Source organism: Mycobacterium sp. NS-7484 (assembly GCF_001953975.1).
Lineage (GTDB): Bacteria > Actinomycetota > Actinomycetes > Mycobacteriales > Mycobacteriaceae > Mycobacterium.
In genome coordinates this window covers 1-57,671 of sequence record NZ_MBEJ01000055.1, presented here as the reverse complement: position 1 = coordinate 57,671, position 57,671 = coordinate 1, and the positions used below count along the sequence as shown (strand labels likewise).

Genomic DNA, 57,671 nt, shown 5'->3' with positions numbered 1-57,671 from the left:
TTCACTCGGCGCAATCTCACGACCGTCAGGCGCTGTCAAGTACAAGTGGTCAGGTCTACAACATGCGGACTTGCCGCATCGCCGTCGCACTTGAAAGAGCCTTCCCGGCAAGGGCTTCTGTGAGTATCCATGGTCCACCATGAACGTCCAGCGATGCGGTGCCATCGCTGGTAACAGCCGTTGGGCGCCCTCGTCGGATTGCGGCCTGCAGGCGACAGCTGCAGAGGTCGGTGCGATCCAACACCCGTCACTGTCGCGCTGGCACAGCGTGGAAATAAACTCGATGTCGTCTTCAAGTACCAATCGGGACGCTGGCCGCGAATGCGCTTCTGCCGTTGTGGCAGATGTCGAAATCCATGACCTGACAACCGCCGCCGCCTCGCTTGGCGAGAGTTCTTGCTTTCCTGGCGAACTGGCATAGAGGTGTGCTGGATTGCAGCACTTCTTGCTGTCACAGCGGCGACGGACTTGGATCAGATGCGTAGGCACAGGGTGTCGAGAAAAGCCGTTTGCGACGCACCACGCCCATCGGTGAAGTCCAATTTTCGGCAAGTCGAGTGGTTTCCTGACATCGCCTTTTGCTCGACATCGAACAGCTGTTGCTGATGGCGCTAGCCAACAGTCGGCTTCAGTTCGTTTGCATATTTTTTCGATTTCGTCCAGATCGTCACTCACCTCCCGAACCCACAGTCCGCGGACGACATAGGGCGCGACTTTTTCGTCATCAACGCGTGTGGACATGTCCCATTTGATATCCCTGTACTCCTCAAGGACCTCGACTACGTCGTCGGAGTCATCTACGTCGTCATCGTCGAAGTCAGGATCAACCCAATCGGCAGTCCGGATATCGAGTTCGTCCAGCGTGTCCCACAGCCTCCGAAGAGTTCCCGGCATATCCGCGTAGAACACCGACTCGCGGATGCGATGGAACTCCCAACCGCACCGCTCGAGTTCACGTTGCCGTGCGAGATCGACTTCGTATTGTTCTGGGCCATGCCAGAAGTCGCCGTCGCATTCGATCGCCAGCCGACCTTTGGCGCCGGTAACCACCATGTCGATGCGGTAGCCCATCGCCTCGACCTGCGGCATGACGGTGTATCCCCGGTCGATGAGTCGGTTGAAGATCCGCTGCTCAAACAGCGAGTCGAACGGTGGAACCCGAATATCCTCGGGCACCGCCGTGCTCAGCACGTTGTCATCGTCGTTGCGCAACCGGGCGGCGGTGCCATAGCAGTAGTCGAGCAGTTGAAAGCGCATGCACTCGGAGTTGGTCAGCGCTTCGCGCGGCATCGAATGATAAACCCACATCTGATCTTTGGCCCGTGAGGCCGCGACGTTGAACCGCTGGACGTACTGCTGTTGGGTCAGCACGCCCATCCGCTTGCCTTCCTCAGGCGCCTTGACCATGGACAGGAACATCACGTCCCGCTCGGAGCCTTGGAAGTCCGACGCGTCTCCGCAGCGCAGCTCGCGAGCGGCCCACTCTTCCGGCGGCACCGCATCCATTAGCTTGCCCTCGATGAGCTTGGCCTGTTCCTTGCCCAGCAGCGAGATCACGCCGAAGGTGGCTCCGTCGTACTCCGGTTCCACCAAGCACTTTCGGATCTGATCCACGATCGCCTCGGCCTCAACCAGGTTCGTCTTGTTGGGCGCCTCGTACCCGTCGGGCAGGTACACCACCTTGATGGGTTCGAGCCGCTCGGCACCGAACTGGCGCACCGGAACCAACCGAATGCCTTCCGGCTCATACGCAATGTGGTTAGAGAAGCCGATGATCTCGGGCACACACCGACGGTGCTCAGTCAGCGTGATCCGGCCACCGAAGCGCATATTGGCCTCGTCGAAGTAGCTGCGCTTGGGGTCTAGCCAGGACTCTCGGTACGGGTCATCGCTGAGGTACATGTTGGCCAGGTCGCGCAGTTGCTGTTGATCCACACCCACCGCTGACGGCGACACCTGCTTGTCGTCACCGATCACCACCATCTTGGGAGCCAGGTACTGCAGGAACGACGCCTCCAGCCCGGCCTGCGATGCCTCATCGACGATCACCACGTCGTAAAGGTTGGGCTCGACGTGTACCTGCTCGGCGATGCGGTACAGCGGCATGATCCACACGGGTACGGATGGCCGGCACCGATCCATCGCTTCGGCAATCGCCACCCGTTGCTTGGCGGCGTACTTGCCGGTGCCCTTGCCCAGGCGGGATACCAACTGGGCGTATTGGGTGAGGTTCGCCCGGGCCGCCCCGGTCAGCCGGTCGGGGGCGACGGCATGGCCCCAAGCTCGCTCAGCGGCAAGGTGCTCGACCTCACTGCGGATCTGGTCCTCGATCGCATTCAGGCTGACCTTCAACGCGTTAGCGTCCTCGCTGTCCTGGGCGAGGATCCAACGTCCAGTCATTTCCCACTGCCAGGCCTGCTCGTAGGCACCCAACCGGGAATCCCATTCCGCTGCCGCCGGATCGGCGGCGATCGCACTCGCCAACATCGATGCAGAGCGGTCCAGCTCGTGTCGGATCCGGTCGCGGTCAGCGACCGCCCGGGCCACGTCGTAGAGATGATGCAGACGCGCGTGCGCGGCCGCGTAGCCATCGACGTCCCGGTCGCGGACTGCGGCCACCAACTCCATCGTGATCGGCGGCGGCGTGGGAAGTTGCGCCTGACTACGCAGATACTGGTACAGCCGTTCCACCGGCGTGGCCGCGACCCCCGCGTCGTCGGCCGCCGTGGCGGCCTCCACCAGGTCGGCGTAGCGGCGAATGTCTTCGAGCTTGTTCCAGTCCGGTACCGGCAGGTTGTTGGCTTGGAACCATTGCCGCTCGACCTCAAGCTGGTCGCCCAACGCCAGAACCTTGTCCAACTGGGCCACCTCCGTGACATGCCACTGGATCTTTTCGTCGAGGGTGTCCTCCTGGGGAATCAGAACATTGACCGGCCAGGCCTGATCCAACGCGGCCACGGTGCGGCTGGCGTCAACCCAATCAATAAAGGTGGCCAGCTGTTCCTTGGTGGTCGCGGGCAGGTCGTTGATCTTGACCGCCGCGAAAAACGGTTCGGCAAGCTTCACTGTCTTGGACGTGAAGGCACCGATCTTCGGCGATCCGTCCGGGCGGGTCTTGATGCCGCTGCCCGACTCAACATGGGCGAGCAGGGATTTCGCGACCTGCTGATGCACGCCGAAGTCGCCGTCGGCAACGACCACTGAGGTGGTGGGGCCGATTCGGCGAGTGAGGGCTGCGGCCGTTTCGGCCAATGACTTGACCTGCGTCGACCGTGCCACCCAGGTCTGGTGGCGACCGCTGCGCACGTCGTGCAGAGCGTCATTCATCCACGCTTCCTGCCGACGCTCGAGATTGCCGGCCTGCTCCGCCAGATTGGACACTCTGGCGCGCAACTCATCTCGCAGCGCTGTGGTCAGAGACCGGACAAAACCAAACGACTCGTGGCTGAGAAGTTCGCCGAACTGGTCCTTGCGGACTGCGGCCTGCTGTTCGGCGGCAACGAGGTTGGCGAAGTCTTCCGGCGTCGTCAGCGATGCCGCGTCGGGCAGCGTCGAGGTCGCTTCCGGTTCGTTCGCAGTCACGTCCTGGTCGCGTAGCACGGCGCGCCACCGCTGAATCTCCTCGGTCGACACCGTCGTCCCGGCGCCGGCCGGGTCGACCTCAAAAGCGCGGATCCACTCGTAGTCGGCCTCGTGCTGCAAATGGCCGTAGGCGATAGCCGCCAGCGTGCCCTGGGCAGGTCCGTCGGTGCGCGGTTCCACCTCCTGCCGGCGAACCTTGAGCAGACGGTCGCGCAGCGCGGCCCGCTGACGGCGCAGGTCATCGATCCTGCTGAGGTGCCGGGCGATCGAACGCTGGGAATCGGCGGGGTCGAAATCGTCTGCCCGCCGCGAGATGTTGTCGACCGCGGTGCGCAGGTCGGCCATGTCAGACCGCGATTGGCCGATGACTGCGACCGCCAGCGATTGAATCTCGCGCGGCAGCTTGCCGCGGACCTCCTTCAGTGCCCGGTCGGTGTGCGCAGTGATCAGCACGCGTTTGCCCTGGGCGAGCAAATGGGACACCAAAGCCGCTGCGGTGTGGGTCTTCCCGGTTCCAGGTGGACCCTGGACGACGGTCTGGGCACGGCTGTCGACCCGCTCGATAATCTGGCGCTGCTTGTCGTTCACCGGTAGCGGCAGGAAGTCTTCGTCATCGACGGTGACCACCGCACCCTGCACATCTGTGCTCAGTTCCGGCTCGGGTTGGCGGTTGGGGTCAACCAGCGGCAGGATGCCCTTCGGCACCTCCCCGGCCTGCTGGATCTGCGTAACGATCTGCTCGTAGATCTGCACCATGCCGCGGTTGGTGCGACGCCGCAGGATAATTGCTGGCGCGAATGCTCCGCGTGGGCTGGGGCCTGACGGCGCCTGTACGGCGTCTTCGTCATACTGCGCATCAGCGTCGAGACGATGAATCAGGCGACGGCAGATCTCGCCAATCGCTGGCTGGTCGAGCAGATGCCCGTCGTACTCGGCGGCCAGCACCTTGATTTCGTCGAGTTTGGCCGGACTGGAAATCAGTGCCGCGTCCAACATGTCAACCTCGATCGACACGGCATCGGGTGCGCTGACCTGCGTCACCGTCAGGCGGCCGGAGTTCTCATCGAAGCTAATCGCGATCGGCGCGGTGGCGACGTGACGCTGCACCTGATCATGGTTGTCGGGCCGCCAGGCCAGACAACCCACGCCGAGGACCAGCTCGAACTCTTCGCTGTGATCGGCGGCCTTCAAGTGGACCGCGAACAGGTCCTTGTAGACCTCGCGGACCGCGGCGTCGCGGCGTTCCCGGTCCGCCCACAGCCGCCAATCGGTCAGCCAGGCATCGAAGGCTTCGCTGACCCCGGGATGCTCGGCAATATCGATGCGGCGGTTCACCACCTTCGGCGCGCCGTCCTGGCGTTCCTCCGCAGGAACGGGCTCCTCACGGAAGATGGCCTCGCGAAGTGTCGGCTCCTTCTCCGTGTCATCGATCGCGCCATCGACCCAGACGATCAGCTCGTGCGGCAGCGGCGGCGGATCGAGCTTGGCCACCCGGTCCACGGTGAGGATCGGCGTATCGGGTGTGAGCTCGGCGACGCGATGCGCCGAATGGATGGCGTCATGGTCAGGCAGGTCGGCGAACCACATGGCGTTCTCGAACTTGTCTACCGTGCGGACTGGCTTGACCAACAGCTGCTGAGCGCGGCCGAGGAAGGTGAAGAGTTTGACCGCCCGGCTCACCAAACGCTCGTTCTCGGTTTCCTGCTCAGCAGCCATCGCGCGCCCTTCGTGTTAAAACCCGATCACAAGGGACGTGATTTGTGCTGACCGTCACTTGTGTCAATTAGCGATGATTATGACCTCCGGCTCCGACAACTCAGCACACACCCTCCGCTTCAATTCTCGTTTCCATCTCAGGCGTGCTGACTGCCCCCTCCGCGTGCCGGTATTACGCCGCTTACACCCGGCTGAACTGGATGGCTGGCGTCCGCACCGGACACATTCCTCCGCACGCCTGGTGGGCGCCACCGCATCTCAGTAGGGTACGGAAATCAAGATCACTTGCAGTACGCAAGAGTTCCCGTCAATGAGCCCGGCTCGAGCGGCCAGCCACCAGATAACATGACGCCGGCATTTTCGGACGAAAATGTGAATCTCAGCTACCAGATAAGTGGCCGGTAAGCGTGCCTCGCATCCCCGACACGGCGGGCGACATCCTGAGCGAGCGGCTACCGAGACCGTCGCCTCAGAGTGCGCGCGTATGCACCTTCTCGGTCACAACCCGGCCGACAGGCCTCAAGCGAAACACGAAAACCTTCCGGAGCGCTCCGTCCGTGCCGGGGGCTGTCCGGATCTCGTATGGCCGCTCCAGATCGACCTCGAATTCCCCAAGGTAGCGCTGGATGCGGGTCTGCGAACCGGGCTTATTTCCAATGGCGAGAAAGAGGCGCAGCGCATATCCGTCTGCGCGGTGGTCGGCGATGGCGCGGTTACCGCGGTCCATCTTCTGATCACCGGTCTTGCCCTCACCGGTGTAGTAGAAGACGCCGTCGCTGGCATCCCAACCGTCGAAGTCGTAACCGTTGTCGGCAGCCTTCGCCGGATCGGAGTACACGATCACGTTTGGCGTAGCACCCGAACGACTGATCCCCGCTTGCGGATTGCCGCCGTAGATGCGATGAATATCGCCCCTGATCAGCGTCTCGCCAGGCTGGACATTCCACGATGCCGACGTCATACGGGGAAGCTTATCCGGAACATCACAGCGCTTGAGGGCAAGCACAACTCTGCGCAGATCCCCTACGTTTGGCGCCTTCGAGCATCGCCCAGCGAGGAGCTGCACGATCGGCATCGTCTTTCACGCTCGGCAAGCCCCTCCGGATTGACCGATTTTCGGTCTACTAATCGCAGTTGCCGCAAACACCAGTGACGGACAATTGCATCCCGCAACGGCAGAACCCCGCTGTGCGTCGGACGTCGCGCGGCCGCTCAGCCCCATGGTGCACGCGGGTGACTGGGTGCTCGATGTACCACGTTCCCTTGCGTGAACTCGGCGCACGGCCAACCCCGCTGCCTGCGACGCGGACAATCTCCTCTTCAGAAATGAAACCATTCGTGAACCCGTAATGGATGTGGAGGTCGGGCCGGCCGTCGCTCCGCGTCGCGATGACGTACGGCTTGTCCGACCGCTCGACAGCGCGGTACTCGACAATGCCGATGGCAGTAGTGAACTGTCGGATGAATCCGTGATTTTCCACCGGAACGCGCGTCTTCGACAACGCACCAAGTAACGAGTCCAATGCTTCGTCATCGGTCACGGCACGACCCTAGCTTCATGACGCATGTGGGGTGAACCGCCCAGGCGGAATAGACGATCACCGGTTCGCACCTAAGGGCTTCGCTTCCCCTCTCCGGGATTCTCTTCAACTCCGACAAAGATGTCGGCGCCCGGGCGCCGCGCCTGACTCTTCGCTGGCTTCACCGAGTACTACGAAGTACTACGACACCGCCGCCCCCGTTTGGCCGTGAAATTCTCGGTACCACGCGGACACCGATATCGGTAGGACTGCTGGCAGCGTGAAGGCCGACTCGCCCGACTTACCGCGGCACCTGATTCCGAGTTGAAGGGAAATTTGAAAGCGTATTCGTTTTATCCGGATCCACATCCAGCTCTCCCGCCTTAAATGACCGGCGGTCCATTTACCGCGTCAATAGGTAAAATAATTGCTGATACACTCAAGAGATTTCACCGTAACTTCCGGGTGGCGATCACGCATCACGAATTCAACGTAATCGCCAACTTCGTTGAGGCTCATCGAGTGCGCGTGGCGTCAATTTGATTCAGCGACCAAGCGAGAGCACAGTACGAGCTTCATCGATGTGGGCGAGTAGGAGAGCTTTCCGCCATCCCCACCACACCTCCTCGCTCGCTTCGAGAGAAGGAGTCTGCAGTCCGTCGTCCGAGCTACTCAACATCAACATGTACTCCCAGCCCTTTGATCTGCTCGCCAATCCAAACTCATCGGCTGCCTCGATCGAAGCCAGCATGAAGTCAACACCACCTTCACGCGCTGACCAACAAACCTGCAATTTGCAATCGGGAGCTCGGTAGTAAACCGCCCAAGCTGGCCTTTCACCATATGTTATGGAGTCGTCGACCCTATCCAGGGTAAAACCTAGATTTGCAATTGTGGATCCCAGATATTTTTCAACGTCACCAACGCTCACGATCACTTCCCTCCCTGATAGACCCACGAATTGCCCACCCGTTGGTACCCAAACTTTGCGGCATTGTCATTCAAAAAATTGATCTCCATCGCTGAAAAAGTTTCCCGCCGTACCCGAGCAACTTCGTCGACGCTGCTGAATCCCTCTGGTAACACGTATTCAATCCGCGCCACGTGATTCTCCATCTGGGTGCGGAGGAACTGCTCGTTGACCTGCCACCCCAAGACCTTTGACTGCGCGTCGCTGAGCCCTTGCTCCATCGCGTTCCACGCATCGCCTCCCGTATCGAAAAAAATTCCACCGTGGTGCCTGGCCTCGCCTATGTAACCGCCGTCTTGACCATCCCACTTGCCCAGAACAACTCGGTCAGCGTCACCGAAATGGTGTGTCGACAAGTCTGCTACTTGACGGGAGAGGTCAGCCGTCGAGTGTCCGCTCGTAAACGCGCTGTTTAGCTCCGCCGCCACTGCAGGCGCTTCTGGCGCATACGTAGTAGGTGAACCTAGCGCGGCAGATTGGTGTCCAACATCAGTGGTCGGCACCGAATCTCCCGGAGACGAGTGGTCGCCCGGATCATGGGTGAGCTGATGGTCACCACCACTAGGCGAAGCCCCTCCGTGACCACCACTGTGCGAACCACCGCTATGCGCTTCAGCCAACTCCCGAGGAGCGGGCACATCGTGCGGGGCCGAGCTGCCGGGCGCGGCTTCGCCGGTTGAGGCATGTGCCGGTACCGGTGTACGCGGCCCGTCACCCTGGGACGTGCCGGCCTGTAATTCTCCAGGCTCGTGACCGCCCGTCGAGGGTTCCGCACGTCCGTTATGCGGCGCGGGTTCTGCGCTGTGGGACGGGCCCGCTTGCGGCTCACCGGGATGCGGTGCCAGACCGGGCCCATGCGAACCGGGAGCTGGCTCCCCGCCGGGCCGCGCACCCGCGTCGACGGGGGCCTTTCCGGCGCCGTTGTTCGCCGCCGCGGCGCCATCACCGGGGTGCGTCGATGGCGCAGGTCCAGCTTCTGCCGGCCGTGTGATGGGTTCGGGAGCCTTGGGAGTCTCCAACGGATGAGCGCCCAGCCCATCGAGATCCTTGCCGATCTTCGCGGCCTGGCCGCCAATCTCTTCTCCACTGGTTTTGCCGAGCGCCTCCAGCCCACTCCGCGCGACTTTGCCTTCGGCCCGGGCCACCTGAGCGCCCTCCTCGCCCAACTTTCCGGCCGTCACGCCGGCCTTGGCCTCCCCGACACCGGGGATCAATACCTGGGCGATGTTGCCGAGGTTGTCACCCAACCCGACCAAAGGGCGGTCGCTTGACCAATCCTTGGTATCAACAACACCTTTGACGACATCGAGGAGATGGTCGCCTGCTTCCTTCTGCCCTTGCGCGTCGAACATCGGCCCCAGCGGATTGAAAAACTCGGCCAAGTTCTTGTCTATTTCCCAGACACCTTTGACGGTGTCTACTGGGTGCGCCAGCATAGCCGGCACCGATTCCCCGACTTCGAGGACCGACTTCGCCACGCCCTCTTCGATATCCGCGTACGCGTTGACGCCGTCGGCCAGCTTGTTGCCTACTTGATCACCGAAGAAGCGAGTGAACTCTTTTCGGTCCCATTCCTCGAACTTGCGGACCAGGCCGTCCATCCCATCGATCACGACCTGGAAGCCAGAAGCCGTGGCGTCCAATTCTCCACTCAGGGTGTGCAAGATCTCTGAGATGTCGTGGCCGATCTGTTTGAGGTCATCGATCGGGTTATGGCCGGTGAAAAGTCTTCCGATCTGGCTGACGATCCCGGAGACACTCAGCCGGTGCAATAGATCGCGGATCGCGTCCTGCGAGCTCTGTACCTCGCCAGCAAACGATTCCAACATTTCAGCAATCGAAGTGCACTTCCCAGCCAGGCCACTGGTGCCGGTCGTCAACGTGTTCAAGGCATCGGTGATGTGCATCAACTCAGGAATGTCGTGACCAGAGACGCTCGACAGACAGCCGCCGGCATCGTCCGCCGCACCCGATATCGCCGTGCCGAGCGCCCGCCACGCACCGGCAGCGGTGTGCATGGTGTCCGGATTGCCGTTCGGCCACGCTCTACTGATGAATGGTTCGACCACCGCCCACAAACTGGGCTCCGGGATCTCCGCGCCTGACTGCCCTGCTACGCCAGACGCCGAGTACTTGGTCGGTTCGGCCGGGACGGGAACCGATTCGCGACTACCCCCGACGGTCGAGACCGCATCGCTGACCGCGTAGTTGTGCGCGGACACCTCCACGCCGTAGCCGACATTGCGAAAGGCGTTTACCGCCGATTCGACGGCCGAAATCACGCCCTGCCCACCCTTGCGGTAGTCCATGAAAAACGCCATTCCCATGGCGTCGGTGCCGCACATCATGCCCGAGCCAGCCAAGGCAGAATCCAGGGCATCCAGCGCATTGATCAGCACGTCCCCTTGCGCGCCAACCTCTTTCCCGGAGGCAGCCAAGCGCTCCGGGTCGACCTCATAACCCCCCACCGACTAACCCCAGTTGCGCAGATTCATTTGCGCAGCACCGTGATAGTTCTCATGTGCGCCCTCGGCGATCACCCGCAAATGGGCCAGTGCCTGTCGCATCTCGGCTGCGCCCTCGGCCCACTGCTGTTGAGCGGCGGCTTGTGCGCGCCCACCCTCACCGTCCCACGTCGCGCCCAGTTGATGTTCGACGGCCGCCAACTGCGCCAGCGTTTGTTCCATGTGCTGCTCGAACTGCGCCATCCGATCGGCGGCAGCCAGCAGCACCGCCGGATCCACCTTGAAGGCCCCCATGCTTATGACCCCGACCCGGCGATGGCCGCCCCGCCATCCCGATCGGTCTCCGCGTATCGGGCGGCAGCCGCGATCAACAAATCAGACATCATCGCCAATCCCTGATGCACCTTCGAAGAGCCTTCATGCCACTCGCGCCACACTGCGTCATACGCCGAGGCGGCACTCCCAGACCAACTCGGTCCGAGCATCTGCGCGATCTCACGATCGAGCGAACTCAAACTCTCCCGCAGCTGCTGTGCCGCCGACTCGAACTCCGTTGACACCTGCCCCAATACATCCGGTGTCACCTGTAGGTCTGCCATAGCCGCCCCCCGTGGCGTTGAATCAATCCCCTGTCTAAAGGCGTGCCAGTCCGTCGCGGACCGCGGCAATCGCCTTTTCAAGATCCTACAAATGAACCTGTGAATAGCCTGGCAATGGTTTTGGACGGCCATCTGCCACCCCGCGGAGACCGGCACCTTCGCGACCCACAATGGTCAATACGCCTGCCATCATCGCTTTCCGTAAAGTTTCATGATGCCGCATGCGACCGTCTGTATCTGCGCACACCGCTTGGCAGCACACACGTGCTGAACTCGTCAGTGATTACGGTTACCGACTCCCAGCAAATGGCAAATTGCGTTCGATCGACAACCCCAGATTGGCTCTCATACCGACCAGGAGTCGCCAGGGAGATTGACGAGCTTCAAGCGCACCTGCCACCCAGACGGATCCCATCGGTGTCGACGCCGCACTGGCTCCAAGCAGGCATCACCCAACGCCCGCTTTCACGTCCGCCACCAGCCGCTCCGCCAACTTCTCCGAGGACTGTGGGTTCTGCCCGGTGTAGAGGTTGCCGTCGACCACGACATGCGGACGTAGCGGAATCAGCGCCTTGGAGTAGTCGACGCCGGCCTCTTTCAGTCGGTCCTCCAACAGCCATGGCGCCTTTCTGGCGAAGCCGTTGAGCAGCTCCTCGTTGTTGGAAAACCCGGTCATGCGCCGCCCGGTGAACGGCGAGGTCCCGTCCGGCCGAGCAGCGGCCAGGATCGCCGCCGGCGCATGGCACAGCAAGGCGAGTGGTTTATCCGTCGCCAGCCGGTGCGCCAACAGAGCCCCGGAGACCGGATCGTAGGCGAGGTCCTCCATCGGACCGTGGCCACCTGGATAGAACACCACGTCGAAGTCGTCGTCGTTCACGGTGTCGAGCGCGACGGGATGAGCCAACACATTGGCGATGCTGTCCAGATAGCGCTTCACCTCGCGGCGCTTCCACGGCAGACCACCGGCGAACCCGAGGCTGAGTTTGTCCAGCGTCGGCGCCTTGCCGCCCGGCGTCGCCACCGTGATGTCCCATCCCGCCGCGGTGAAAATCTGGTGTGGGCGGGCGACCTCCTCGGCCCAATACCCGGACGGATGCACCGTTCCATCCCTGAGCGTCCAGTGGTCAGCCGCCGAGATCACCATCAGGACTTTCGTCATCGTCATCTCCTTCCCCCAACGTTCGACACTGAAGTAGGGGTACCCACCCGCGGCCGTGTTCTCAGTACAACCCCGTCCCCCACGTTCTGAACTGGTGCGACCGCCGACCCGAGGTGGCTCGCCTCGTCGGGCAGCACGATCTCGGGTCGCTCCTGGCTACCCAAGAATTCCCACGAGGCATCCCGGCGTCGCGCTCGCGGACGACGCGCGCACGATCATGGCGACGGCTACGTCGGCGGTGCTCACCGCCAAGGACCCGATGATGGTTCTCTCCTGGTTCGAAGCTGATCAAAGTCGCGCAAGCAGCTTGTCGACCAGCCCAGACAAGCGTTCGAAATGCGTTCCTGCCCAGTAGATCTGACCGCAGCATGGGCACTGACTGAATTCGTCGTAGTACTGCCGCGTCAACGGCTCCAGGCGGTCGAGCACCTGCTCCTTGTCCACCGCGGTCAACGTGCCGTTGCACCGCAGGCACCGGGTGAACGGTGTGACCTGCCGCCGCAGATCCAGCCGACGCATCACCTCCAGCGTCTGTTCCTCGGGTTGCTGGGAGTGGACGAACAAACCATGGGTGATGGCGCGACGCTTCAACAGACCACGGTCTCGCGTCAGCAGGGTCCGCTGCTGGTCCAGGCTGACGTCGGCCAGCGTGTGATCATCGGCATCGTTGCGCCACCACACATCGAAACCCAGCACCCGCAGCAACCGCGCCAGCCGACCGAGGTTGACGTCAACCACGAACCGCGGATCCCGCAACGGTTCCGGCCGTAACCGCGCCGTGGGACCGATGTCGAGTGCCTCGAACATCGGAAACACCGCGACGCGGTCGCCGGTTGTCGGCCGGTGCTCGAAGCCCACCGGATCCCCGTTGACCAGAATCAGGTCGATCTCGGTGTGCGGGATGCCCATGGCTTCCAGCACATCTTTGACCGTCTGATGACTTTGGCAGGGCCGGTGCACGGCTCGACCGCGCGAGTCAACGTCCAGGAAATCGTTGAGCTCGGCGTAGGCCCGGACGGTCACGAAACCGGCCATATCGCCATGGTGACGCGCCGGGTACGTCGGCCGCAATCCGCTATCGGGCCCCACGTCGGGTCCGGCACCGATCTATGAGCAAATTCCCGCTACGGAACTCCGTCCGGTGAATAAACTTGTCAGCACCCCGCGCTACGTTCGCCTGTTCGCCAGTCGAGGAGGCACAGGATGGTCGAGAACAACCCGCGCGTGGGCGGCCGTTTCGGAAAGTACGAGCTGACCGCGCTGCTCGGCCGCGGCGGCATGGGCGAGGTATACGAGGCCGTCGACGTCGACAAGGGCCGGACCGTCGCGCTGAAGATCCTCCGCACCGAGTATGCGGACAACGAACAATTCCGGACCCGGTTCCTCCGTGAGTCGCGCGTGGCAGCAGGCCTCGAAGAGCCCCACGTCGTGCCCATTCACGACTGGGGCGAGATCGACGGAAACCTGTACATCGACATGCGGCTGGTCCGCGGGCAAACGTTGCACGACCTGCTCCGCGCCGGTCCGTTGAACCCGCTGCAGGCAGTGTCGATCGTCGAGCAGATTGCCGCCGCACTCGATGCCGCCCATGCTCAGGGGCTGATCCACCGCGATGTCAAGCCGCAGAACATCATCGTGACCCCCAACGACTTCGCCTACCTGCTCGATTTCGGCATCGCCCAGGCCCAAGGCGATTCGCGCCTCACCCAAACAGACATGCGGATCGGCTCATTCAGCTATATGGCGCCGGAGCGGTTCGGTGACGGCCGATGCTCACCCGCCGTCGACACCTACTCGCTGGCGTGTGTGCTCTATGAGGCACTGACCGCCGATACCCCCTTCCCCACGCACAGCCACGAACAGCTGATCGCAGCTCATCTCTCCAGCCCGCCACCACGGCCGAGTGCAGCTCGTCGGGGACTTCCCACCGCGCTGGATGCGGTCATCGCCCGTGGCATGGCCAAGGAACCCGACGATCGCTACGGCAGCGCCGGCGCGTTGGGTCGCGCCGCGCGGCGAGCGGTAACCACGAGTGACGAAGCGACCGCAGCCAGCGCCGAAACCATGACGGCTCCGAATGTTTCGCCCCACGCCACCCATCCCGACGCCTTCGACACCGGCAGCCGTCACCGGCAATCGGTGCTGCCGTGGGCAGTCGTCGGGCTGGCGGGTGCGCTTCTGCTGGGTGTAGTGGGAGTTGTCATCGGACTCCTCATCCCGAAAAATCCGGCGCCGGACAACAATTCGTCGCCCACGTCGACACTCGCCCCGGCACCGAGCATTTCAGTGCCCGGCACGACCGTGTACAAGACGGTGCCGGCGCCGACGACGCCACCCGCCCCGTCGTACACCCAGACGGCAGCCCGCAACCCCGAAGTGTCGAGTGCGGCGCAGCTACGTCAGATCTCCCTCGATGACCACGGCGTTGTCAGTGCCGACGGCGCGGATCGGTGGGTGCCGCAGCTGAGTTCGAAGCGGCCGGGTGTCGTCGATGAAGGTGTTGTGTGGGACAACGCGTTGACGTTGGCGGAGCATCTGCGGTTGCGGCAGCAGTATGACGCCAAGCTGCTGTGGTCGGGCGACTGGTCGACCTTCGACGCGCCCAACTTCTGGGTCACCATCGCGCCGATCTCTTTTCCCGATGCGAGCGGCGCGTTGGCCTGGTGCCGCACCTACGGCTTCGATCGGGATCATTGCTACGCAAAGCTCATCAGCACGACGCACGCCGTGGCCGGCAGCACCGACTTCAATTGATCTCTCCTGGCCGGGGAAGGCCGCGCCCCCACACCGCGGCATCTCTTCCCGCTACGTGAGGTCGAAACGACTGTTGCGCAATCGCTCTGGAGCCCGCGAGTCCACCAGCTCCATCCGATCTTCGGGATGTCGCCAGTAATGCCGGACCAACCAGTACAGCGCAACGCCCGTCGGGACATAAAGGTTCAGGCCACCGATAACGTTCTCGCTGCCGTCACGCAGGCACAACACCACCGACCTGCCGGCATTTTTGCTGTCCTTGGCTTCCGAATGATCCTTGACGTCGACAATGTCATCCCATTCCACCGCTCTGGTTTTGATCACATCGGCGATCTCAACCATGGCCGGACTGAATTTGAGGCATCCGACTCCGCCGCGCCGCCTCCAGCTGATCAGACCGACGACCGCGACGATCGCCGCTGCCATGAACAGCGGGGGCGAGAAGATCTGGAGCCCTCGCGACATCGGAATGTCGATCACGCCGCGCGGTATGAAGAACGCGAGCAGCAGTGCCGAAGGGCCGAACGTCGCGAGTCCCGTCAAATACAGCATGCCGAACCGCCTATCCGGCCACACGGTGAACCCGGTTGCGTCGCTGGAGGTTCGCGTCTGCGTCTTGCCTGCTGCGGCCATGAGAAGCGCAGCCGTCATCAGGACTGGAAATGTGATGAAGCCGAAAATCAAAACCGTCGTCAAGTAGTTGCCGCGCAGACCGGCAAGGAGCGCCAGGACAACGAAGTAGACCATGCCCGCGGACACGGCGAGTCCCGCCCACACCGCGCGTTTGTCTGCTTTGGACCAGTTCGCTGGTTCGGGGAGGTTCAGTTCGGACACGAAGAAAACCTAACGGCATCAATCTCCGCACGAGTGAACACCGCAGCTGCCGCTTCATGGGAACGGCCCGACCAACAGCCGTGCTCGTCCATCCCGCCGCGAGAAGCCGTCAGGCAATCGCACCGCCAACACCCTGGGCAACGCCGAGCAATCCGCCTAGCGTGAGGTCATGACAGAGCAATCGCCCATGGTCACCGTGACCCATCCACCACAGGCGATGATGCGCGTCGTCAATCCGGCGCTGCGGTTCCTTCTGCGCATGCCGTTCGCCGGCGCTGCGCGAAAACAATTCATGGTGCTGACCGTCCGCGGCCGAAAGACCGGACGGCAGTACGTGATTCCGTTGAGCGCCCATGTCATCGACAACACCCTCTATGCCATGACCGACGCGCCATGGAAATACAACTTCCGCAACGGCGCCACCGCCGAGGTCCTGCATGACGGGCAGACCACGACCATGCACGGCGACCTCATCGAGGACCACGCGACCGTCGCCGATCTGTTCCACCGCTGCGCCGAGTCCTACGGCGTCAAACGCGCGCAACGGATGATGGGCTTGACGTTCCGTGAACCACGGATGCCCACCCTGCGGGAGTTCGCCGATGCCGTCGAGCGTGAGCACCTCGCCGCGATCAAGCTGACCCCGAGACCAGCCGCTACTTGAGGCAGGTATCGAACTCGTCGCGGATGCGCTGTTGCAGGGCCAACGCATCGGGTACGAGCGGTTCGGACTTGGTGCGGTCACCGTTGACGTAGTCGCATTTGCCGATCATGGCGCTGCCCGCCCAGCGCGGCTCGTCGTAGCGGTACTTAATACCGTGCCAGGCCCAGGTGAGGCTGACGGGATTGTCCGGACCGGCCCCGATCGCATGAATGGTCCGCACCACGTCGTCGTAGGCGGCCGCCGGGGTCGGTATACCGAAGGTAAGGTGGTCGATCCTGCCGTCACGGACACCGATCCACCCCGGATCGGCCGGCGCCGCCGCGGCCAATTGCCCGTCGACGCGCTGTTTGTCGGCGGGGGTGAACCGGTTGACGATCATCCAGTGCGGATCGGCCACCCGGTCGGCTGCGGCGACCTCGATCTCGCTCGGCGGCCGGTCGGCGAAAATCCGCAAGACGGCGTCGACCGCGGCATCCGGAGACTGCGCCTTCAGGATCTGCATCTTCGAGGCGTCCGGCGCGGCACCGCCGAACCAGCGGATCTCCCCAGCCGGAACGTCCGCGCGAAGCCGGCGCACCAACCCGGTCACGGGTCCGATGTCGTCGGGCAGGTCCGCACCGCCAGATATCGACGTCCCTTCGGCCACAACGATCTTCACCGACTGGTCGAACTTGGCGAAGTCTGTGCCGCGTAGCTCGTCGAGCTGCCCGGCCACCGCGCCGACCTGCTCATCGGTGGCCCCGTCCATGGCAACATCGAGCTCGAACCGGGTGCCCTCCAAAACGCCGTTTTCATAGATCAGGTCGACGTCGGACACCCCCGGCATCGCCGCGATGCGGCTGCGGATGTCGAGTGCTTCCTGTTCGCGGTCGGGCGCACCGGTGCAGCCACTCACGCCGACCGACAGCGCGATCAAGAGCGCGGTGACAGGCCCGAATCGCATGCCCATGAGCGTACGGCCGTTATCGGCACCATCGATGCGCGAAGTCCACCTGGGTGGACGCCATCGGATCACCGCCGGCGTCCACCCACTGCAGCGTGCCGAGTGCCTTACGAACGAGGCCTCACGGACACTCCTCCGTGTCAATCCGCACCACCCCGAAGTCAATCTCGGTCGACGCCGAGAACTTCACCCCGGGCGGTGGCGTGGAACTGCACACCTGCCAATTGCGGTCGCTGATCTGCGCACGGCCCTTCCCGGTCAGATCGGTCGAGCTGCTGAACCACACCTCGCCGTGGGTCAGCGACTGGATGGCATCCTGCGCCCCCTACAGGTCCATCCCGATCAGGTTCGGCATCGTCCATGACGGTTCGGCCGACGCCACCGGGCTCAGGACGACAGCCATCGCGACCGTCACCGCAGCCACCACTACACGCTTCATATCAACCTCCTGAATTGAGTGAACCGCGCATCGTCACACGAGCCACCGACAATCGGAGAGGTCAGTCGTAGATGACGTCGAGCCCTTTCCGCCGGAGATCGGCCAGGCCATCGCGCATGCCTTGGATCTGCTCGGGTGAATGCCCCACCCAGTCGGTGAGCTCACCGACGATCTTGACGGGCTCCCGGGTGCGGTAGGAGTGGGTCGGGTTGCCGGGCAGCTTCTTGTCGGTCACGTTCGGGTCGTCCTCCAGCGCACCTTCGGGTTCGACGATGTAGACGCGGCCCCGCCCCTCACCGACAGCCATCTCGGCGCCCCACACCGCGGCATCCAAGGTGCGGGTGACGTACACGTGGTTCATGATCCGTCCCGCCTCGTAATTCGACTCCCGTCCGGGCACCAAGTACTCACCCACCGCCAGGTCGGCCTTGGTGCCGTGCAGCAGCGCACCCGACTCGTGCAGTTCGAAAGGCTTCGGCGTACTCGTCACAACATTCCCCATCTCGTCACGGATCGGACGATTGTGCAGCACGTCAGGGGCCTTGCCGCAAGACCCCCCTCCGGCCGTATAGTGAGAATGGGAAACGATCCAAAGGCCTTCGCGTTCAGCCAATCCCGCGGTGCTCATCAGCATCCGTTCCAGGCCAGGAGATCTGCCCCGACTCCCTGGCGGCACTACCCCGTACAGGCGCGCACCGCGTCGAAGACGACCAGCATGCCGCCGGTATGCGCGGCAGCAGCGGCTACTTGTCGGACCCTTGCACCAGACTCCAGCCATGAGCCGCCGCAACCGCCAAAAGCGCGCCGCCAAGCACAAGGACCGTCGCCGCGCATCGTCACCACGTGAACGCTGGAGCCCCGATCCCGGGTACGACCGGGCCGCCCTCCTCGACCGCCTCACCGCCGCGCTGTACCACTTCGCGTTGTGTCCCTACCACGATGCGGGATTCCACGCCAACGAGCTGCTCGACGAATTCCCTGGCCGGGCAGACGATCTCGACCTTGCCGCCGAGGGCACCTTGGCCGGTGCGATCAGCAACGCATGGCAGGCGGGGTGGTCGCCCAACGACCTCCACGAGTTCGCTCGTCGCCGTCTCGACACAGTGGCAGCCGGCTACCTGGACGAGGCCATCGTTCGGGAGTCCCGGCACTACTCCGCCGCCACGCTGCACCCACGATGGCGTGGCGAGCTTGCCGAGCTGCCGACGGGCAGTGATCACGGCGCTGCGCAGATGCGGGACTGGGCGGACCGAAACGGTCGCGACCGTCAGGCCGTGTTGGTGATCGTGTTGAAGGTGCTGTGGCTGTTGGGAACCCTTCCGACCCTCGAACCGCTACTGCCCTTGCCCGGCAGGCACCAGCATTCGTCGACGCCGGTGTCCACCGCCGATGCGAAAGCGCTCAGCCGGGTGCGCGGGCTGCTCGCCAAAGCCGAGGCCACCAAGTTTCCCGAAGAAGCCGAAGCCTTTTCGGCCAAGGCGCAAGAGCTGATGAGCAGATACTCGCTGCACCACGCGATCCGTGATCACGAGCAAGGACACGCCGCGGAGGCAACCGCCCGGCGGCTCTGGATCGACAACCCCTACGTCGGCGCCAAGGCAACACTGGTGCAGTCGGTGGCAACGGCCAACCGGTGCCGGTTGGTGTGCGCGGAGAAGCTCGGGTTCGTCACCGTCATCGGTACCGACTGCGGCCTGGAATTCGTTGAGCTGCTGTCTACTTCACTGTTGGTCCAGGCCAACCGGGCGATGCTGGCGGCGGGCCGCACCACCAGTGGCGGTCAGGCCCGGACGCGTTCGTTTCGCCAATCGTTTCTGCTCTCGTACGCCGAGCGCATCGGTGAACGCCTCACCGCCACCTCGACGACGGTGGCCACCGAGGTGGACCGCGGCACGCTGCTTCCGGTACTGGCTGCGCACAGCCAGGCGACCGATGACCTCACCAACCGGCTCTTCCCGGTGACCAGCGCCCGCATGATGTCGGTGTCCAACGGGGCCGGTTGGTCGGCCGGGCGTATCGCCGCCGACCTGGCGCAGCTGGACGTGCGTCGTCCGATCGCGGGGTGATGCGCACCACCACGTTACGAACGCGGGTGGCGCCGACAGCGCAAAATCCGGATCCAGTCTCGTGGCCCGCGAACCCACCGGGCACACGCAGCGCTGGAAACGTCTGTCAGGATCCACCCTTCAGCCGAACGCGCTGGCCAAAGCGCGGTCGAAGGTCTTGATTTCGGTGACACCGCGACGCTGACAGCAGGCCAGGTGGATGAGGTCACGCGCACCGAGCGCACGGTGACGGTCAGCCAACGTGCGAGCATGCACCACATCGGCCTCCTCGATCGACCAAACCTCGGTCAACGATCGCGCAAGCGTCAACGCCGCATCCAGGGTGGCGATTCGGTCCGCCGGAATGTAGGCATGCAGCAGCTCCTGCAACACTTCCGCCGAGGTGACCAGCCGGCTGCGAGCCTCAACGCTGTGCTCGAGGAAGTCCCGGGCTGACTGGCGCAGTGGATGCTGCCGACCCACGGCATACATGAAGACATTCGTGTCGACAAAGATCATGGAGCCGACGCACCATGTCGCCGCGACTCTGCCATCACCCGGAGATGCTCGTCCCAATCCGGCTCGACACCCGGTTCATCCGGCAGCGACCCGAAGAATTCGCGTAGCTCGGCAACCGTGCGCAGTGGTCCGGCTTGCTCGGCAGCGAGCTGCTTGCGTCCAGCTTCAAGCAACCACGTGCTCAACGACATTTTGCGGGCCGCAGCCTGGCGACGAAACGCCTCACGTTCAGCTTCCGACAGAATCACTTGAATACGGCTACTCATGTGTAACGATCCTACACACCACCTCATGCGCCGCAGCCTGAGCCGCCAGGCCACGCGACACCCGTGGATGCCGGCCGAGTGGTCACGTTCGACCTGAAGTCAGACGCCCTCAGCATCACCATCGGCCGGCCGAGCATCGAAAGAGAGGTACGCCGGGCGCAGCACCTCTACCAACGCCCGCCCGCGCACGGCCACCGCGATGTCAGGCAGCTGATCCAGCAGCGCCGCCGATGACGCCACAGGAGGAGCAGAGACGGGAATCGTGTTCTGCCGCACAAAGAAAGAATCAAGACAGTCGGCGAGCGGCCGGCCGGCCGGCTCGGCCCGATCGACCGCCGAGCCGCCACCGGCGCGGGCGGCCGCCAGGTTCTCCAGCAGGTCGTCGCGGTCCCGACCACGCCAGGCCAGGATCGCAAACGGGTCCTCGTCGAACGCTTCGGCCAGCAGGTAGAACGCCGCGGCGAGATGCTTGCACGGGACCGCACTGTCGGGACACGAGCAATCCAGCGACAATTCCCGGGCCGTCGCGGGAAACAGTGGCAGATCCAACGCGTCGAACACGCCCTCGATGTCGGCCGGCATCTCACCGGCGAGCAACGCCGCGGTGTACAAGGCGTCTTGGGCCAGCGCGGCTTCGATCTGTGCCCACTCACTCTTGTCGAATGCGGTGATCCCGATGCGGGCCCGGTAGGGCCGCACCCGGCTGCCCTGCACCTGCGCGGCGACCAGGCCCGGCCCCACGTCCAGCGAGATCACCTGCCCACGGCGGGCATAGTTGCGGCCGCGCTGCAACCGGCTGCCGATGCCCATGCCTTCGAGCACTTCGATGAACCGCTGCGACCACCACGTCTGCGCGATGGCGCCCCGGGTGCTGCGGGCCTTCAACCCGCTCTCGACCGGACGGGGGCGCGAGGCGGGATACCAGTCACTCACCGACAGCCCCCTCTGACAGGGCGAACAGCGTGCGCAGCTCCCCGGTGGACAGCTCGGTCAGCCAGCCTTCCCCATCGCCGACCACGAGATCGGCCAGCGCCTTCTTCTGCTCGATCATGTCGTCGATCTTCTCCTCCAGGGTGCCCGTGCAGATGAACTTGCGTACCTGCACGGTGCGCTTCTGACCGATCCGGAAAGCGCGGTCGGTGGCCTGGTTCTCCACTGCCGGATTCCACCACCGATCCAGGTGCACAACATGGTTGGCGGCCGTCAGGGTGAGGCCGGTGCCACCGGCCTTCAACGACAGCAAGAAGATCGATGGTCCCTCGCCGGACTGGAACCGCGCCACCATCTCGTCGCGCCGCTTCTTCGGTACCCCGCCGTGCAGGTAGGCGACATCCTGACCGAACCGGGCGGCCAGGTGCGGCGCCAGCATCTCGGCGAACTCGGTGAACTGGGTGAAGCACAGCACCCGATCCCCCTCGGCGAGAATCTCTTCCAAGATTTCCTCGAGCCGGACCACCTTGCCCGAGCGCGCACCGACCGGCGACCGGTCGTGCAAGAGTTGCGCTGGGTGGTTGCACACCTGCTTGAGTTTGGTCATCGCCGCAAGGACGTTGCCGCGCCGCTCAATTCCGTCGGTGCTCTCGATCTTCTCCATCATCTCCTCGACGATGGCCTGATACAGCGACGCCTGCTCGACGGTGAGCCGGCAATACTGTTTGACCTCGATCTTGTCGGGCAGATCATCGATTATTGTCGGGTCGGTTTTGAGCCGCCGCAGAATGTAGGGACGGGTGACCCGGCGCAGCCGCTCGGCCGGCTCGGTCTGACCGTACTTCTCCACCGGAATCGCATACCGGGCCCGGAATGACTCAGACGAGCCGAGCAGTCCGGGGTTGAGAAAGTCCATGATGGACCACAATTCGGCGAGCCGATTCTCCACCGGGGTGCCGGTCAGCGCGACCCGATGCTCGGCATCGAGCCGGCGCACCGCTTTGGCCCCGCGGGACAGGCTGTTCTTGACGGCCTGCGCCTCGTCGAGGACCACCCGGTTCCACCGATACTGCGCGAGTTCGTCGATATCCCGGGTGGCCGTGGCGTAGGTGGTGACGACCAGGTCGGCCTGCGTCAACTGTTCTTCCAGCGCCTCGCCGTGCCGTCGGTCACCCCCGTGGTGCTGGTAAACCCGAAGTGCCGGTGTGAATTTCGCGGCCTCACGCTCCCAGTTGCCAACCAACGACATCGGACACAGCAGCAGGGTCGGCGCGGTGGCGGGTTCGTCGTGACGCTGCGCGGACTCCAGGGCGAGCAGCTGCACGGTCTTGCCCAGGCCCATGTCGTCGGCCAGGCAGGCACCCAGGCGGAGGGCGGACAGGAAAGCCAGCCACGACAGGCCCCGCTGCTGGTATGGGCGCAGCGTCGCCACGAAGTCCGGTGCCGGTTGCAGCGGCCGAAGCGATTGCGCGGCAGCGCCGTTGAGCAGATCACCCAGCCAGCCGTCGGCCCGCACCGACGTGATCTCCAGCGGGGTGTCGGTGTCGTCGGGGTGGCGGGCCGCCAGCGCCAGGAGTTCGGCGGGACTCGCCTGACCGGTCGGGGTGCGCTTGAGGAAGTCCAGCCCGCGGCGTAACTGCTCCGGGTCGACCGCCACCCACTGGCCGCGCAACCTGATCAGCGGCGCCTTGGTCTGGGCGAGCGCGGCGATCTCGGCCTCGGTGAGCGTCTCGTCCCCCACCGCGAGTTCCCACCGGAAACTGATGAGCTGTTCCCGGCCGAATCGGCCGGCCGTCGCGACCACACCGTCGACCGGGGTGGACGCCGAAACCACCAGACCGAGCTTGCGGCGGCGGTCCCACCACGACGGCAGCAGAACCCCGAAGCCGGCGTCGTCGAGCAGCGGCGCCGCGGTCGACAGGAAGTGGTAGGCGCCTTCGGCATCCAGATCGACGCCGGAGGGACGCGCGGTGCGCAGACCGGAGGTCAGTTCGGGGTATATCCGGACCGCCCGCCCCAACTCGGTGAGCAGAAGTTCCTCGGGGCGGTCGAGCCAACGCCGCAGGCTGCCGTCGTCATCCCAGGTCTGCTCAGCCGGCACCAGCAGGCTGGGGTCGGCGATCGATTGCAGCAGGAACTCCAGTCGCCAGCCGGCCGGGTCATCGTCGGAGTCCACCTCGGCCAGCCGGAAGGTGGCGCGAGCCGGACCAGGTTCCTCGATTCCGATCTCATCCCACGGCGCCAATGCGTCCGCCAAGCGGTCGAGTGCATCAGACTCGGCATCGAACCTGCCGTCCGGCGCCGTCAGCGCGATAATCCATTCTTCTTCTACCGGAAGACTTTTCGGTCGACGGCCACGCCGCGGGGGAAGCAACTCGTCAGCCGGCGCGATGGCGACACGGGCCAATTCGTCGACGAACGCCGCCAACGCCGACGTGGCCAAACCCGCCTGCGCATCCGACTCCGCCCGGCACACCGGCGGCATGGCCGCAATGATCGCGTTCAATTCCATCACATCCGCGCCCTGCACGACGGGCCGCCAGAACCCGACCGGCTGGTGTCCGTCGATGCCGAGCGCCGGAAGAATCCGGCCACGCGCCACCAGTTTTCGCGCGAAGTCGGCGATATCGGCGAAGTAGGCGACCGACTCGCCGTAGCGTACGTCGACGGCCGGCTCATCCAGGAGCGCCAACGCTGATACCGCCGGAAGCCAGATCGTCGGAACCGTCCACGGCAGCAGAGCGGGTGTGCTGCGCGACGGCGGGCGCGGGGTGAGCCGCAACAGCTCCGGGGAGTCCAGCGGGGACGTCCGCAGCGACGGCAACAGCAAGACCGTACTGCCGGGCTTGCCGGCGTGGATCGAGCCGATCACCTCCGCCGGCGCGGCGAAGGGATGCCGACGGGCAGCACGCAACGCCTGACTTGCGCTCTTGACCGGACGGTCCGAATCCTCGGCCCACACGCACAAGCCGCCGGCCGACCAGAATCCGTGCACAACCAACATTGAGAATTCGCTTTCGGGAGGTGACGTCAGGCTAGCCAACACGCACGCCGCGAGCAGCCACGCCCCGCCGGGTTCCGCGGGCACATCGTTGGCCACAGCCGCTCAACCGGCGCAATCGCGGTGTGGCGGAGATGCTCATAGCCCTCAATCCGGATGAAGATTCCCGGCTGCCCTACCTGTTGCGGCTTCCCAATCCGGAGGCGTGGCTTTGTCTGGCCGGTCCGATTCCTACCAATTGCTCTTCGAGTAGTCCTTCAAGAAACACCCGTACAGATCCTCGCCCAGTTCCCCGCGCACGATCGGGTCATACACGCGCAGCACCATCCACCAGATCCAGCGGTGCGTGGAAACCTTCCTCGGCCAGCCGCAGTTTGGTCGGGTGCGGACGTTCATCGGTGATCCACCCGGTGTCGACCGCGGTCATCAAGATCCCGTCCTGCTCCAGCATCTCCCCGGAACTGGTGCGGGTCAGCATGTTCAGCGCGGCCTTGGCCATGTTGGTGTGCGGGTGCCCGGGGCCCTTGTAGCCGCGGCTGAACTGACCTTCCATCGCCGACACATTCACCACGTACTTGCGCCGGGCGGGTGACGCGGCCATCGCGGGACGCAGCCGGCTCACCAGAATGAACGGCGCGGTCTGATTGCAGAGCTGTACTTCGAGGAGCTCCATTGCGTCGACCTCGTGCACGCGTTGGGTCCAACTGTTCACCGGCGCGGTGTCGGGCAGCAGGCCGCCCGCGTCGATGGCCGTGCCCGCGGAGATCCGCTCCGGGGAGGCGCTGCGGGCGGTCAGGGCCAGCTCGGTGAGCGCATGCGCCGACGGGTGCTCGCCGAGGCTGCCGACCAGGGCGTGTGGGTGCGCGTCGCTGACGTGGTCGAAGGTGACGACGTCGACCAAGGCCGGCGGCGGGGTGCGCTCGGCCTCGACCAACGCGGCATACGAGCCCGGCGCCCGACGCACCGTCTGGGCCGCATTGTTGATCAGGATGTCCAGCGGTCCCTGCGCGGCCACCTCGTCGGCCAGGGCCACCACCTGGGCCGGGTCCCGCAGGTCGATCCCGACCACCCGCAGCCGGTGCAACCAGTTGGCGCTGTCCTCCATCGCGGCGAAGCGACGCACCGCATCGTTGGGAAACCGGGTGGTGATCGTGGTGTGCGCACCGTCGCGCAACAGCCGCAGCGCGATGTACATGCCGATCTTGGCGCGCCCGCCGGTGAGCAGGGCCCGGCGCCCGGTCAGGTCGGTGCGGGCGTCGCGTTTGGCTCGGTTGATCGCGGCGCAGTCTGGGCAAAGCTGGTGGTAGAAGGCGTCGACGACGGTGTGGTGGTTCTTGCAGATGTAGCAGGCCCGCGAGCGCAGCAGTGTGCCCGCAGTGGCCCCGACCGCCGTCGACACCAGCGGCAGACCCTGGGTTTCGTCGTCGATCCGTCCCGGCGCCCCCGTGGCGGTGGCGGCGATGACGGCGCGGTCGGCGGCCGCGACCGCCTCGCGTGCGGCGGCCCGGCGAACTTTCTTCAATTCCTTGAACATCTTCGCGGTGGCCTGGCGCACAGCAATGGCGTCAGGGTGCTCCGGAGGCAACTTGTGCACCTCGGACAGCACCCGCAGGCACGTGCTGAGCTGGTCAGGGTCGATCGCGTCCACGAGGGAAGGGTACGGGGAGCGGGCACAAATCCCCGTATCGAGCTAACGGGCTCCCGCCTGGTGCGGCCTCGCCGACGGCCGGCTCAGCTCCCCACACCGCCGCATCCAAGGTGCGGGTGGCGTAGACGCGGTTCGCGATCCGTCGGCATAGACCCGGAAGTTCACGAAGGCATGCCGCCATCTCGCTCTCCTCAGCGGTTCAGGTTCGGCTTCCATGTCCCCGAGACATGCTCGACGATCCGCTCCGCCATGCGTTGCGCCTCAGGTTGCATCGAAGAGCGAAGACGCTCGCGCTGGTCATATGGTGCTGCCGAGGCGGTGTCATACAGCGGCGACACCTGCGCTCTCGATCCGATGAGGACGAGGGAGTAATTCTTTGCGTGAGCGTCGGTTCCACCGATAAGGATGTTGTAGGACAGCGCCTTGAAGAACCGCTCGGCGTTCACAGCGCGGTCCTCGATCGGCAGACGATTGAGCAGATCGGCGACGTCACCGACACCGGGGCCGCCATCGGACTGGTATTTCAAACCGGGGTGGACCGACAGCGCCTGGCACATGTCTTCTTGGTGGACTCGGTGCCAGGTAATCCCGTCATAGAGGCGGTCGTAGATTGCGGGTCCTGGAACAGCGCGACCTTGGGTTGAGCGCCGGCGAGGCTCCACCGACCTCCGAATCTTCCTGGGTCCCAGTCAGTTTGATGAGTGGCGAGCAGGTGGACGAGATCTGCGAGTTCGGTCTCACTGAGCCATTGGATATCACCGGTCCGTGCGCGGGCGTCCGCTGGACCGACGTCAGGCGGGAGAAGCTGAACCGCCCCGGCCGCGTCGCGTCCGACATGAGCGAGCAGAGCGAAAGGATTGTTCGGCGAGATGTTGTACTCGCGTCCCCACCGCTGTCGCGCACCTTCACTGTTCGGAAGCAGGCCCTCAAGGTAGGACCGAATAGCCTTGTCCCGATGCCGATTCGACAATGGGAAAGGACAGCGACAACGGTGTGGGATCAGGCCGGTCGAGATACTCATCGTCGTAGGTGAAACGCAGAGCCCCGTGGGCAGATTGCGTCACGGTACCGGCCGGGATCCCGTCCAGGTAGACCCGCAGCGTCCTGTCCGCCATCGTCTTTTCCTTGTGCCGAACAGCGCGTCAAACGGATCAAGCGTTCTGGGAACCGTTCCGGCAGGCGGGGACTTCTCCGGGGTTTCCTTCCGAGTACGTTTGCGGGCACTCGACGGCATCTCGGGCGCGGTCGCCTCCAGACTCACACCGACGACGCGAAGTGCATCGAGCACGCGTTGCGCTTCCAGTCGCGGGTGCCCCTTCTCCAGCCTGACGACCCAATCTCGACTCATGCGCAGTTGCGCGGCCAGCTCAGCCTGAGTCATTCCACGAGCTGTGCGAGCAGAACGAACGAGAGCACCAACGTCACCCATTGTCTTGATCTGCATGGCCCGCTCCTTGCAGTCGTTCGACGACATTTCCGATTGTTGTCGTTCGACATCTTTTGCTAAAGAGGCCGTACGACGTCTTTCCGCACTTCAGCGCTTCCTCACGACGGCCACCGAATGGTCATAGCCCACCCGGACGATGGCTCCCGGAGGTCTGGCAGGTCCTGGCAGGATGCGCACTGACGCAGTTGCCCTGCAGGAGGCCGAGTCACCACCCCTGATATCACCGGCGATATCAGGTTTCCAGACTGCCTATCGGTCCCACAGCCGATACCGCTGTGGCCCCTGTGATCAAAGAGAAGATGCCCCAATAACTACCACCCGCTACAACCACCTCGGTAACGTCGAAAGCGATGCAGGAGACACCGACGTGTTGATCGCGGCGTTACGCGATCTGCAGTGGCGGCGACGGCGATTCATGATCGCCGTGGTCGGCACCGCGATGGTCTTCGCGATGACGTTGGTGTTGACGGGGCTGGCCAACGGTTTCCGCGTGGAGGCCGAACGCAGCGTCGACGCGCTGGGCCTCGACCACTTCATGATCAAAGAAGGCGCGGCCGGACCGTTCCTGGGTTCAGCGCCGTTGCCACCCAACGCCGTTCAGATCGCCGCCCGTCTTCCTGGTGTCGACACCGCGGTCCCGCTGGTCTACGGCTCCTCGACGATCCCCGCCGACGGCACCCCTCGCAACGTCAACGTGTTCGGCGTGCCCGACGACGGCCCGGGCGCGCCACACCTCAAAGAGGGCCGCGCGCCGCATGCCGTCGACGAGGTCGCGGTGTCCACGACGATGGGCCGCCCGATCGGGGCCGACATCGACGTCGGCGCGGCGAAGCTACACGTCGTCGGCCTGGTCGATGACTCCACGGCCCTGGCCGGTCAGGACAACATCTATCTGACCGTGCCCGGCGCCCAACAACTGCTGTTCTCGGGCCAAAAGCTGATCTCGTCGGTCGGCATCCTCGGCACCCCGCAGCAGACGCCACCGGATTTCCGCATCGTGGACCGGGCCGGCGCCGTCGACGACATGGTGCGCGCCCTGCGCGGCGCCAAGCAGGCGATGAGCCTGATGGCCGGCCTGTTGTGGGCGGTCGCGGCGTTGATCGTCGGTTCGGTGATCTACCTGTCCGCGCTGGAACGCAGCCGCGACTTCGCGGTGTTCAAAGCCGTCGGAGTGGCTACCCGGTCCATCATGGCCGGGTTGGCGATGCAGGCGGTGACGGTGGCGCTGCTGGCCGCCCTGTTGGGCGCCGGCCTGTCCCTGGTGCTCGGCCCACCGTTCCCGATGCGCTGCGACGTGCCCACGGCCGCCTTCGTCGCGTTGCCGATCCTCGCGGTCGGGATCGGCCTGCTGGCCAGTGTGGCCGGGCTGCGTCGCGCCGTCACCATCGACCCTGCCCTGGCGTTCCGAGGACCCTGACATGGCCGGCCTTCTCGTCAAAGACCTCGTCGTGGAGTACTCCAGCGGCGGCTACGTGGTGCGCCCGATCGACGGCCTGGACCTCGAGGTCGCGGCCGGCTCGTTGGCAATCCTGTTGGGCCCCAGCGGTTGCGGCAAGACGACCTTGCTGTCGTGCCTGGGTGGGATCCTGAAACCGACCGCGGGCCGCATCGAGTTCGGCGACATCGACGTGACGGGCCTGAACAAGAAGGGCCTGTCGGACTACCGCCGCGATACCGTCGGCATCGTGTTCCAGGCGTTCAACCTGGTGCCAAGCCTGACCGCCCTGGAAAACGTCATCGTGCCGCTGCGCGCAGCCGGCATGAGCCGCTACGGCGCCCGCGAACGCGCCATGGAACTGCTCACCCGCGTCGGGCTGAAAGACCGATTGCACCACCGCCCAGGCAATCTCAGCGGCGGCCAGCAGCAACGCGTCGCCGTGGCCCGTGCCATCGCGCTCGACCCGCCACTGATCCTGGCCGACGAGCCGACGGCCCATCTGGATTTCATCCAGGTCGAGGAGGTGCTGCGGCTGATCCGCGAGCTGGCCAGCGGCGAGCGCGTCGTCGTCGTCGCCACGCACGACACCCGCATCCTGCCGCTGGCCGATCAGGTGGTCGAGCTCGTCCCGCACGTCGCCGTGGAACATCAGAGCACCGAAGCCGTCACGCTCGAACCGGGCGAGGTGCTGTTCTCCCAGGGCGAGATGGGTGATCTGATCTACGTCGTCACCGCCGGCGAGCTGGAGATCGTGCGTGAATTGGCCAGTGGCGGTGAGGAAATCATCAAAGTCGCCGGCCCCGGTGACTACTTCGGCGAGATGGGCCCGTTGTTCAGTCTGCCCCGCTCGGCCACGACCCGCGCCAAGAGCGAGGCCGTCGTCGTCGGATACACCGTCCAGGCGTTCCGCGAACTGCTCGGCCCGACCGGCACGCGCCACCTGGTCGGCCGACAGGAAACCGAAGACTGACCCGACTGTTTGAATCCGCAAGCAGCGCCCGGCATTTCAAGATCACCGGGATCAAGTTCTTCCAAGGGGTACCCGGCGTGACCCTAAAGGAGTAACGTCCGGTCACGGCGTATCAAAAAAGCGGTATGCCCCTCAGCTACCGAGTCCGAAACCGTACGGGGCGGCTAGTGACAGCTACTGAGCACAAAGACAAAACCGCAGCACCGTACATCGGTGCGCGTCCGGGTGAGCGACACGGGTCGACGGCAGACGAAGTCCGCTCCCATTACGACCTGTCCAACGACTTCTTCCGGCTGTGGCAGGACCCCACCCAGACCTACAGTTGTGCCTATTTCGAGCGCGACGACATGACGCTGGAGCAGGCCCAGATGGCGAAAGTCGATCTGGCGCTGGGCAAACTGGGCCTGCAGCCGGGCATGACATTGCTCGACATCGGCTGCGGCTGGGGCTCGACGATCATGCGCGCGGTGGAGAAGTACGACGTCAACGTCATCGGGTTGACGTTGTCGCACAACCAACTCGCCCACATCGAGCAACGGTTCGCCGAATCCGACAGCCCCCGCAGCAAAGAAGTACGGCTGCAACCGTGGGAGGATTTCGACGAACCGGTCGACCGGATCGTGTCGATCGGCGCGTTCGAGCACTTCGGCTTCGAGAAGTACGCCGACTACTTCAAGAAGACCTATGAGCTGATGCCCGAGGACGGGGTGATGCTGCTGCACACCATCGTCTCGACCAGCAAGGAAGAAGTGGCCGAGATGGGCCTGCCGACGACGATGTCGTTGATGCGGTTCTTCCGCTTCATCGTCACCGAGATCTATCCCGGGGGCCGCATTCCGCTGATCAAGATGGTCGAAGACCGCGCGACCGAGGCAGGCTTCCACGTCACCCGCAAACAGCGCCTGCGTCCGCACTATGCCCGCACCCTCGACACCTGGGCGGCCAATCTGCAGGCCAAGAAGGACGAGGCCATCGCGATCACCTCCGAAGAGGTCTACGAGCGCTACCTGAAGTACCTGACCGGATGTGCGGACCTGTTTCGTGACGGCTACACCGACGTGTGCCAGTTCACCTGTGAGAAGGCATAAACCAACGGGGAGGTAAGTGCGCATGGCCGACGGCGTGGCGGGGACGGCCCAGATGCGGCCGTACTTCGAGGATGTTCAAGCCCACTACGATCTCTCCGACGAATTCTTCGGACTCTTCCAGGACCCGTCACGCACCTACAGTTGCGCGTTCTACGACCGCGATGACATGTCACTGGAAGAAGCCCAGATGGCCAAGATCGACCTGGCCCTCGACAAGCTGGACCTGGAACCGGGCATGACGTTGCTCGACATCGGTTGCGGCTGGGGCGCATTGATGAAACGCGCGCTGGAACGCTACGACGTCAACGTGATCGGTCTGACCCTGAGCCGCAATCAATACGCGTTCGACCAGAACCTGTTGGACCACGTCGAGTCCGACCGCTCACACATGGTGTGCCTGCAGGGCTGGGAACAATTCGACCAGCCGGTGGACCGTATCGTCAGCATCGAGGCGTTCGAGGCGTTCGGGAAGTCCCGGTATGCAGCGTTTTTCGACACCGCGTACCGGGTGCTGCCCGAGGACGGCAGCATGGTGATCGAGACCATCTTCACCCATCCGATCAACTATTGGCGGGAACACCACATCCCGATCACCTTGAGCGACATGAAGTTCACCCGGTTCATCGGCAAGGAGATCTTTCCCGGCGGTCAGCTGCCCTCAGATGACGACATGTACGAATTCTCCTCGGCCGCCGGTTTTTACACCGAACAGCTGCAGTTGATGAACGCCCACTATGTACGGACGCTGGACACCTGGGCGGCGAATCTCGTCGCCCACCGTGACGAGGCGATCGCCACCACCTCCGAAGAGGTGTACGACCGCTACATGCGCTACATCACCGGTTGCGCCGACTTCTTCCGCCGCGGCATCTCCGAAGTCGCCCAGTTCACCTTCACCAAAGGGGACTAATAGGCGCCGAACGCCAACGCCACGTTCTGCCCGCCGAACCCGAACGAATCGCTGATCGCATACCGGTAATCGCCTTGGCGCGGCTTGTCGACGACCACATCCAGCTCGATCTCCGGGTCCGGATTTTTCAGGTTGAGCGTGGGCGGGATGATTCCGTCGCGCAGGGCCTGCACGGTGAGCACCGCCTCCACCGCCCCGGCCGACCCCAGGGAGTGACCCAACGCCGCCTTCGGCGCATACACCGCAGGCGTCGACGCGCCGAGGGCACGGTGAATGGCCCTGGCCTCGGCCACATCCCCGCACCACGTGCCGGCGGCATGTGCATTGACGTGGTCGATGTCGGCCGGGGTGAGACCGGCCAACTCCACGGCCCGGGCGATGGCGTCACCGGCCCGCTCCCCCGTCGGATCGGGCCGGATGGCGTCGTAGCCGTCGGAGGTGATGCCGGCACCCAGCAGCCGGGCCAGGATCGGGGCGCCGCGCGCCTTGGCGTGCTCCTCGGTTTCGATCAGCATCAACGCCCCGGCCTCACCGAAGACCATGCCGTGGCGGTCCTTGTCGAACGGACGACAGGCGGCCACCGGATCGTCGTTGTCGGTGGACATGAAACCCGCCTGCGTGAATGCCGCGATGGGCACCGCCTCGATGCAGGTCTCCACTCCACCGCAGATCGCGATGTCGGCATCCCCCAGGATGATCTGGCGCCAGGCGTGCGCGATCGCCGACGCACCGGACGCGTCGGCCATCACCGGCGACATCACACCGGCCTTGGCGTGCCGCTCCAACGCCACGGCCACCGCCGGCGCGTTGGGCATGTACTTCTGGATCGAGGTGGGTGCGACGGCGCGCAGCCCTTTTTCCTTCCACGTGTCGTACTGCAGGATCATCTCTTCGGTGGTGGCCAGCGCCAGCCCGACCGAGACCATCAGCCGGCGGGTGTCGATCTCGGGTGAGCCGGCGACCTCCCAGAGCCGACGCCCCAGCACCGTGGACATCTGCCCCATGTACGAAAGCTTGCGCCGCTCAATGCGGCTCAGGATCTCGTCGAACGTCTCGGTGAGCTGCCCGGCGATTCGCACCGGGAAGTCGAACTCGTCGACGAATGGCTTGTCCAGCGGACGAATCCCGCTGCGGCCCTCGAGCAGCAAGCGCCACGTGTCCTCGGCTTCAGGCGCAAGGGAAGTGGTCGATGTCATCGCGGTGACGACGACATCGGGAAAATGACCCGAAGCCTGCGCAAGCATGTGCCGGTTTCTCGATTCTCCTTCGCGGACTCACAGCGAGAAAGTACTTCCCACTTTAGAACTGCCCATACCGACACAGGCCAGATTTGTCAGACTGGGAACATGACCGAACCCGCCACCCGCGTCGCGGTCTACCTCGACTTCGACAACATTGTCATCTCGCGCTACGACCAGGTCAACGGCCGCAACTCCTTTCAGAAGGACAAGGCCAAGGGTCTGGATCCGGACAAGCTGACCAGGGCCACGGTGGATATCGGCGCGATCCTTGACTTCGCTTCTTCTTTCGGCACCTTGGTGCTCACCCGTGCCTACGCGGACTGGTCGGCCGAGGTCAACGCCGAGTACCGGTTGCAGCTTGTCGGACGCGCGGTCGACCTGGTGCAGCTGTTCCCGGCCGCTGCGTACGGCAAGAACGGCGCCGACATCCGGCTGGCGGTCGACGCGGTGGAGGACATGTTCCGCCTGCCCGACCTCACCCACGTGGTGATCGTGGCCGGCGACTCCGATTACATCCCGCTCGCGCAACGCTGCAAACGGCTGGGCCGCTACGTCGTCGGCATCGGTGTCGCCGGCTCCTCGAGCCGGATGTTGGCCGCCGCGTGCGACGAGTTCGTCGTCTATGACTCACTGCCCGGCATCCCCACCTCGGCTCCCGAACCCGAAGCCAAAGCGCCCAAACGCGCCCGCAAATCCGAGGACCCTGATCCCCAGACACAGGCCACCGCGCTGCTCACCCGTGCCCTGCAGATCGGCCTGGAGAAAGACGACGTGGAGTGGCTGCACAACTCCGTGGTCAAGGCCCAGATGAAACGGATGGACCCGTCCTTCAGCGAGAAATCCTTGGGCTTCAAATCGTTCAGCGATTTCCTGCGGTCGCGCTCGGATGTGGTCGAGTTGGACGAGAGTTCGACGACGCGGATGGTGAAGTTGCGCTGAGTGCGTAGGGCTTAGAGCCTAGGGCTGCACCCGGGTCGCGCGGCGGAAACGGTCCAGATAGCCCGGCCAATCCCAGGTGGACAGGAACTGCGTCGTCGCGGCATAACCCTTGTCGTACAGTGCCTCGGCCTCGGCACGGGTGATGTCGAAATCCAGCACACCGACATCGGTCGAATCCACCTCGATCGCACGCACCTTCACCCACGGCAGGCTCAGATGGGCCTGGTCGTGACCGACCAACATGGTGGTGAGCAGGCTCTCCAAAAACGTCGGCTTGCCGAACCGCAGCATTCCCAGGCCGGGGATGAGCTGCTCGGCCGTCGGCGCCGGAAGATACGGCACCACCGTCACCCCGAAGGTCGGCCAGCGTGGCTCGGCTCCGTCGGGGCGGTCGAAGGAGTCGATCGGAAAGTTCGACAGCACACCACCGTCTACCAGCGTGCAGGGTTGTCCGTCAGCGGTGTTCAGGGTGACCGGATGGAACAGGAACGGTATCGCCATCGACGCCCGCACCGCGTCGGCGACCAGTTGCTCCTCGGGATCCAACCCGTAGACCCGTCGGTAATCCCAAGGCAGACGGACCAATTGACCGGTGGTCACGTCGGTCACCGTCACCACCAGCCGATAGCGCCGCTCGGGCAGCAGGTTCTTGTCGTCGATCGCCAGATCACCAAACGTCGTGACGCCCAGGTTCTTCAGCTCACTGCGCATCCAGTCGTGCGCGAAATCGCCGCGATAGATTCCGGTCTCCCGCAGCAGTCCCCACGCCGCGCCCACGACGGGAATCCGTTCGATCGGCCCGCTGTCGGGAAACTTGTGATACGGCACGTTGAGCACCAACTCTCGCAGCTGCTCACCGGTCATGTCGTCGCGTTGCGCGGCCGCGGCTACCACCGCGCCGACCAGGGAGCCCGCCGAGGTGCCTGACACCCGCTCGATCGCATAGCCGGCGTCCTTGAGTGCGACGACGGCGCCCACCAGGCCGATGCCCTTGACTCCGCCACCGGAGAGCACGAGGTCGGCACGGAGCGGGTTACGTTGTGCAGCCATGGCGTCAGCTTGGCATGCGTAGCTGTATACAGGCGGGCGTAGCATCGAATTGTCATGCGGATCGCCATCAATGGAGCCGGGGTTGCCGGGGCGGCACTCGCTCATTGGCTGCACCGCACCGGCCACCGTCCGACCCTGATCGAACGGGCGCCGGCGTTCCGCACCGGCGGCTACATGATCGACTTCTGGGGCATCGGTTACCGGGTGGCCCGCATGATGGGCATCGAGTCGGCGATCCGCGAGGCCGGTTATGACGTGCAGTCGGTGCGCTCGCTGGGCCCGGACGGCTCCACCAACGCCGAACTGCGCGTCGACGTGTTCCGCCGCATGATCGGCAACGACTTCACCAGCCTGCCCCGCGGGGACCTGGCCGCCGCCATCTACCGCACCATCGAGGACGTCGTCCCGACGGTGTTCGACGACAGCATCACCGGCATCGACCAACGCCCCGACGGGATGCGGGTGACGTTCGAGAACCATCCGGCCGATGACTTCGACCTCGTGATCGGCGCCGACGGCCTGCACTCCGCGGTGCGCCGCCTGGTCTTCGGGCCCGAGCAGCGATTCGAGCACTATCTGGGCTGCAAGGTCGCCGCCTGTGTGGTCGACGGTCCTCGCGGCGGGACGTCGGATGCCTATCTCACCTACAGCGTCCCGGGTCGACAAATCGGCCAGTTCACGCTGCGCGGTGATCGCACCATGTATCTGTTCGTGTTCCGCGATCACCACGACGCCGGGCTGACACCAAAGGAGCAGCTGCACAAGCAGTTCGGCGATGCCGGCTGGAAGTGTCGCGAGATCCTGGCCGCGGTGGACGACGTGGACGATCTCTACTTCGACGTGGTCAGCCAGATCCGGATGCCACGCTGGTCACACGACCGGGTGCTGCTGGTCGGCGACGCCGCGGGCTGCATCTCGCTGCTCGGCGGCGAGGGCACCGGGCTGGCGATCACCGAGGCCTATGCCCTGGCCGGGGAACTCGCGCGCGCCGACGGGGATCACCGCCTCGCCTTCGACCGCTACGAATCGCTGCTGCGGCCGTTCATCGAAGGCAAGCAGGCCGGGGCCGAACGGATGCTCGGATTCTTCGCCACCAGAACGCGGTTCGGGTTGTGGTTCCGCGACGTGGCGCTGCGTGCGATGAACCTGGGCCGTCCGATCGCCGGGCTGTTCGCGGGCAGTGTGCGCGACAACCTGGCGCTGCCTGATTACGGGATCGGGTGAGTTCCTTCCGTCGCGGCTCTGGAGGCGGGCATGGGGCTGGAAACCTGATATCACCGGCGATACTGCATTTCCAACCGACACATCAACCGACTCAGCGGTGCTGATGTGACTGATGTGACTACGAACCCTTGGCTGCCAGCGGTTCGGCAGCCGACGGGACCTCCCGACGCGCCCGCACGCAGATCCGCGCCCCGCGATGCGGCACCAACGTGACATGCTTGACGCGTTGATGTTCGTCGGCGGCTGACGTGGCGAAAAGATCGACCCGGCACAGGATTTCGCGTAGCACCTCCCGGAGCTCGACCATGGCGAACGTCGCGCCCAGGCACCGCCGGTTGCCACCGCCGAACGGGAACCAGGTGGTGGGCCCCAAACTCGCGCCGAGCATCCGGCCCGGGTCGAACCGGTCGGCGTCGGGATAGACGTCGTCGCGATCATGCACCAGGCCGATCCCCGGGGCCACCATCACCCCGGCCGGCAACCGATGACCGGCCACCGAGACGGGCTGCGTCAGCATCCGGCCCACGTCGAACACCACCGGCCGGATTCGCAAGGTCTCCTTGGCCACCGCGTCCAGGTAGTCGTCATCACCGGTCTGCGCGGCGTGCACGGCCTTGTCCAGCACCGCGGGGTGACGGGTCAGCCGCTCCAGCGTCCAGGACAGCGCGGTCGCGGTGGTCTCGTGCCCGGCGACAAGCAGCGTCATCAGCTGGTCGCGGAGTTGACGATCGGTCATGGTGTGCCCGTCGACGTCGGCAGAACGCACCAGCATGGCCAGCACATCGGTGCGGGTCGCCACCTCGGGGTCGGCCCGACGATCGGCGATCTCGGCGTACAGCAGCCGGTCGGCCTCGTCGATGTTGCGTTGCAGCGCCCGCCACGGGCGGCGGCGCTGCAGGCCCGGGCTGGCCAGCGCCAATGTGTCCCACGCCCCGATACTGAGCAGCCGCGGCATGACCGTGCGCAACGCGGCCAACCGGGCCGGATCGGACGCCCCGATCACGGTTCGCAGAATCACTTCCAAGGTGATCTCGGCCATCTTCGGCGCCACCGCGAACGTGGTGCCCACCGGCCAGCCCGCAATGTTGGCCGCGGCGATCTCCCGCATCACCTCGATCTGGCGGGCCACGGCGTCGCGGTGAAACGGCGGCAACATCTGGCGTCGGCGCTCACGATGCTCATCCTCGTCAATCACCAACACCGAGCTGTCCCCCAGCAGCGCACTGAGCACCGAATTGGCTTCGCCGGCATGGAAAATCGTCGGATCGCCGGCGAACACCACCTTGATGTCGGCCGGGTCGGCGAGATAGACAAGGGTGCCCATCGCCGCGACGCGCAGGGTGAAGACGTCACCGTAGCGACGCCGGCAGGCCGAGACGAACCGCGGCCAGTACCGCAGCATCAATGCGGCCTGCACCGTCCGGGGTAATCGAGGACCCGGTGGCAGCGATGCGGCACCGCTCATGACCCCACCCTACGAGCCATGGCCGCCGCGTGCGATGACCCTGCGCAGGATTGTCCGCGGTCGACAACCGCCTCAGCCGAACGCCCCGTTGATCACCGGTTGGCTGATCATGCCCTTCTCCACACCCCACATCGTGGCGATGGTGCGGTATTCGCCGGTGTCCATCACATGTTCCAGCGCCAACCGCAACGATTCGGCCAACCCGGAGCCCTTGGCCACCGGCCATCCGTAGGGCGCGGCGTCGAACATGGCGCCGGCCGGCTCCAGCGCGCCGCCACTGAGCTTGATCGCGAACCCGGTGACCGGTGAATCGGCCGTCATGGCGTCCACCTCACCGGCGATGAGCGCGGCCGTCACCTCGTCCTGGTGGGTGCGCACCACTTCCTCGATCGGCGGCAGTCCGGCGGCGACGCAGGCATCGGACTTCGCCGGGATCTCCGCGGTTTGCTGAATCGTGCTGTACGCCACGCCGATTCGCAGCCCGCACGGAGATCCCGGGTCGGCCGTGGTGCCGGCACGGCGCGCCCACATGGTGCCGGCCTGAAGGTAGGTGACGAAGTCGACTTGTTCCTCACGCTCGGCGGTGTCGGTGATCGAGGACATGCCGACGTTGAAGTTGCCGTCGACCACCGAGGGCAGGATGCCCTCGAACCCGGTCTCGCGGAACTCGGGCACCAATCCCATGGTCTTGGTGACGGCCTTCATCAAATCCACGTCGAACCCGACGATCTCGCCACTGGAATTCTTGAACTCATTCGGCGCGTAGGGCACATTCACCCCGATCACCAGCCGGCCGGATTCGCGGATGTCGTCGGGCACGGTCGTGGCGATGTCGGCCACCGCACCCGTCGGCGCCTGCACCGGACCGGTTTTCGAGGCCGAATCGGCCAAATGCGCGTCGGGACCCGAACCGCTGCCACGCAGCTGCCAGATCCCCACCGCACCCAGCCCCGCCACCAGAACCGTCGCCCCGGCGATCGCGGCCACCTTCTTGGACAGCCGCGACCGGGTCGGCACCCGTTGGGCGGAATGGCGACCCGACCGGCCGGTGGTGCGCACACGGGTCTCGAGGGCAGTCCGCGCCGCGGCCGCCAGATCGCCCGCGCTTTGATAGCGCTTGGACGGCTTCTTGGCCATGCCCTTGGCGATCACCTCGTCGAACGCCGCCAGCCGCGGATCCTTCTCCGAGGCCCGCGGTGGCGGGGACACCATGTGCCCGGCGATCTGCTGCTCGAGGCTGTCCGCCGGATACGGCCGACCCCCGGTGAGGCATTCGTAGAGCACGCACGCCAGGGCGTAGATGTCCGAGCGCGGATCGACCTTGCCGCCGTCGAACCGTTCCGGTGCCATATAGGCCAACGTGCCCAGGGTGCTGCCCGCGGTCGTCATCCCGGAATCCCCGGCGGTGCGGGCCAGACCGAAATCGATCAGGTACACGAAATCGTTGTCGGCAATCAGGATGTTCGACGGCTTGACGTCGCGGTGGATCAGCCCGGCGCGATGTGCGCTGTCGAGCGCCTCGGCCACCTGCTCGATCATCCCGACCACGAACGCCGGGTCCAGCGGCTTGCCGGTCTTAGTGAGCATGGCGCCGAGGTTGCGGCCCTCGATGAGCCGCATGTCCAGGTAGAGCCGGCCGTCGATCTCGCCGTAGCCGTGGATGGGCACCACGTGCGGATTGCTCACCCCGGCCGCGGCGTGCGATTCCCGCCGGAAGCGTTCCTGGAAGGTGGCGTCCTGAGCCAGATGCGGTGGCAGCACCTTGAGCGCGACGATGCGATCGGTGTCCTCGTCGTAGGCCTGGTAAACCTCGCCCATGCCGCCGCGGCCGATCAGCTTCTGCAGCTGATAGTGCCCGAAAGGTGTCGCATCCACCGTTAACTCCTCGGGAGCGGCCTCTTCGGCGTCAGCATGTCGATCGAAGTTACATCACGTTCGTTGCTGTTGTCGGCCTAGCTCACATCGCGCTGGCAAAAATTGTCGGTCGCGGTGACGGGAGTGATCGATGTGAATTCGTAACGGTCCAGATCACCACCAATGGCCGATCTCGGCAACTCATCCGGCTACCTTGGTCCCGGGCAATAGCGGCTGAGAAAGGGGGACCATGCGCGTTGACGGACGGGATATCACCGTCACCGGCAGCCTCCTGCAACCGCCGACCCGACGCACCAACGACATCCTGCGCCTGACCCTCGCCGCGATCTTCTTGGCCACGGTCATCACCAGCTCGCTGATCACCCGCTACGAGTGGGTGGCGCTGGAACGCTCGATCTCCGAGATCGTCGGGGTGCTCACCCCCACCCAATCCAACCTGGTGTACCTGGCCTACGGCATCGCGATCCTGGCGCTGCCGTTCGTCATCCTGGTCAGCCTGATCCTGGGACGGCAGTGGAAACTGCTGGGCGCCTACGGCGCGGCGGCGCTGATCACCATCGTGTCGTTGTCGATCACCGCCAACGGCATCGCGGCCCCCAAATGGCATTTCGACCTGTCCGACCGGCTCGACTCGCAGCTGTCGCAATTCCTCGACGACCCGCGCTGGATCGGCATGCTCGCCGCGGTGCTCACGGTCTCCGGGCCCTGGCTGTCCCGTCGGCTGCGGCGCTGGTGGTGGACGCTGCTGCTGGCGTTCGTGCCGATCCACCTGGTGGTCAGCGCAGTCGTGCCGGCCCGCTCACTGCTCGGCTTGTCGGCGGGCTGGTTCGTCGGTGCGCTGGTGGTGTGGATCGTCGGCACCCCCGCCCTGGAGGTTCCGCTCGACGGGGCGGTGCGTGCGTTGGCCCGACGCGGCTTCGTCGTCTCGGCGTTCAGCGTCGTTCGCCCGGCCGGGGCCGGTCCGCTCCTGCTCGACGCCGCGTCGCAAGATCCCGACTCCCACGCCGTCGTCGAGCTCTACGGCCCCAACCAACGCAGCGGCGGCGCGGTGCGGCAGGTGTGGCGCAAACTGCGGCTGCGCTCCAACGAGACCGCGCCGCTGCAGACCTCGATGCGCCGCGCCGTCGAGCACCGGGCCCTGATGGCCATCGCCATCGGCGATCTCGGGTTGGCCAGCACGTCGACGATGTCGGTGGCCGCGCTGGACCGCGGCTGGACGCTGTACGCGCACAACCGCAAACGCGGCATCCCATTGGACCAGTGCACCGCGGACATCACCGTCGGACGGGTGTGGAACGCGTTGCGCACCCTGCACGACCACCAGATCGCCCACGGAGATCTGCGCGCCAAGGAGATCACGGTCGACGACGGGGCCGTGTTGTTCGGCGGATTCGGCAGCGCCGAATACGGGGCCACCGACGCCCAATTGCAATCCGATATCGCCCAACTGCTCGTCACCACCACGGCGCTGTACGACGCGAAATCGGCGGTGAACGCGGCGATCGACTCGTTCGGCCGCGATGCGGTGCTCACCGCATCCCGCCGGCTGACCAAGGCGGCCGTGCCGGCCCGGGTGCGCGAGGCGATCCCGGACGCCAAGGCCGTGATCGCCGCCGCGCGCGACGAGGTGAAACACCAGACGGGTGCCGATCAGATCCAGGCCGAGACCATCACCCGGTTCACCCGCACCCAGGTGATCCAGCTGGTGCTGCTGGTGGCCCTGGTCTATGTGGCCTACCCGTTCATCAGCACCGTGCCGACCTTCTTCTCCGAGCTGCGCACGATGAACTGGTCGTGGGCCCTGCTCGGGTTGTCCGTCTCGGCGTTGACGTATGTGGGTGCGGCGGCCGCGCTGTGGGCGTGCGCCGACGGGCTGGTCAGCTTCCGCCACCTCTCGATCATGCAGGTGGCCAACACCTTTGCCGCCACCACCACGCCCGCCGGAGTCGGCGGCCTGGCCCTGAGCACCCGTTTCCTGCAGAAGGGTGGACTGTCCACGATGCGCGCCACCGCCGCGGTGGCACTGCAGCAGTCCGTGCAGGTGATCGTGCACGTGATCCTGCTGATCCTGTTCAGCACCGTGGCCGGGGCATCGGCCGACCTGTCGCACTTCGTGCCCAGCGCCACGATTCTCTACCTGATCGCCGGGCTGGCCCTCGGACTCGTCGGCGCCTACCTGGCCGTGCCCAAACTGCGTCGCTGGCTGTCCTCGGCCATCCGCCCCAAGCTCGAAGAGGTCACCGCCGACCTGATCAAACTCGCCCGCGAACCGCAGCGGCTGGCACTGATCGTGTTGGGCGCCGCGGGCACGACTCTCGGTGCGGCCCTGGCACTGTGGGCCAGCGTCGAAGCCTTCGGCGGCACCACCTCTTTCGTCACCGTCACGGTGGTGACCATGGTCGGCGGCACCCTGGCCTCGGCGGCCCCCACGCCCGGTGGTGTCGGCGCGGTCGAGGCGGCCCTGATCGGTGGTCTGGCGGCATTCGGCGTGCCGGCCGCGATCGGCGTGCCCGCAGTGCTGCTCTACCGAGTGCTGACGTGCTGGTTGCCGGTGTTCATCGGGTGGCCGGTGATGCGGTGGTTGACCAAGAACGAGATGATCTAGATCGGCATCCGGTTCCCGAAATATTCGTGGTCTTGGTTGTAACCCCCACGGCCCCAACCGACTTCACGGAAATCGGCCACGAATTCGACGGCCTCGACCCATTTGACCTGTTTGAAGCCGAGTTCCAGTTCGTTGCGGAGCCGCACCGGGGCACCGTGGGTCTCGCTGAGCGGCGCCCCGTTCATCTCGTAGGCCAGCAGTGCCAGTGGTTCACGCATGTGCTCGATGCGGTGGCAGTCGTAGTAACGTCCGTGGCCCGGTTCGGCACCGTCGGCGAACGAGTAGAACACCACCCAACGCGCCTCCGGCAACGGCCGCACCATCGTCAGGATGTCGGCCATCCGCACCCCACCCCACTTGGCCACCCCCGACCAGCCCTGGATGCAGTAGTGCTGGGTGATCTGCTCGTGTTTGGGCAACGCCAACAACTCGGCGTAGGACAGCTCGACCGGGTTGCCCACCAGTCCCCCGATCCGCAGCCGGTAATCCGTCCAGCCGCCGTGCTTGAGCCGGCGATACTCGGTCGAGTCAGGCAACCGGCCATTGGCCCACAGGTACGGGCTGATGTCCTTGTCCCGGTATGTCGCCCGCGGATGGGCGCGTTCCATCCAGGCCTTGGCCCATCCGACGATGAACCGCCCGACGTTCTGTACCAGCCGCGGGTACCGAAGCGTCACAGGTGTTGCCGCCAGCCACAATCCGATCAGCACCACGGCCGCCACCCCGAATATGGCCAGCGCCCAATACGACTCGGTGTCGGTGCCCAGCGTGATGTGATTGAGGTTCTCCACCGCACCCGTGGTGAGGACCATGGTCACGTGGGCCACGATGAAGAGCACCATCCACAGCCACACCGTGAAGTGCACGGTCCGGGCCACCTGGCGGTTCAACGGTCCTCGGCCAGTGCCGAACCGCGCGGCCACCGCCGGGGCCTGCAGCAGACCCGTGAAGAACGCCAGCGGCGCCGCGACGAACACCGTGATGAAGTAGGCCAGCATCTGCAGCCCGTTGTACGAGATAAAGCCGTGATTGGTCGGGAAATCCAGCGAGGCGTACTGCACCGCGGTGGACACCGCGTTCGGAAAGACATCCCATGACACCGGCACGATCCGATGCCACTGCCCGGTGCTGAACAGCAGCACGTAGAACACCGCGCCGTTGATCAGCCACAGCAGATCGAAACTGAAGTGCCACCAGCGGGCCAGGCCGATGGAATGGCGTATCCCCGGGATTCCCAACCACTTCGGCAGCGCCACCGAATCGTCCTTGGAGGTCCACACCTGTGGCGGGTCGGTCTTGTCCAGGCGATCGGCAGGTACCGCGTCACGCAGCCGCAGCCACTCCGTGCCGGGCCGGCACCCGGAGTTGACGTACAGCCGCGGATGGTCGGCCAGGATCTGCAGCCCCGATCGCAGGATGAACATCATGAAGACGATGTTGAACAAGTGCTGCCAGCGCAGCCAGGCCGGGAAACCCGATGTCACCGCGGGCGCGTAGGTCTGCGACGTTCCCGGATAGCGCGCGATGAAGTCCTGCATCCAGCCGTACTCGCGCAACTCTTGGGCCACCGCGATCACGACGACCATGGCGACGGCCGCGAAGGCCACCAGCCACATGGCGTTGACCCAGTGCCGGCCCACCCGGAGCGACGGGAACCGCGCCGGCACGGGAAGCATGCCGCCGGCGAACTGTCGTTCGTCGATATGGTCGCGCAGGGCACCCTCGGGCCGGGTCGGATCCAACAGCGCCTCCCTCGAACGTGTCACAAGATCCACGGGAAGTACCCATACATCGGGAAGTTATCGACGAACGGCGGCGCGTCGTTGATCTGGACGTTGCCCGGTGACCGGCACTGAGTGCTGACCCGTGTCGTCACACACGTCTGCGGGATCGGCTTGATCTGCTGATTCGCGGCCGGAGCCGGTGCGGCGCCCGCCAGAGGCGCCACGATGATCGACGCCGCGGCGCCGGCCACGGCCAGCGCGGCGGCAGGAGAGATTCGCATGATCTGCCACCTTTCGTACATTTCTGTACGTCTGATTTCACGGTAGGCCGTTGCACTGGGCATTCGCTGTGTGGTTCCTGAAAGCTTGCACAGCTCGGCGAAGAATCTCTGTGCCCTGCCGTGAGCGGACAGTGCCATGATGATTTGTCATGGACAGCGCAGATGCCACCGAGCTGATCCGCCATGCCGACGCTGCGCTCGCCGGCGTCGGCAAACTCCGCGCCGAAATCGCCGACCGGATCCGCACCACCACCGACGAGGTGGTGACCCAGACTCTGCAGGCCACTGCGCTGGACCGCCTACGCCCGTACCTGGCGCGCGGCGCCCGCCTCGGCGGCCTGGCCAACTCCGAGTACCGCACCGTCGCCGATGTCCACGCGGTGCCGGCCCGCCTGTTGACCCAGGTGCCCGGCGTCGACATCGAGGCTGCGCAAGCCGCGCAGGCCGCAGCCCAGGCCATGGCCGACCACATCCGCACCACCACCCGACCCCGGCTGCGCCGCGAACACGACACCACGCTGCTGACCTCACTGCTGACCCTGGCGCACGCCGATGCACCGGTCAAACAACTGCGCCGGTTGATGCCGCGGCTGCGCAGCCACACCGCCTCCGATCAACTGCTCGAAGCGGTGACCGGCCTGATCAACCGGATCGACGACGCCTACCATCACGCGGGCGACCCGTGGGAGTGCTACCGCACCGACCCCCGCCCGATAGACCGACTACTCAGCGAGTTCGCCTCGGGCACAACCGATGTGGATGCCGCCCAGGGTTTCGTCGGCGTGGAGGTGGCGGCCCAGGTCGAGCAGACGGTGCTGAACCGGTCGCTGCTGCGTACCGAGCTACGTGGGTACCAGGAGTTCGGCGCCCGTTATGCGTTGGCGCGCGAGCGCGTGCTGATCTGTGACGACCTGGGTCTGGGCAAAACCGTGCAGGCCCTGGCGGTCGCGGCACACCTGGCCGCGGTCGGACAGACCCGCCACACCCTGGTGATCTGCCAGCGCGACACCGGAATCCATTGGGCCGCAGAGACCGCCAAGCACACCGGGCTGCGGGCGATCGAGATCCGGGGCAGCGCCCGCGAGGACCGCCTTGAGCAGTGGAAGTCCACAGGCGGGGTGGCGGTCGTCTCCTTCGACACGCTGGCGCGCATCAAGCTGCCCGAACGCCCCGGCCTGGTGATCGTCGACGAGGCGCACCTGCTGCGTGACCCGAAATCCGACCGGGCCCGCGCCGTGCGCAACGTGCTGACCTCCGATAACCGGGTGTTGTTTCTGTCCGGGGTGCCGATGCACCAGCGCATCGGCGGCTTCCGCCACCTGGCCGACTTCCTGCAGCCCGACGTGGCGGGGAAAGTCCCGCCCAACGCGGGCGAGCGCGGTTCGGTCGCATTCCGCCGCACGGTCGACCGGGTGTACCTGCGGCGCGACTACCGCGACGTCGTCGACGAACTGCCGGTGCGCATCGCGACCGAGGAGTGGGTGCGCCCGAGCCGCACCGACCGCGACCGCTACCGCCAAGCCGTCGCCAGCGGCAACTTCAGCGCGATCCGGCAGGCCGCCTGGCCCTCGGGAGCACCGACTCCGGGCGCGAAACTCGACCGGCTCTTGGAACTCACCAGCGAGGCCCACATCAACGGCGCCCGGGTGGTGGTGTTCTCACATTATCCCGGGGTGCTCGATGTCATTCGTAAAGCCTTGCCAGGCAACATCTTCGGCCCGCTCGACGCGTCAGTACCCGATCAGCAGGCCATGCTCGACGCGTTCGCGACCGATCGTGGCCCGGCCACCCTGCTGGCCCACATCGGCGCCGGCGCGCTGAACCTGCGTCACCTCACCGCCCCGGCGGTGTTCGTCATCGCCGAACCACAGTGGCAGCCCCGCACCGAGCGCCAGGTGATCGGACGCACCCAGCGACTCAGCGAACTGCCCACCGTGCGGGTCTATCGGCTGCTGGCCAAGGGCACCGTCGACGAACCGATCCGCCGGCTGGCGCATGATCTCGACCAGGCACCCCCGCATCAGGACGAGGTGGTCCGGGCCGAGCAGGCGCGGCTGGAGCGTGCCGGGCTCAGCGCCCGGTTCAGTGGAAGCGGTTGATGATCGGGATGCGCTCGATGATCCGGTCCCGCAGCCTCGGCTTCGGATAGGTCACCGCTGGCGGCACGTACGGCGGCGGGCTGTACACCGGGGCCGGCGGCGGAGAGTAGACCGGCTCCGGAGCGGGCGGGACGTACGCCGGCGCCGGCTCGGGCGCCGGAGCGGCGGGGGCCGGAGCGGGAGGCACGTATTGCGGGGCGTCGACGGCCTCGACCGACGGCGGGGCGGCCGGTGGTTTCGGCGGAGCCTCGGGTGCCGGTTTGGTGGCGGCCTTCTCCACCGGTTTGTGCGTGGGTTTGGGTGCCGGGACGGCTTCGGGTGCCGACTCGCCGACGGAGGCGGCGTGCGCGGTCTCCTGCACGGCGCCGGGGTGCAGGTGCAAACCGATGGCCGCCGACGTCGCGACGACGAGCGTCACCAATGCACCCCCGACGACCGAGGCCAATGCGCCGACCTTGGTCACGTGCACCGCCTTGACCGGGGTGATGGCCGGGGTGTTCACCGCGAGCGCCGCGGCCAGCCCCGCGCCCCGGGCAAACGCCAGATCGGATTCGGCAGAGGTGATCACCGCGGTCGGAATGGACTCGGCCAGCTCGGCGACGATCGGCTCACGTGCATCGGAGCCCAGGATGAACATTCCGCTGATCGGCCGGCCGGTGAGCGACAGGAGCCCGGCGATGTCGGCGACGAAGGTGTCCGACCGGTCAATGCGGTCGGCGCTCACGTCATCAGGGGTCACGATCGCCACCACCGCGGCATCGGGTTCAACGATGCACACCGCGATGTCGTCATGTTCGGTGATCTCGGCGATACCGCTGGCCAGCATGCCGGCCGCCTCGATCTCGGAGACGGCGAAGACGTTGCCGTAGCCCCGGCTGTCCAGTGATTGCATGATGTGACTGGCCAGCGGCGCCGCATCGTTGGTCCACGTCACGCCGATCGCGTGGATGCGGTGCATCCCGTCGAGTTCGGTGTCGTCGACCAACCCGCGCAACAGTCCGTCCGGGTCGTAGGTGGCGACGTCGTCGAACGAGATGGCGCCACGGTCGAGGGGACGTCCCTCGCCCGTCGTACCTTCGACGAGCACCCACCGAACGGCCCTCGAGGTCATCGCGAGGCCGAGCACGAGATCCATGTCGATCCCCCGATCTGCTCTAGTCACTCGCAACTCAGGTTACCGGTGTGACCGCGCTTACACCTGGCTGCGGCGATCACTGCGCAAACTCTTCGAGCAGCCGTGGCGCGCGCCGGAACGACGGCACCCCATAAGCTCGCTGTATATGAGGTACCTCGTCGTCGTCTCGGCTGCCGCCGCCCTGCTCACCGGGTGCGCCGTGGCAGGTACGCCCACCGCGGCTCCGGTGACCGACGAATGGCGCCAGGCGGTGGTGGACGCGGTGGCCGGGCTGGGCACCCAGCTGGGGCCGATCGCCAACGCGATGGTGACGCCCGATCACATGACCAACTACACCGACCTGCACAACGCCTGCAGCGACATGCGCGACTACATCGACTCGGCCAAGAACCGGGTGCTTCCCGGCCCTGACGTCAAGGTCAACACGGCGTTGCGGGAAGGGTTCGACGGCTATCGCAGCATGGCCGACCAGTGCGTGGCGTTGACGCCGGCCAACAGTTCCAGCCGATTGACCAAGCTGGGCGACACCATGGACGAGGCGCACCTGCGGATCAAGGAAGGCCTCACACTCTTGGGCGTCGACGTGAGCTGATCAAGCCAGCGGGGCGACCGGCGCCGCAGTGCTCGTCGGCGCAGGCGATGCCGGACGCGGCACCGGGCCGGGCCGCGTCTGGGGTTCGGGCCCCATGTGCTGAGCAGGTTGCAGAGACGGTCCGTGCTGTGACGGGCCGGTACCCACCAGCGTGGCCGGAGGAGCCGACTCCGCCGCTTCTTGGGCCCAGTCGTCACGCAGCTTGCTCGCCGCGAACACTGCCCCCTGATCCACCAACCCCTCTTCGGTGTACTGCGTGTGGATGGCGAAGCTTCTGCCCTGCGGGTCGCACACCAGATCGTTGTCGACGCACAAGTCGATGGCCTTGGCTGCGTAATACGGCCCGACGACGATCGACGGGTTGTTGAGTACCTTCATGAACCGCGGCGACGGTTTACCGAACAACGTCACCGCGGACACGTGATCAGCGATCTCCGCCGGCATCGGCGCCGGCACGTCAGCCGGTGAAACCCCGTCGGGCACAACGGCTGCGGTGACGAAGCCCATCACCGCCGCGCCTTGGGAGAACCCGCCCAGCACCATCTTGGTGTCGGGACAGGCCGCGGCCGTGGACATGATGCGCGCGCGTGCGTCGGCGATGCCCTGGACGGCCGTCGGGAAGTCGGTGGTGGCCGGGTAATCGACCGCGTACACCGCCACGGACTTCGGAGCGACGTTGGCCCGCAACGAATCGATGAACGCCTCACCCATGGTGCCCACCCCAGGTTGCTCCATGGTGCCGCGGGCGAAGACCACCTCGGCATCCGGACACGGTGCCGCGTCGGCGGACGGCATCGTCACATTGCTCAGCACGGAAGCCGCCCCCGCCATGACGGCTACTAAACCGGCACTTCCGAATTTCACCACCAATTGATGCTGACATGGTGCCGCATTGGGCGCCTGCTGAAATACGTAGACATAGAGTTCCCTCACAAACGAGAGAGAATTCTCAGAATGTGTGGCGCCGCCGGGCGGTGCGGCGAATCGCGGCGACCTGCGCGGTCTCGCGCATCTGGAACGGGGTGCGAGCTGCCCGCCTAGTAGCGACTTTTCAGCGACAATCGCCACATGAGCACCATGGACACCGGCTGTCACGCGGCATTGACTACTTGCGTCACTTGAGAGCTCAAATGCCTCACCCGTCACGAAATTTGGGATGTCCACCTATCAGCGACGGAGTCGCTCGCAGCTGGACAACGGACAGATGATGCTGGTGGGGCCAATGGTATCCGAGTGTCAAAAATGTCGAGCGACGCTGGGTTCAGTGAGGCTGATGTTGCCGATGTGGCGATTGTCGCTCGATTGTCGCTACTAGGCGGGCAGCTCGTTCCCCGCCGGAAATTGCCAACGATTGACCGGAATGCCGTCGACACCGGGCACGTAGCCAATTGCGTTTTCCCGATTCGAAGCCGTGACGGAAAATGAATCTTCTTGCCGAGAAAAAGACCGGACGAAGAATTCTTTTTGGTCAAAGCCCGTCGTGACGGGCACTGCCTGGAGTCGGCGGCCGCTGCGGGCGGCGTTGAATCCGCAACGTCGTCGTCGGCACGTGAAGCTCGGTGGTCGGTGGCGCGGCCAGCACTGTCGTCCGGTCCTCCTTCAGCCGAACGATTTTCGGCACCGCGGCCGCCCGGGGTTGCCGCACGATGGTCGGCGGGGCGGAGGGTTCAACGGCGGGCTGCGGCGGCGTGGGCGCGGTTACCGGCTTGGCCGAACGGCTTTCGCGGCGCGCCAGATAGCCGACCAACGGCCCGGTGAACACCATGACCGCAAGCACGAGCAGGCTCAGCACACAGACCGCGACGTCGAAGGTGCTGGTGATCTGCTGGGCCAGGTTGTTGCCGTAGACGGCCGCCGGCGCCGGTCCGGCATACCGCGGCGCCAGCGCGACGCCGATCGCAATGTTGGCGACTGTGAAGACGAACAACACCGCACTGAACGCGGCGGCCACCGTCGTCGAGGTCACCCCATTGCCGAGTTGCCGATGCAGCCACCGCGCCACCAACCCGGTGACGAGGTTGAACACCGTCATCGCCACGGTGTCATAGAGGGCGCGGGGAAGGTCGAGCGACAGCGCGATCAGGAAGTCGACGACCCGTAGGGTCGCCGCGGCGAACGCCCAGAAAGCGATGAGCGTCAAGCATTTCTGCGCGGCGCCGCGGTAGGCGCCGATGGTCGGCGGCTTGATCAGGAACACCGCGTACAACGTCGTCGGCGCCACGATGGCAGCCGCCGCGGCCCAGGCTAGATAGCCCTCGTAACCCACCGCCGCGGTCGAGGTGTTCTGGGCGATGCCGTGGAAGGCGTCGATGTCGCGCCCGATGCCGAGCAGCCACACCAGCGTCGACGCGATCGCGCCGGAGACGCCGATGGCCGTCGTCGCCAACCGCGCCGCCCCCGTGCGTTCGGTCAGCCAACGCGACGCGATGACCAGGGCGATCATCGCCTCTGCCCCGTAGAGCAGGGTCGTCACGATGACCGCGATGTCGTGGCCCCCGAAGTCGCCCTGGGTGACGAACAGGTACCGCAGTCGCCAGTAGAAGTTGAAAGCGACAGACAGCGTCGCCAGCGCGATCGACAGAAAGCCGATCATCCGTCCGGCCGTGTACCAGCGCCGGAACCTGTTGTCCTCGACGGTGATCGACGTGATTGGCGGCTGTCCCGCCAGCAGTGCGCCCGCAACGCCGAGCAAGATACCCGGCCCGATTCCGGGCGGTACGGCCCCGGTGCCGCCCTGGCGTACCGTCTGCACGACGTGGTAACCGACGAACACCACGACCACGACGAGGTAAGTCACGCTGAGCAGCAGGCGAATCCGGCTGGTGCGCCTGACATCGGATTGCGGTGTCCCCAGCCGGAACGGCCCGAGGTGCGGGGTCAGGGCGGCCACGATGGACAGCAACGTGACGACGGCCAGCAAGCCGAAGGTCGACCCGGTGCTGCCGGGCACACCGAGCCCGAATTCCAGGTTCCACGGCAGCAGCAGCGCCACGATGAGCAGCGTCACCGCCAGGCCGTCGCGCACCCGGTTGGCCCGGGTGGGCACGTAGCCGACCCGCGGGGAACGCGCCACGACCGGCGCGGCCGTCGTCTCCACCGCGACGGTGGCGGGCGCGTCGTAACGCTCGTCGCTCACTTACCGATTCCTCTCTATGAGTGACACCGCAAGGCTCCAACCAGCGTGCTCACTTTTGCTCCGACGCACAAGCAGCGCTGGCAGCCGAGGCAGTTCAGTCACGAAGGCCCGCCACGACTGTGCGGTAGCTTTGAAGTCCGTCGGGGCTGGTAGGTCAACCATGAAGCGAGGAGTGGAACCGTGGACGTAGTCCTCGGGGTGGCGGTCACCGGGCGTGTGGCGCGCTTGGCGATGATCGGCTCGCCCGCGAGCGGCGGCCAGGTTCTCGATCAGTACGCCCTCGACCTGCCCGACGACCTGATTGCCGAGATGTCGGAGCTGGCCGAGACCATCGTCGGCACCTACCGCGCAGTGGCCGAGTCGGGCAACCAGGTTGCCGCGACGCGACTGTGCGTGCCCGACCCGTCGGCAGCCGACACCTTGCGTCAGACCGTGCTCGACGCCGGCGTGCCGAACGTCGAGGTGGTGACCGAAGCCGAAGCGGCCGCGGCCCTGGCCCGCAGTGTCGGAGCGGACGCCGCCCTGCTGCTGGCCGACGACGACACCGTGTCGCTGACGACGGTCGGCCAGGAATCCGACACACCTGCACCGACTTCGACGTTGGCCACTGCGCCGATCGGCACCGCCGGGGTGTCGGCCGCCTGCGCGGCGGTGTTGCAGCGCGTATCCGCCGATGAAGCCCCGGGACGGGTGGTTCTGGTCGGCCAGCGGCTGGATCTGGATTCGGTTGCCGCAGAGCTTCGTTCGACGGCGCCGGTCGAGGTGTTACCGGACGCGGGTTATGCGATCGCCCGTGGTGCGGCCCAGCTGGTCGGCGACATCGCGCCGGCCGGGGCGGCCACACAGATGGCCCCCGCACTCGATGCCACGCAGATGGCTCCGTCGGTGGACGCTACGCAGATCGCCCCGGCCGCCGAGGCCACGCAGATGGCACCCGCCCCGGCTGTCGACTCTGCCGCAGTGGGGCCGGATCTGGCCTACTCACAAGAAACCGACGCCGAGCCGTGGGCCGACGAGATGCCGATGGACGCGGTCGGCGAGTTCGTGCCCGAACAAGAGCAGGACCCCGACTACACGACAGTCATCGCGCCACCGCCGCCGCGGATGCTGCTGATGGGCAGCGCCTTGGCGTTCGTCGTGGTCAGCTTCGCCACCTTGGCCGTCACCGTCGCGATCAACGTCCGACCGGCGGCCGATGTGCGGGCACAACCAGCACCCGTCGAACAGTCCGACACCGTGCCCGGACGCTATCTGCCGCAGGTTCCGCACGAACCCGATCCGGTGGTCCTGCCCGTCTCGGTGCTGACTCCGCCGCCCGCGGCACCGGCTGCGCCCAGGGTGCGCTCGGACATCGGCAATCAACCGGCCAACCAGGCTCCTGCGGTGGCACCACCGGCCGCACCGCCCGCCGTGCCGGCTCCCCCACCTGTCCAGGTTTCGCCGGGGCCGGTTCCGGTACCGATACCTGTGCCCCTACCGGTGCCGGTGCCGCTTCCGCCCGTCGTGTGGCCAACGCTGCCGTCGCCCTGGGTGCCGACAACGCCGCCGACGACGCCGCCGACCACCACCGCACCGCCGACCACCACGGCGCCTCCCACGACTACCACCGCGCCTCCAACTACTACGGCGCCGCCGACGACCACCGCACCATCTACGACGACCGCACCGCCGACCACCACCGCACCACCCACAACGACGGCACCGCCGACCACGTCCGTGCCGCCGGTGCGGACCTCGGAACCGCCTGTCGAGACCCCGACGCATACGGTGCCGACGTACACGGCCCCGGTCGAACAACCGGAGATCCCGGCGACACAGGCCCCGGCTGAGACGCTGTATCCGCAGTATCCGTCGGGTGGTTCGTCGGGTGAGTCGTCGGGGGGTTCGTCGAGTGGCGGGTCATCCAGCGGTGGCCTGTTCGGCGGCGGCTCCGAGCGCGGCAGCAGCGGCAGTGGCAGTGGCGGCTCTGGCAGCTCACCGATAACGACGATGCCCGGGAGCCCGTAATGGCAAAGAAACGCTGGAAAGACCTGTCTCCCAAGGCCAAGACGATGGTCGTGGTCGTGACCGCCGTCGACGCGGGATTGCGCGCCTGGGCGCTCCGCGACCTCTCAAGCCGTGACGCCGGCCAAATCAACGGGCCAAAGTGGTTGTGGGGCAGCGCACTCAGCGTGCTGGGCACCTCCGGTGTGGTGCCTGTCGCCTATCTGGTCGCCGGGCGCAAACCCTGACCTACCCGTCATGTGCCCTTGACGTTGAGCACCTGACGTAGCTCGTGCACGATCTCCACCAATCCGTCGGCGTCGGCCATCACCACGTCGATGTCCTTGTACGCGTCAGGGATCTCATCGACCCACTGCTCACCGTGCCGATACTCGATGCCCTGCATCCGCTTCGCGAGGTCGTCCGCGGTGAACCGGCGGCGAGCCTCGTTACGCGAGAACCGACGCCCGGCACCGTGCGGCGCCGAGCACAGGCCGGCCGGGTTGCCCTTGCCGCGCACCACATATGAGCGCGTCCCCATGCTGCCGGGGATCAGGCCCATCACCCCGGCATGAGCGTCGATCGCGCCCTTACGGGTCAGCCACACCTCACGCCCGCCATGCTGTTCCTTGCGGGTGTAGTTGTGGTGGGTGTTGATCCGCTCGACCTCGAAATCACCCGCGGTCTGCGGTTGGTCCAACTCCCCGTAGCCCATCCAGGCCGCGAACACCCACATGTAACGGTCCATCATCTCGGCCCGGTTCTCCAGCGCAAACCGCTGGGCCCAGTTGAGTTCTCGTAGGTAATCGCCGAATTCCGGTGTGCCCTGGGGTAAGTAGGCGAGGTCCGGGTTCGGCAGCTCGATCCACCACCGCTTCATCAACTTCTGTGCAATCTTGATGTGCTTCTGAGCGATCTTGTTGCCCACACCGCGGGAGCCGGAGTGCAGGAACAACCACACCCGGTCGTCCTGGTCCAGGCACAGTTCGATGAAGTGGTTGCCGCCGCCAAGCGAACCGAGTTGCTCACGCCACTTCGGCGAGTGAGAAAGGTCGACACCGCCGTCTTGAGCCAGGTGCTCGAGGTCGGCGATGCGGCCCCGGGTGAACGGGAAGCGGGACAGCGACGCGTTGTAGTTGCCCGGCGACAGCGGAATCGTCGACTCGATCGCGGTACGCAAGGCAGCCAGGTCACGCCCCTCGATGTCGGCGGCGCTGAACTCCGTGCGGGCGGCGATCATGCCGCAGCCGATGTCGACGCCGACCGCGGCCGGGATCACGGCGTCAATGGTCGGGATGACGGTGCCGACGGCGGACCCCTTACCGCTGTGTGCGTCGGGCATCAGCGCGACATGCGGATGCACGAACGGCATCGAGGCCGTCTGCTTCGCCTGTTCGATGGTGTTGTCGTCGATGTGGCTGGCGAAGCTCACCAACTTGGTCTCGACGACGCGCTGCGTGGTCATAACATCGATTCTCCCGATGCTGTCGAGCGGGTTTTGGCGCCGACCGGGCGCCCCCGGATGCGGCTTGCCGCACAGTCTGCCGCGCGATGTGCCCAGTATCACCAGGTCAGCGCAGTACAGAAAGTGTGTAGACGATCTAAGCTTTTGTTAACTGAAAATCGTTTACGTTACGGAGATTCCGATGACTGCCCAACTCGACGACTTGGAGCTGCGCCTCACCGAACTGGCGCCCGGAGCCAACAGCGGTATCGCGCCGCGTGCGGGCGTGGTCGGTCTGGGCATGATCGGCGGTGGCGTGGCGGTGAGCCTCGAGAGCCGCGGCCGCATCCCGGTCGTCCACGACGTGCGCCCCGAGGCGGCCGGAGAACTCGGACTGGCCCTGGCGGTGCCCACCCCGGCGGAGGTGGCCGCGGTAAGTGACGTGGTGCTGATCGCCGTCGTCGACGCCGCCCAGGTGCGTGAGGTGCTGCACGGCGACGACGGCGTGCTGGCCGGTTCGCGACCAGGTGTGGTCGTGGTGCTGCTGTCCACCGTCTCGGTGCCCGAGGTGCAGGCATTGGCACAGGACTGCCGCGCCTACGGCGTGGAACTGCTGGACTGCGGCGTGACCCCCGGTGATCAGGCCGCGCACAACGGCATGGTGGCCATGGTCGGCGGTGACGACGACACCGTGGCGCGCGCCATGCCGGTGCTGGCGGACTTCGCCAAGAAGGTCGTGCACTGCGGGCCCCTCGGCGCCGGAATGTCGACCAAGATCGCCCGCAACGTTCTGACCTACGGCAGCTGGCGCGCCGCACACGAGGCCGCCGCGCTGGCCCGCTCGGCCGGTGTGGATCCGGCCACCCTGATCGAGGTCATCGACGAAGCCGACCCGGCCGGCGCCACGCCGCTGCTGTGGCTGCGCAACCAGGTCGCCGCCCCCGAGCTGGCCGCCGAGGCCGGCCCGCAGGTACTGCGCCTGATGGACAAAGACCTCAGCGCGGCACAGGAATTGGCCACCGGCAACGGCGTGGCGGTGCCGCTGGTCGACGCCGCACGCACGCACGGCGACGAGACCCTCGGAGTCGTCGCGGACGCCCCGCCGGCCACCGACCGCACCACCCGCGGCCTGCAGACCATGGACGAGGTTTACGGCACCGGGCTCGCCGACGCCATGCCCGCCGAACGCAAGCCGGCCCTGGAAATGACCGTCGACCACTTGTTCGGCGAGGTCTGGAACCGTCCGGGGCTGTCGCTGCGAGACCGGCGTCTGGTGGTGCTCGGCGCCACCGCGATGCTGGGCCGCGCCGATCTGATCGAGGTCCAGGTGCGCGGGGCGCTGATCAACGGTGAGCTCACCGAAAGCGAGCTCGACGAAATCGTGCTGCAGCTGCACTACTACGCCGGCTGGGGCAACGGCACCGCGGTGCAGGCCGGGGTGAACGCCGCGCTGGCCAGTTGGCGCGACGGGTTCGTCGCTCCCGCCGAGGAGAGCTGACGCAACGGCTCACTCTGACTCCGCACATTCGTTGGTGCCAACGGATTTCAGAGCGTCGATGCGCTGACGAAGCATTTGCTCCAGACGCACGGTCTGTCGATCGTCGAATCCGATGTGATCGCATCGCGGCGGCCAACGCTGCGCGGCGTCGATGAGACCGTCGATCATGGCAGCTGTCGCGCGGTGCCGCAGACCGAGACGTTCGCCTGCTTCGACGAAGTTCGCGCGGGTCAGCTTGTTCGCCCAGCCGTAGAGACTCAACGCCATGGGATCCTTCCACCCGGCATAGGGCTGCGTGCACAGCAGGTCATAGGCTGGCGTGGGCTGCCACACATCGTCAGGGTTGTAGATCGACAGGTTCTTACCGTGCAGGTCACCGTTTCCGATGAGCCAGGAAAAGACAACGGTTTTGAGCAGTTCTGCGACTGCCACGACTCTGGAGCCACCGCCACGTGCGCACGCGTCGGCAAGTGAGCCGATGGCAGTCTCGGTTTTGATGCGGTACTTCGAGGCGGGATACAGGCCGGCGATCTGGCATGCGTCTTCTTGGGCAAGGCGCGCTTGTCCGGCACGGTCAAAACGATTGACGAGTAAGGCGCTTCGACCATCGACATCTTTCAACACCGACGTCTTGGCAACTCTCAAACCGCACGCTGCAGCCATCGTCATGAAGAAATGCTCATTTTCCACGACGTCACCACCCCCAGTCTGACGCCCTCTGGAAGCAGGCCTGCGAAGAACGCCGGAACCGCACCGCCCGTCGTCACCACGGGGTACTCACCTGACCGCAACAGCGACCATGAAACGGACCGATCACGAATACGCCCGTCGGCCGGTCGGTCTTCGTCGACATACGCGAAAGCGACGCGATCACCGGACTCGCGGCGCAGATGGGCGACGATCTCGTCCTTGATGTAGAAATCGGCTGCGTCGACTTCGCGAAGATCGAGTTGGTATGGAGCTGTCATTCCATGCCCACGTTGATATCGAGGCGCAGACCCAGAACGTCGGCAACTTCGATGACCGACCCGAGCTTGACCGACCCGGCGCCCCGCTCGAGCGACTGAATACTGGAGCGGGATACGCCGGCCAGGTCGGCGAGAGTTTGTTGGGTTAGCCGCAAGGCGATCCGCCGCTCAGCGAAGAGAGCTCCTATGCGTGCAATTTCAGGCATAGGACCCTCTTGAGGCGACCGCCTCCGTCGCGGACCCATCGCAACCCTTCTTATGCTTTAAATACCAGGCATATCCAGGATGCTGCAGCAAAGAGCGCTTCGTCAAGCCCTTATGCTTCAAATATCAATCATCGAGCCGAGGGGTTTCCCGACGAGAGGGGCTATAACCCCCAGAACGGGTTAATGGCCAAAATGTGTGTACAGAATCGCTGATTTATGACCGTTGACCTCCCCTGATAGGGGTCCGAACATGCTTTGAAAGCATGTTCGGTGTCAGGTCCACGCAATTCCCCTGTCTG

The 57,671-nt window shown here is 65.5% G+C and carries 46 protein-coding genes and 2 pseudogenes (1 of these 48 running past the window's edge); 15 read left to right on the top strand and 33 right to left on the bottom strand.

Annotation, left to right across the window (positions count from 1 at the left end; translation table 11 throughout):
* From A5733_RS10060 to A5733_RS10020, 9 genes are all read right to left on the bottom strand, one after another.
* Positions 1-5,298 carry the 5' portion of an AAA domain-containing protein gene (locus A5733_RS10060; protein ID WP_076240014.1) on the bottom strand. It extends 2,043 nt beyond the left edge of the window, so 5,298 of the gene's 7,341 nt are visible here — the first part of the coding sequence; its start codon is at positions 5,296-5,298; its stop codon lies beyond the left edge, outside the window.
* A 469-nt stretch (positions 5,299-5,767) separates the two neighbouring features.
* On the bottom strand, positions 5,768-6,259 hold the full coding sequence (locus tag A5733_RS10055) for a hypothetical protein (protein ID WP_142253902.1): 492 nt from the start codon (positions 6,257-6,259) through the stop codon (positions 5,768-5,770).
* A gap of 163 nt (positions 6,260-6,422) precedes the next feature.
* Positions 6,423-6,839 carry a hypothetical protein gene (locus tag A5733_RS10050; protein ID WP_076240012.1) on the bottom strand — a complete coding sequence of 139 codons (417 nt, stop codon included), beginning with the start codon at positions 6,837-6,839 and terminating at the stop codon, positions 6,423-6,425.
* 523 nt (positions 6,840-7,362) lie between these two features.
* A complete protein-coding gene (locus A5733_RS27060; protein WP_142253901.1) occupies positions 7,363-7,749 on the bottom strand; it encodes a hypothetical protein in 387 nt (128 codons plus the stop codon).
* Positions 7,750-7,751: 2 nt separating this feature from the next.
* Positions 7,752-10,187: a hypothetical protein gene (locus tag A5733_RS27700; RefSeq protein ID WP_198938764.1), complete on the bottom strand. Its 2,436-nt coding sequence runs from the start codon at positions 10,185-10,187 to the stop codon at positions 7,752-7,754.
* Positions 10,188-10,259: 72 nt separating this feature from the next.
* Complete coding sequence (locus tag A5733_RS10035; protein ID WP_076240009.1) at positions 10,260-10,547, bottom strand: WXG100 family type VII secretion target; 288 nt, start codon at positions 10,545-10,547, stop codon at positions 10,260-10,262.
* A gap of 2 nt (positions 10,548-10,549) precedes the next feature.
* A complete protein-coding gene (locus A5733_RS26780) occupies positions 10,550-10,852 on the bottom strand; it encodes a WXG100 family type VII secretion target (RefSeq protein WP_076240008.1) in 303 nt (100 codons plus the stop codon).
* A gap of 448 nt (positions 10,853-11,300) precedes the next feature.
* Positions 11,301-12,011 (bottom strand): type 1 glutamine amidotransferase domain-containing protein, encoded by a 711-nt coding sequence (locus A5733_RS10025; RefSeq protein WP_076240035.1) that lies wholly within the window; start codon positions 12,009-12,011, stop codon positions 11,301-11,303.
* Between the two features lie 288 nt (positions 12,012-12,299).
* Positions 12,300-13,046: a Mut7-C RNAse domain-containing protein gene (locus A5733_RS10020; protein WP_076240007.1), complete on the bottom strand. Its 747-nt coding sequence runs from the start codon at positions 13,044-13,046 to the stop codon at positions 12,300-12,302.
* 168 nt (positions 13,047-13,214) lie between these two features.
* On the opposite strand from A5733_RS10020, the gene A5733_RS10015 reads away from it, so the two are divergent.
* On the top strand, positions 13,215-14,765 hold the full coding sequence (locus A5733_RS10015) for a serine/threonine-protein kinase (RefSeq protein ID WP_076240006.1): 1,551 nt from the start codon (positions 13,215-13,217) through the stop codon (positions 14,763-14,765).
* Positions 14,766-14,816: 51 nt separating this feature from the next.
* On the opposite strand, the gene A5733_RS10010 is transcribed toward A5733_RS10015, so the two are convergent.
* Positions 14,817-15,599 carry a hypothetical protein gene (locus A5733_RS10010; RefSeq protein WP_076240005.1) on the bottom strand — a complete coding sequence of 261 codons (783 nt, stop codon included), beginning with the start codon at positions 15,597-15,599 and terminating at the stop codon, positions 14,817-14,819.
* 169 nt (positions 15,600-15,768) lie between these two features.
* Between A5733_RS10010 and A5733_RS10005 the strand changes: the two genes are divergently transcribed.
* Positions 15,769-16,263, top strand: coding sequence for a hypothetical protein (locus A5733_RS10005; RefSeq protein ID WP_076240004.1), 495 nt, complete (start codon positions 15,769-15,771; stop codon positions 16,261-16,263).
* Here A5733_RS10005 and A5733_RS10000 read toward each other — a convergent pair.
* Together A5733_RS10000 and arr are read right to left on the bottom strand one after the other, a co-directional pair.
* The gene (locus A5733_RS10000) at positions 16,256-17,206 is read right to left on the bottom strand and encodes a hypothetical protein (protein ID WP_142253899.1); all 951 of its coding nucleotides are present in this window, start codon (positions 17,204-17,206) and stop codon (positions 16,256-16,258) included. The genes A5733_RS10005 and A5733_RS10000 overlap by 8 nt on opposite strands.
* A 500-nt stretch (positions 17,207-17,706) precedes the next feature.
* Positions 17,707-18,147, bottom strand: a complete 441-nt coding sequence (gene arr / locus A5733_RS09990; protein ID WP_076240034.1) for an NAD(+)--rifampin ADP-ribosyltransferase — start codon at positions 18,145-18,147, stop codon at positions 17,707-17,709.
* A gap of 274 nt (positions 18,148-18,421) precedes the next feature.
* Between arr and A5733_RS09985 the strand changes: the two genes are divergently transcribed.
* Complete coding sequence (locus tag A5733_RS09985; RefSeq protein WP_076240002.1) at positions 18,422-19,711, top strand: DUF2786 domain-containing protein; 1,290 nt, start codon at positions 18,422-18,424, stop codon at positions 19,709-19,711.
* A 120-nt stretch (positions 19,712-19,831) separates the two neighbouring features.
* On the opposite strand, the gene A5733_RS09980 is transcribed toward A5733_RS09985, so the two are convergent.
* The 8 genes and pseudogenes from A5733_RS09980 to A5733_RS28205 form a co-directional block, all read right to left on the bottom strand.
* Positions 19,832-20,209 (bottom strand): type II toxin-antitoxin system VapC family toxin, encoded by a 378-nt coding sequence (locus A5733_RS09980; protein ID WP_076240001.1) that lies wholly within the window; start codon positions 20,207-20,209, stop codon positions 19,832-19,834.
* The gene (locus A5733_RS09975; RefSeq protein WP_231965774.1) at positions 20,206-20,475 is read right to left on the bottom strand and encodes an antitoxin; all 270 of its coding nucleotides are present in this window, start codon (positions 20,473-20,475) and stop codon (positions 20,206-20,208) included. Before A5733_RS09975 ends, A5733_RS09980 begins: the two co-directional genes overlap by 4 nt.
* A 99-nt stretch (positions 20,476-20,574) precedes the next feature.
* Positions 20,575-21,414 (bottom strand): SWIM zinc finger family protein, encoded by an 840-nt coding sequence (locus A5733_RS09970; RefSeq protein ID WP_076240000.1) that lies wholly within the window; start codon positions 21,412-21,414, stop codon positions 20,575-20,577.
* Positions 21,401-24,409 (bottom strand): DEAD/DEAH box helicase, encoded by a 3,009-nt coding sequence (locus A5733_RS09965; RefSeq protein WP_076239999.1) that lies wholly within the window; start codon positions 24,407-24,409, stop codon positions 21,401-21,403. Before A5733_RS09965 ends, A5733_RS09970 begins: the two co-directional genes overlap by 14 nt.
* 228 nt (positions 24,410-24,637) lie before the next feature.
* Positions 24,638-26,054, bottom strand: a pseudogene (locus A5733_RS09960) (SDR family NAD(P)-dependent oxidoreductase).
* A 191-nt stretch (positions 26,055-26,245) separates the two neighbouring features.
* Positions 26,246-26,665, bottom strand: coding sequence for a HipA domain-containing protein (locus A5733_RS09955; RefSeq protein WP_369830922.1), 420 nt, complete (start codon positions 26,663-26,665; stop codon positions 26,246-26,248).
* A pseudogene (locus A5733_RS28210) lies at positions 26,578-27,169 on the bottom strand (HipA N-terminal domain-containing protein). The gene A5733_RS09955 and the pseudogene A5733_RS28210 overlap by 88 nt, the downstream one beginning before the upstream one ends.
* Positions 27,115-27,483, bottom strand: coding sequence for a helix-turn-helix domain-containing protein (locus A5733_RS28205; RefSeq protein WP_369830921.1), 369 nt, complete (start codon positions 27,481-27,483; stop codon positions 27,115-27,117). The pseudogene A5733_RS28210 and the gene A5733_RS28205 overlap by 55 nt, the downstream one beginning before the upstream one ends.
* Positions 27,484-27,868: 385 nt before the next feature.
* On the opposite strand from A5733_RS28205, the gene A5733_RS09935 reads away from it, so the two are divergent.
* From A5733_RS09935 to A5733_RS09920, 4 genes are all read left to right on the top strand, one after another.
* Entirely contained in the window at positions 27,869-28,918 is a 1,050-nt protein-coding gene (locus A5733_RS09935; RefSeq protein WP_067772835.1) for an ABC transporter permease, read from the top strand.
* Between the two features lies 1 nt (position 28,919).
* Entirely contained in the window at positions 28,920-29,909 is a 990-nt protein-coding gene (locus A5733_RS09930; protein WP_076239994.1) for an ATP-binding cassette domain-containing protein, read from the top strand.
* A gap of 167 nt (positions 29,910-30,076) precedes the next feature.
* Positions 30,077-30,997, top strand: a complete 921-nt coding sequence (locus A5733_RS09925; protein WP_082957795.1) for a cyclopropane mycolic acid synthase family methyltransferase — start codon at positions 30,077-30,079, stop codon at positions 30,995-30,997.
* Positions 30,998-31,019: 22 nt separating this feature from the next.
* Positions 31,020-31,907: a cyclopropane mycolic acid synthase family methyltransferase gene (locus A5733_RS09920; RefSeq protein WP_083666081.1), complete on the top strand. Its 888-nt coding sequence runs from the start codon at positions 31,020-31,022 to the stop codon at positions 31,905-31,907.
* On the opposite strand, the gene A5733_RS09915 is transcribed toward A5733_RS09920, so the two are convergent.
* The gene (locus A5733_RS09915) at positions 31,904-33,151 is read right to left on the bottom strand and encodes a KasA/KasB family beta-ketoacyl-ACP synthase (RefSeq protein WP_076239992.1); all 1,248 of its coding nucleotides are present in this window, start codon (positions 33,149-33,151) and stop codon (positions 31,904-31,906) included. The two genes, A5733_RS09920 and A5733_RS09915, sit on opposite strands and share 4 nt — an antisense overlap.
* Before the next feature lie 102 nt (positions 33,152-33,253).
* Between A5733_RS09915 and A5733_RS09910 the strand changes: the two genes are divergently transcribed.
* Positions 33,254-34,087 (top strand): NYN domain-containing protein, encoded by an 834-nt coding sequence (locus A5733_RS09910; RefSeq protein ID WP_076239991.1) that lies wholly within the window; start codon positions 33,254-33,256, stop codon positions 34,085-34,087.
* Between the two features lie 18 nt (positions 34,088-34,105).
* Here A5733_RS09910 and A5733_RS09905 read toward each other — a convergent pair whose 3' ends face one another.
* A complete protein-coding gene (locus tag A5733_RS09905; protein WP_076239990.1) occupies positions 34,106-35,137 on the bottom strand; it encodes a patatin-like phospholipase family protein in 1,032 nt (343 codons plus the stop codon).
* Positions 35,138-35,191: 54 nt separating this feature from the next.
* On the opposite strand from A5733_RS09905, the gene A5733_RS09900 reads away from it, so the two are divergent.
* Positions 35,192-36,361, top strand: a complete 1,170-nt coding sequence (locus A5733_RS09900) for an FAD-binding domain (RefSeq protein WP_076239989.1) — start codon at positions 35,192-35,194, stop codon at positions 36,359-36,361.
* A gap of 118 nt (positions 36,362-36,479) precedes the next feature.
* On the opposite strand, the gene A5733_RS09895 is transcribed toward A5733_RS09900, so the two are convergent.
* Positions 36,480-37,826 (bottom strand): cytochrome P450, encoded by a 1,347-nt coding sequence (locus A5733_RS09895; protein WP_076239988.1) that lies wholly within the window; start codon positions 37,824-37,826, stop codon positions 36,480-36,482.
* Positions 37,827-37,898: 72 nt separating this feature from the next.
* On the bottom strand, positions 37,899-39,701 hold the full coding sequence (locus tag A5733_RS09890) for a bifunctional serine/threonine-protein kinase/transporter substrate-binding domain-containing protein (RefSeq protein ID WP_076239987.1): 1,803 nt from the start codon (positions 39,699-39,701) through the stop codon (positions 37,899-37,901).
* A gap of 229 nt (positions 39,702-39,930) precedes the next feature.
* Here A5733_RS09890 and A5733_RS09885 point away from each other — a divergent pair, with 229 nt between their 5' ends.
* Positions 39,931-42,306 carry a lysylphosphatidylglycerol synthase transmembrane domain-containing protein gene (locus tag A5733_RS09885; protein WP_076239986.1) on the top strand — a complete coding sequence of 792 codons (2,376 nt, stop codon included), beginning with the start codon at positions 39,931-39,933 and terminating at the stop codon, positions 42,304-42,306.
* On the opposite strand, the gene A5733_RS09880 is transcribed toward A5733_RS09885, so the two are convergent.
* On the bottom strand, positions 42,303-43,982 hold the full coding sequence (locus A5733_RS09880; RefSeq protein WP_142253907.1) for a molybdopterin-dependent oxidoreductase: 1,680 nt from the start codon (positions 43,980-43,982) through the stop codon (positions 42,303-42,305). The genes A5733_RS09885 and A5733_RS09880 overlap by 4 nt on opposite strands.
* Positions 43,983-44,068: 86 nt before the next feature.
* On the bottom strand, positions 44,069-44,311 hold the full coding sequence (locus A5733_RS09875; protein WP_076240031.1) for a hypothetical protein: 243 nt from the start codon (positions 44,309-44,311) through the stop codon (positions 44,069-44,071).
* 149 nt (positions 44,312-44,460) lie between these two features.
* Between A5733_RS09875 and A5733_RS09870 the strand changes: the two genes are divergently transcribed.
* The gene (locus A5733_RS09870; RefSeq protein WP_076239985.1) at positions 44,461-46,410 is read left to right on the top strand and encodes a DEAD/DEAH box helicase; all 1,950 of its coding nucleotides are present in this window, start codon (positions 44,461-44,463) and stop codon (positions 46,408-46,410) included.
* Here A5733_RS09870 and A5733_RS09865 read toward each other — a convergent pair.
* Positions 46,394-47,572, bottom strand: a complete 1,179-nt coding sequence (locus A5733_RS09865; protein WP_369830920.1) for a hypothetical protein — start codon at positions 47,570-47,572, stop codon at positions 46,394-46,396. The two genes, A5733_RS09870 and A5733_RS09865, sit on opposite strands and share 17 nt — an antisense overlap.
* A gap of 118 nt (positions 47,573-47,690) precedes the next feature.
* Here A5733_RS09865 and A5733_RS09860 point away from each other — a divergent pair, with 118 nt between their 5' ends.
* Positions 47,691-48,137, top strand: coding sequence for a hypothetical protein (locus A5733_RS09860; protein WP_067772915.1), 447 nt, complete (start codon positions 47,691-47,693; stop codon positions 48,135-48,137).
* Here A5733_RS09860 and A5733_RS09855 read toward each other — a convergent pair whose 3' ends face one another.
* Positions 48,138-48,968 carry a cutinase family protein gene (locus A5733_RS09855; protein ID WP_076239983.1) on the bottom strand — a complete coding sequence of 277 codons (831 nt, stop codon included), beginning with the start codon at positions 48,966-48,968 and terminating at the stop codon, positions 48,138-48,140. It abuts the gene before it with no gap.
* A gap of 637 nt (positions 48,969-49,605) precedes the next feature.
* Positions 49,606-51,273 carry a hypothetical protein gene (locus tag A5733_RS09850; RefSeq protein ID WP_076239982.1) on the bottom strand — a complete coding sequence of 556 codons (1,668 nt, stop codon included), beginning with the start codon at positions 51,271-51,273 and terminating at the stop codon, positions 49,606-49,608.
* 180 nt (positions 51,274-51,453) lie between these two features.
* Here A5733_RS09850 and A5733_RS09845 point away from each other — a divergent pair, with 180 nt between their 5' ends.
* Together A5733_RS09845 and A5733_RS09840 are read left to right on the top strand one after the other, a co-directional pair.
* Positions 51,454-53,280, top strand: a complete 1,827-nt coding sequence (locus tag A5733_RS09845) for a hypothetical protein (protein ID WP_076239981.1) — start codon at positions 51,454-51,456, stop codon at positions 53,278-53,280.
* Positions 53,280-53,504: a hypothetical protein gene (locus tag A5733_RS09840; protein ID WP_076239980.1), complete on the top strand. Its 225-nt coding sequence runs from the start codon at positions 53,280-53,282 to the stop codon at positions 53,502-53,504. The genes A5733_RS09845 and A5733_RS09840 overlap by 1 nt, the downstream gene beginning before the upstream one ends.
* A gap of 8 nt (positions 53,505-53,512) precedes the next feature.
* Here A5733_RS09840 and A5733_RS09835 read toward each other — a convergent pair whose 3' ends face one another.
* Complete coding sequence (locus tag A5733_RS09835; RefSeq protein WP_076239979.1) at positions 53,513-54,721, bottom strand: RtcB family protein; 1,209 nt, start codon at positions 54,719-54,721, stop codon at positions 53,513-53,515.
* Positions 54,722-54,902: 181 nt separating this feature from the next.
* Here A5733_RS09835 and A5733_RS09830 point away from each other — a divergent pair, with 181 nt between their 5' ends.
* Positions 54,903-56,198: an NAD(P)-binding domain-containing protein gene (locus tag A5733_RS09830; protein ID WP_076239978.1), complete on the top strand. Its 1,296-nt coding sequence runs from the start codon at positions 54,903-54,905 to the stop codon at positions 56,196-56,198.
* A 9-nt stretch (positions 56,199-56,207) separates the two neighbouring features.
* On the opposite strand, the gene A5733_RS09825 is transcribed toward A5733_RS09830, so the two are convergent.
* From A5733_RS09825 to A5733_RS09820, 3 genes are read right to left on the bottom strand one after another with little or no spacing between them, the layout of a single operon-like run.
* Complete coding sequence (locus tag A5733_RS09825; RefSeq protein ID WP_369830919.1) at positions 56,208-56,888, bottom strand: type II toxin-antitoxin system HipA family toxin; 681 nt, start codon at positions 56,886-56,888, stop codon at positions 56,208-56,210.
* On the bottom strand, positions 56,864-57,166 hold the full coding sequence (locus A5733_RS28200) for a HipA N-terminal domain-containing protein (protein WP_369830918.1): 303 nt from the start codon (positions 57,164-57,166) through the stop codon (positions 56,864-56,866). Before A5733_RS28200 ends, A5733_RS09825 begins: the two co-directional genes overlap by 25 nt.
* On the bottom strand, positions 57,163-57,372 hold the full coding sequence (locus A5733_RS09820) for a helix-turn-helix domain-containing protein (protein ID WP_083666079.1): 210 nt from the start codon (positions 57,370-57,372) through the stop codon (positions 57,163-57,165). Before A5733_RS09820 ends, A5733_RS28200 begins: the two co-directional genes overlap by 4 nt.
* Positions 57,373-57,671 lie beyond the last annotated feature (299 nt).

Coding starts and splice junctions, on each gene's coding strand:
- A5733_RS09860 (WP_067772915.1), top strand. CDS start 47,691: ATGAGGTACCTCGTCGTCGTCTCGGCTGCCGCCGCCCTGCTCACCGGG.
- A5733_RS10035 (WP_076240009.1), bottom strand. CDS start 10,547: ATGGGGGCCTTCAAGGTGGATCCGGCGGTGCTGCTGGCTGCCGCCGAT.
- A5733_RS09835 (WP_076239979.1), bottom strand. CDS start 54,721: ATGACCACGCAGCGCGTCGTCGAGACCAAGTTGGTGAGCTTCGCCAGC.
- A5733_RS09900 (WP_076239989.1), top strand. CDS start 35,192: ATGCGGATCGCCATCAATGGAGCCGGGGTTGCCGGGGCGGCACTCGCT.
- A5733_RS09895 (WP_076239988.1), bottom strand. CDS start 37,826: ATGAGCGGTGCCGCATCGCTGCCACCGGGTCCTCGATTACCCCGGACG.
- A5733_RS09930 (WP_076239994.1), top strand. CDS start 28,920: ATGGCCGGCCTTCTCGTCAAAGACCTCGTCGTGGAGTACTCCAGCGGC.
- A5733_RS09975 (WP_231965774.1), bottom strand. CDS start 20,475: ATGAGTAGCCGTATTCAAGTGATTCTGTCGGAAGCTGAACGTGAGGCG.
- A5733_RS09980 (WP_076240001.1), bottom strand. CDS start 20,209: ATGATCTTTGTCGACACGAATGTCTTCATGTATGCCGTGGGTCGGCAG.
- A5733_RS10020 (WP_076240007.1), bottom strand. CDS start 13,046: ATGGCCGGTTTCGTGACCGTCCGGGCCTACGCCGAGCTCAACGATTTC.
- A5733_RS28200 (WP_369830918.1), bottom strand. CDS start 57,166: ATGACAGCTCCATACCAACTCGATCTTCGCGAAGTCGACGCAGCCGAT.
- A5733_RS09880 (WP_142253907.1), bottom strand. CDS start 43,982: ATGCTTCCCGTGCCGGCGCGGTTCCCGTCGCTCCGGGTGGGCCGGCAC.
- A5733_RS09830 (WP_076239978.1), top strand. CDS start 54,903: ATGACTGCCCAACTCGACGACTTGGAGCTGCGCCTCACCGAACTGGCG.
- A5733_RS09920 (WP_083666081.1), top strand. CDS start 31,020: ATGGCCGACGGCGTGGCGGGGACGGCCCAGATGCGGCCGTACTTCGAG.
- A5733_RS10000 (WP_142253899.1), bottom strand. CDS start 17,206: ATGCGATTCGGGCCTGTCACCGCGCTCTTGATCGCGCTGTCGGTCGGC.
- A5733_RS09840 (WP_076239980.1), top strand. CDS start 53,280: ATGGCAAAGAAACGCTGGAAAGACCTGTCTCCCAAGGCCAAGACGATG.
- A5733_RS26780 (WP_076240008.1), bottom strand. CDS start 10,852: ATGGCAGACCTACAGGTGACACCGGATGTATTGGGGCAGGTGTCAACG.
- A5733_RS09915 (WP_076239992.1), bottom strand. CDS start 33,151: ATGCTTGCGCAGGCTTCGGGTCATTTTCCCGATGTCGTCGTCACCGCG.
- A5733_RS09820 (WP_083666079.1), bottom strand. CDS start 57,372: ATGCCTGAAATTGCACGCATAGGAGCTCTCTTCGCTGAGCGGCGGATC.
- A5733_RS09905 (WP_076239990.1), bottom strand. CDS start 35,137: ATGGCTGCACAACGTAACCCGCTCCGTGCCGACCTCGTGCTCTCCGGT.
- A5733_RS10005 (WP_076240004.1), top strand. CDS start 15,769: ATGACAGAGCAATCGCCCATGGTCACCGTGACCCATCCACCACAGGCG.
- A5733_RS09985 (WP_076240002.1), top strand. CDS start 18,422: ATGAGCCGCCGCAACCGCCAAAAGCGCGCCGCCAAGCACAAGGACCGT.
- A5733_RS09870 (WP_076239985.1), top strand. CDS start 44,461: ATGGACAGCGCAGATGCCACCGAGCTGATCCGCCATGCCGACGCTGCG.
- A5733_RS28205 (WP_369830921.1), bottom strand. CDS start 27,483: ATGGGTGACGTTGGTGCTCTCGTTCGTTCTGCTCGCACAGCTCGTGGA.
- A5733_RS10055 (WP_142253902.1), bottom strand. CDS start 6,259: ATGACGTCGGCATCGTGGAATGTCCAGCCTGGCGAGACGCTGATCAGG.
- A5733_RS09910 (WP_076239991.1), top strand. CDS start 33,254: ATGACCGAACCCGCCACCCGCGTCGCGGTCTACCTCGACTTCGACAAC.
- A5733_RS09885 (WP_076239986.1), top strand. CDS start 39,931: ATGCGCGTTGACGGACGGGATATCACCGTCACCGGCAGCCTCCTGCAA.
- A5733_RS09965 (WP_076239999.1), bottom strand. CDS start 24,409: ATGTTGGTTGTGCACGGATTCTGGTCGGCCGGCGGCTTGTGCGTGTGG.
- A5733_RS09875 (WP_076240031.1), bottom strand. CDS start 44,311: ATGCGAATCTCTCCTGCCGCCGCGCTGGCCGTGGCCGGCGCCGCGGCG.
- A5733_RS10015 (WP_076240006.1), top strand. CDS start 13,215: ATGGTCGAGAACAACCCGCGCGTGGGCGGCCGTTTCGGAAAGTACGAG.
- A5733_RS09855 (WP_076239983.1), bottom strand. CDS start 48,968: ATGGCGGGGGCGGCTTCCGTGCTGAGCAATGTGACGATGCCGTCCGCC.
- arr (WP_076240034.1), bottom strand. CDS start 18,147: ATGGGGAATGTTGTGACGAGTACGCCGAAGCCTTTCGAACTGCACGAG.
- A5733_RS10025 (WP_076240035.1), bottom strand. CDS start 12,011: ATGACGAAAGTCCTGATGGTGATCTCGGCGGCTGACCACTGGACGCTC.